The organism is Streptomyces aurantiacus, assembly GCF_001418335.1.
GTDB classification, from domain to species: domain Bacteria; phylum Actinomycetota; class Actinomycetes; order Streptomycetales; family Streptomycetaceae; genus Streptomyces; species Streptomyces aurantiacus.
Genome location: NZ_LIPP01000159.1, coordinates 1 through 56,684, shown reverse-complemented (window position 1 = coordinate 56,684; position 56,684 = coordinate 1). Strand labels below are relative to the sequence as shown.

General features: G+C 66.0%; 60 protein-coding genes, 1 tRNA gene and 3 pseudogenes. 51 read left to right on the top strand and 13 right to left on the bottom strand.

Annotated elements, in window-relative coordinates; genetic code table 11:
• Window positions 1–194: 194 nt before the first annotated feature.
• Window positions 195–701: an ATP-binding protein gene (locus AOK01_RS21880; RefSeq protein WP_245702353.1), complete on the bottom strand. Its 507-nt coding sequence runs from the start codon at window positions 699–701 to the stop codon at window positions 195–197.
• A 255-nt stretch (window positions 702–956) separates the two neighbouring features.
• Here AOK01_RS21880 and AOK01_RS21875 point away from each other — a divergent pair, with 255 nt between their 5' ends.
• Both AOK01_RS21875 and AOK01_RS21870 read left to right on the top strand, forming a co-directional pair.
• Window positions 957–2,309: a hypothetical protein gene (locus AOK01_RS21875; RefSeq protein ID WP_245702352.1), complete on the top strand. Its 1,353-nt coding sequence runs from the start codon at window positions 957–959 to the stop codon at window positions 2,307–2,309.
• 10 nt (window positions 2,310–2,319) lie between these two features.
• Entirely contained in the window at window positions 2,320–2,877 is a 558-nt protein-coding gene (locus AOK01_RS21870; protein ID WP_055514270.1) for a GNAT family N-acetyltransferase, read from the top strand.
• A gap of 351 nt (window positions 2,878–3,228) precedes the next feature.
• On the opposite strand, the gene AOK01_RS21865 is transcribed toward AOK01_RS21870, so the two are convergent.
• Together AOK01_RS21865 and AOK01_RS21860 are read right to left on the bottom strand one after the other, a co-directional pair.
• On the bottom strand, window positions 3,229–5,076 hold the full coding sequence (locus AOK01_RS21865) for an FG-GAP-like repeat-containing protein (protein WP_055514268.1): 1,848 nt from the start codon (window positions 5,074–5,076) through the stop codon (window positions 3,229–3,231).
• A gap of 67 nt (window positions 5,077–5,143) precedes the next feature.
• Window positions 5,144–5,875, bottom strand: a complete 732-nt coding sequence (locus AOK01_RS21860) for a hypothetical protein (protein WP_055514266.1) — start codon at window positions 5,873–5,875, stop codon at window positions 5,144–5,146.
• 388 nt (window positions 5,876–6,263) lie between these two features.
• Between AOK01_RS21860 and AOK01_RS21855 the strand changes: the two genes are divergently transcribed.
• Both AOK01_RS21855 and AOK01_RS21850 read left to right on the top strand, forming a co-directional pair.
• Window positions 6,264–7,364 carry a hypothetical protein gene (locus AOK01_RS21855; RefSeq protein ID WP_055514264.1) on the top strand — a complete coding sequence of 367 codons (1,101 nt, stop codon included), beginning with the start codon at window positions 6,264–6,266 and terminating at the stop codon, window positions 7,362–7,364.
• Window positions 7,365–7,407: 43 nt separating this feature from the next.
• Window positions 7,408–7,902, top strand: a complete 495-nt coding sequence (locus tag AOK01_RS21850) for a hypothetical protein (RefSeq protein WP_055514262.1) — start codon at window positions 7,408–7,410, stop codon at window positions 7,900–7,902.
• Window positions 7,903–7,960: 58 nt separating this feature from the next.
• Here AOK01_RS21850 and AOK01_RS21845 read toward each other — a convergent pair whose 3' ends face one another.
• The gene (locus AOK01_RS21845; RefSeq protein WP_055514332.1) at window positions 7,961–9,484 is read right to left on the bottom strand and encodes an NHL domain-containing protein; all 1,524 of its coding nucleotides are present in this window, start codon (window positions 9,482–9,484) and stop codon (window positions 7,961–7,963) included.
• A gap of 248 nt (window positions 9,485–9,732) precedes the next feature.
• On the opposite strand from AOK01_RS21845, the gene AOK01_RS21840 reads away from it, so the two are divergent.
• Window positions 9,733–10,764 (top strand): saccharopine dehydrogenase, encoded by a 1,032-nt coding sequence (locus AOK01_RS21840; RefSeq protein ID WP_055514330.1) that lies wholly within the window; start codon window positions 9,733–9,735, stop codon window positions 10,762–10,764.
• Here AOK01_RS21840 and asnB read toward each other — a convergent pair.
• Window positions 10,744–12,264, bottom strand: coding sequence for an asparagine synthase (glutamine-hydrolyzing) (gene asnB, locus AOK01_RS21835; RefSeq protein WP_055514260.1), 1,521 nt, complete (start codon window positions 12,262–12,264; stop codon window positions 10,744–10,746). The two genes, AOK01_RS21840 and asnB, sit on opposite strands and share 21 nt — an antisense overlap.
• 1,544 nt (window positions 12,265–13,808) lie before the next feature.
• Here asnB and AOK01_RS21825 point away from each other — a divergent pair.
• The 11 genes from AOK01_RS21825 (at window position 13,809) to AOK01_RS21775 (ending at window position 21,808) form a co-directional block, all read left to right on the top strand.
• Window positions 13,809–14,219: a hypothetical protein gene (locus tag AOK01_RS21825; RefSeq protein ID WP_198427937.1), complete on the top strand. Its 411-nt coding sequence runs from the start codon at window positions 13,809–13,811 to the stop codon at window positions 14,217–14,219.
• Entirely contained in the window at window positions 14,213–15,265 is a 1,053-nt protein-coding gene (locus AOK01_RS45230; protein WP_055514256.1) for a hypothetical protein, read from the top strand. The genes AOK01_RS21825 and AOK01_RS45230 overlap by 7 nt, the downstream gene beginning before the upstream one ends.
• Window positions 15,266–15,491: 226 nt before the next feature.
• The gene (locus AOK01_RS21815; protein ID WP_055514254.1) at window positions 15,492–16,088 is read left to right on the top strand and encodes an SAF domain-containing protein; all 597 of its coding nucleotides are present in this window, start codon (window positions 15,492–15,494) and stop codon (window positions 16,086–16,088) included.
• Window positions 16,085–16,915, top strand: a complete 831-nt coding sequence (locus tag AOK01_RS43640) for a MinD/ParA family ATP-binding protein (RefSeq protein WP_157871417.1) — start codon at window positions 16,085–16,087, stop codon at window positions 16,913–16,915. The genes AOK01_RS21815 and AOK01_RS43640 overlap by 4 nt, the downstream gene beginning before the upstream one ends.
• Window positions 16,912–18,345 (top strand): TadA family conjugal transfer-associated ATPase, encoded by a 1,434-nt coding sequence (locus tag AOK01_RS21805; RefSeq protein ID WP_079103638.1) that lies wholly within the window; start codon window positions 16,912–16,914, stop codon window positions 18,343–18,345. The genes AOK01_RS43640 and AOK01_RS21805 overlap by 4 nt, the downstream gene beginning before the upstream one ends.
• Entirely contained in the window at window positions 18,342–19,250 is a 909-nt protein-coding gene (locus AOK01_RS21800) for a type II secretion system F family protein (protein WP_213862129.1), read from the top strand. The genes AOK01_RS21805 and AOK01_RS21800 overlap by 4 nt, the downstream gene beginning before the upstream one ends.
• A complete protein-coding gene (locus tag AOK01_RS21795; protein WP_245702351.1) occupies window positions 19,251–20,144 on the top strand; it encodes a type II secretion system F family protein in 894 nt (297 codons plus the stop codon).
• 44 nt (window positions 20,145–20,188) lie between these two features.
• Window positions 20,189–20,383, top strand: a complete 195-nt coding sequence (locus AOK01_RS21790; RefSeq protein WP_157871415.1) for a hypothetical protein — start codon at window positions 20,189–20,191, stop codon at window positions 20,381–20,383.
• Between the two features lie 10 nt (window positions 20,384–20,393).
• Complete coding sequence (locus AOK01_RS21785; RefSeq protein WP_107099877.1) at window positions 20,394–20,861, top strand: TadE/TadG family type IV pilus assembly protein; 468 nt, start codon at window positions 20,394–20,396, stop codon at window positions 20,859–20,861.
• Between the two features lie 8 nt (window positions 20,862–20,869).
• Window positions 20,870–21,349: a TadE/TadG family type IV pilus assembly protein gene (locus AOK01_RS21780; protein WP_342671055.1), complete on the top strand. Its 480-nt coding sequence runs from the start codon at window positions 20,870–20,872 to the stop codon at window positions 21,347–21,349.
• Window positions 21,350–21,418: 69 nt separating this feature from the next.
• Entirely contained in the window at window positions 21,419–21,808 is a 390-nt protein-coding gene (locus tag AOK01_RS21775) for a hypothetical protein (RefSeq protein ID WP_055514246.1), read from the top strand.
• A 1,455-nt stretch (window positions 21,809–23,263) separates the two neighbouring features.
• On the opposite strand, the gene AOK01_RS45225 is transcribed toward AOK01_RS21775, so the two are convergent.
• Complete coding sequence (locus tag AOK01_RS45225) at window positions 23,264–23,650, bottom strand: hypothetical protein (protein ID WP_055514244.1); 387 nt, start codon at window positions 23,648–23,650, stop codon at window positions 23,264–23,266.
• 447 nt (window positions 23,651–24,097) lie between these two features.
• Here AOK01_RS45225 and AOK01_RS45220 point away from each other — a divergent pair, with 447 nt between their 5' ends.
• Window positions 24,098–24,853 (top strand): AfsR/SARP family transcriptional regulator, encoded by a 756-nt coding sequence (locus tag AOK01_RS45220; protein ID WP_245702349.1) that lies wholly within the window; start codon window positions 24,098–24,100, stop codon window positions 24,851–24,853.
• Between the two features lie 74 nt (window positions 24,854–24,927).
• Here the strand turns inward: AOK01_RS45220 and AOK01_RS46605 are convergent, their stop codons facing one another.
• The 4 genes from AOK01_RS46605 to AOK01_RS21750 form a co-directional block, all read right to left on the bottom strand.
• A complete protein-coding gene (locus tag AOK01_RS46605) occupies window positions 24,928–25,233 on the bottom strand; it encodes a winged helix-turn-helix transcriptional regulator (protein WP_157871411.1) in 306 nt (101 codons plus the stop codon).
• A gap of 565 nt (window positions 25,234–25,798) precedes the next feature.
• Complete coding sequence (locus AOK01_RS21760) at window positions 25,799–26,602, bottom strand: SAM-dependent methyltransferase (protein WP_079103635.1); 804 nt, start codon at window positions 26,600–26,602, stop codon at window positions 25,799–25,801.
• A gap of 77 nt (window positions 26,603–26,679) precedes the next feature.
• Window positions 26,680–26,910, bottom strand: a complete 231-nt coding sequence (locus tag AOK01_RS21755) for a DUF397 domain-containing protein (RefSeq protein WP_055514242.1) — start codon at window positions 26,908–26,910, stop codon at window positions 26,680–26,682.
• Window positions 26,910–27,770 carry a helix-turn-helix domain-containing protein gene (locus AOK01_RS21750; RefSeq protein WP_055514241.1) on the bottom strand — a complete coding sequence of 287 codons (861 nt, stop codon included), beginning with the start codon at window positions 27,768–27,770 and terminating at the stop codon, window positions 26,910–26,912. Before AOK01_RS21750 ends, AOK01_RS21755 begins: the two co-directional genes overlap by 1 nt.
• Window positions 27,771–28,178: 408 nt before the next feature.
• Between AOK01_RS21750 and AOK01_RS46600 the strand changes: the two genes are divergently transcribed.
• A complete protein-coding gene (locus tag AOK01_RS46600; protein WP_079103634.1) occupies window positions 28,179–28,634 on the top strand; it encodes an ATP-binding protein in 456 nt (151 codons plus the stop codon).
• Between the two features lie 96 nt (window positions 28,635–28,730).
• Here AOK01_RS46600 and AOK01_RS21740 read toward each other — a convergent pair whose 3' ends face one another.
• A complete protein-coding gene (locus AOK01_RS21740; protein WP_281181406.1) occupies window positions 28,731–29,255 on the bottom strand; it encodes a flavoprotein in 525 nt (174 codons plus the stop codon).
• A 250-nt stretch (window positions 29,256–29,505) separates the two neighbouring features.
• On the opposite strand from AOK01_RS21740, the gene AOK01_RS43635 reads away from it, so the two are divergent.
• The 33 genes and pseudogenes from AOK01_RS43635 to AOK01_RS21600 all read left to right on the top strand — a co-directional run.
• Window positions 29,506–30,621: a hypothetical protein gene (locus AOK01_RS43635; RefSeq protein WP_157871409.1), complete on the top strand. Its 1,116-nt coding sequence runs from the start codon at window positions 29,506–29,508 to the stop codon at window positions 30,619–30,621.
• Between the two features lie 147 nt (window positions 30,622–30,768).
• Window positions 30,769–31,587 (top strand): winged helix-turn-helix transcriptional regulator, encoded by an 819-nt coding sequence (locus AOK01_RS21735; protein ID WP_157871407.1) that lies wholly within the window; start codon window positions 30,769–30,771, stop codon window positions 31,585–31,587.
• A gap of 168 nt (window positions 31,588–31,755) precedes the next feature.
• The gene (locus AOK01_RS21730) at window positions 31,756–32,856 is read left to right on the top strand and encodes a cytochrome P450 (RefSeq protein ID WP_157871405.1); all 1,101 of its coding nucleotides are present in this window, start codon (window positions 31,756–31,758) and stop codon (window positions 32,854–32,856) included.
• Window positions 32,857–32,944: 88 nt separating this feature from the next.
• Window positions 32,945–33,191 (top strand): annotated as a pseudogene (locus AOK01_RS41475) (transposase); the annotation flags it as partial.
• Between the two features lie 615 nt (window positions 33,192–33,806).
• Window positions 33,807–34,625: a hypothetical protein gene (locus AOK01_RS41470; protein ID WP_198427933.1), complete on the top strand. Its 819-nt coding sequence runs from the start codon at window positions 33,807–33,809 to the stop codon at window positions 34,623–34,625.
• A 730-nt stretch (window positions 34,626–35,355) separates the two neighbouring features.
• On the top strand, window positions 35,356–35,730 hold the full coding sequence (locus AOK01_RS21725; protein ID WP_055514231.1) for a hypothetical protein: 375 nt from the start codon (window positions 35,356–35,358) through the stop codon (window positions 35,728–35,730).
• 76 nt (window positions 35,731–35,806) lie between these two features.
• Window positions 35,807–36,187, top strand: coding sequence for a hypothetical protein (locus AOK01_RS21720; RefSeq protein WP_157871403.1), 381 nt, complete (start codon window positions 35,807–35,809; stop codon window positions 36,185–36,187).
• 122 nt (window positions 36,188–36,309) lie between these two features.
• Window positions 36,310–36,705 carry a hypothetical protein gene (locus AOK01_RS21715; protein ID WP_055514227.1) on the top strand — a complete coding sequence of 132 codons (396 nt, stop codon included), beginning with the start codon at window positions 36,310–36,312 and terminating at the stop codon, window positions 36,703–36,705.
• A 463-nt stretch (window positions 36,706–37,168) separates the two neighbouring features.
• Complete coding sequence (locus AOK01_RS21710) at window positions 37,169–37,747, top strand: DUF8033 domain-containing protein (RefSeq protein WP_157871401.1); 579 nt, start codon at window positions 37,169–37,171, stop codon at window positions 37,745–37,747.
• Between the two features lie 2 nt (window positions 37,748–37,749).
• A complete protein-coding gene (locus AOK01_RS21705; protein WP_157871399.1) occupies window positions 37,750–38,148 on the top strand; it encodes a hypothetical protein in 399 nt (132 codons plus the stop codon).
• A gap of 487 nt (window positions 38,149–38,635) precedes the next feature.
• Window positions 38,636–38,950, top strand: coding sequence for a hypothetical protein (locus AOK01_RS21700; RefSeq protein WP_055514222.1), 315 nt, complete (start codon window positions 38,636–38,638; stop codon window positions 38,948–38,950).
• 197 nt (window positions 38,951–39,147) lie between these two features.
• A complete protein-coding gene (locus AOK01_RS21695) occupies window positions 39,148–39,627 on the top strand; it encodes a hypothetical protein (RefSeq protein ID WP_063792836.1) in 480 nt (159 codons plus the stop codon).
• Window positions 39,628–39,868: 241 nt separating this feature from the next.
• Entirely contained in the window at window positions 39,869–40,480 is a 612-nt protein-coding gene (locus AOK01_RS45210; protein ID WP_245702347.1) for a DUF7178 family protein, read from the top strand.
• 284 nt (window positions 40,481–40,764) lie between these two features.
• Window positions 40,765–40,838: transfer RNA gene (locus tag AOK01_RS21685), tRNA-Ile, on the top strand.
• A gap of 711 nt (window positions 40,839–41,549) precedes the next feature.
• Window positions 41,550–41,894 carry a hypothetical protein gene (locus tag AOK01_RS21680; protein ID WP_055514218.1) on the top strand — a complete coding sequence of 115 codons (345 nt, stop codon included), beginning with the start codon at window positions 41,550–41,552 and terminating at the stop codon, window positions 41,892–41,894.
• A gap of 190 nt (window positions 41,895–42,084) precedes the next feature.
• A complete protein-coding gene (locus tag AOK01_RS21675) occupies window positions 42,085–43,278 on the top strand; it encodes a DUF932 domain-containing protein (RefSeq protein WP_055514216.1) in 1,194 nt (397 codons plus the stop codon).
• 358 nt (window positions 43,279–43,636) lie between these two features.
• A complete protein-coding gene (locus AOK01_RS21670; RefSeq protein ID WP_055514214.1) occupies window positions 43,637–43,900 on the top strand; it encodes a hypothetical protein in 264 nt (87 codons plus the stop codon).
• On the top strand, window positions 43,897–44,214 hold the full coding sequence (locus AOK01_RS21665) for a hypothetical protein (RefSeq protein WP_055514211.1): 318 nt from the start codon (window positions 43,897–43,899) through the stop codon (window positions 44,212–44,214). The genes AOK01_RS21670 and AOK01_RS21665 overlap by 4 nt, the downstream gene beginning before the upstream one ends.
• 161 nt (window positions 44,215–44,375) lie before the next feature.
• Window positions 44,376–44,666, top strand: coding sequence for a hypothetical protein (locus tag AOK01_RS21660; protein ID WP_055514209.1), 291 nt, complete (start codon window positions 44,376–44,378; stop codon window positions 44,664–44,666).
• A gap of 394 nt (window positions 44,667–45,060) precedes the next feature.
• On the top strand, window positions 45,061–45,798 hold the full coding sequence (locus tag AOK01_RS21655) for a hypothetical protein (RefSeq protein ID WP_055514207.1): 738 nt from the start codon (window positions 45,061–45,063) through the stop codon (window positions 45,796–45,798).
• 283 nt (window positions 45,799–46,081) lie between these two features.
• A complete protein-coding gene (locus tag AOK01_RS21650) occupies window positions 46,082–46,975 on the top strand; it encodes a hypothetical protein (protein WP_055514205.1) in 894 nt (297 codons plus the stop codon).
• 262 nt (window positions 46,976–47,237) lie between these two features.
• Complete coding sequence (locus tag AOK01_RS21645) at window positions 47,238–47,897, top strand: hypothetical protein (protein ID WP_055514203.1); 660 nt, start codon at window positions 47,238–47,240, stop codon at window positions 47,895–47,897.
• Window positions 47,898–47,903: 6 nt separating this feature from the next.
• Window positions 47,904–48,146, top strand: coding sequence for a hypothetical protein (locus AOK01_RS21640; protein WP_157871397.1), 243 nt, complete (start codon window positions 47,904–47,906; stop codon window positions 48,144–48,146).
• 260 nt (window positions 48,147–48,406) lie between these two features.
• Window positions 48,407–48,952, top strand: a pseudogene (locus AOK01_RS46595) (transposase); the annotation flags it as partial.
• Window positions 48,867–49,868, top strand: coding sequence for an AraC-like ligand-binding domain-containing protein (locus tag AOK01_RS21635; RefSeq protein WP_055514199.1), 1,002 nt, complete (start codon window positions 48,867–48,869; stop codon window positions 49,866–49,868). The pseudogene AOK01_RS46595 and the gene AOK01_RS21635, both read left to right, overlap by 86 nt.
• A 215-nt stretch (window positions 49,869–50,083) precedes the next feature.
• Window positions 50,084–50,431 (top strand): hypothetical protein, encoded by a 348-nt coding sequence (locus AOK01_RS21630; RefSeq protein WP_055514197.1) that lies wholly within the window; start codon window positions 50,084–50,086, stop codon window positions 50,429–50,431.
• Between the two features lie 39 nt (window positions 50,432–50,470).
• Window positions 50,471–51,172 carry a hypothetical protein gene (locus AOK01_RS21625; RefSeq protein WP_055514195.1) on the top strand — a complete coding sequence of 234 codons (702 nt, stop codon included), beginning with the start codon at window positions 50,471–50,473 and terminating at the stop codon, window positions 51,170–51,172.
• Between the two features lie 259 nt (window positions 51,173–51,431).
• A complete protein-coding gene (locus AOK01_RS21620; RefSeq protein ID WP_055514193.1) occupies window positions 51,432–52,208 on the top strand; it encodes a hypothetical protein in 777 nt (258 codons plus the stop codon).
• A 307-nt stretch (window positions 52,209–52,515) separates the two neighbouring features.
• Window positions 52,516–52,995, top strand: a complete 480-nt coding sequence (locus AOK01_RS21615) for a hypothetical protein (protein WP_055514191.1) — start codon at window positions 52,516–52,518, stop codon at window positions 52,993–52,995.
• Between the two features lie 69 nt (window positions 52,996–53,064).
• Entirely contained in the window at window positions 53,065–53,304 is a 240-nt protein-coding gene (locus tag AOK01_RS43630) for a hypothetical protein (protein ID WP_157871395.1), read from the top strand.
• Window positions 53,294–53,806: a hypothetical protein gene (locus AOK01_RS21610; protein ID WP_198427932.1), complete on the top strand. Its 513-nt coding sequence runs from the start codon at window positions 53,294–53,296 to the stop codon at window positions 53,804–53,806. The genes AOK01_RS43630 and AOK01_RS21610 overlap by 11 nt, the downstream gene beginning before the upstream one ends.
• Window positions 53,807–54,216: 410 nt before the next feature.
• A complete protein-coding gene (locus AOK01_RS21605) occupies window positions 54,217–54,573 on the top strand; it encodes a hypothetical protein (protein WP_055514187.1) in 357 nt (118 codons plus the stop codon).
• 11 nt (window positions 54,574–54,584) lie between these two features.
• A pseudogene (locus AOK01_RS21600) lies at window positions 54,585–55,301 on the top strand (FadR/GntR family transcriptional regulator); the annotation flags it as partial.
• A gap of 2 nt (window positions 55,302–55,303) precedes the next feature.
• Here the strand turns inward: AOK01_RS21600 and AOK01_RS21595 are convergent.
• Both AOK01_RS21595 and AOK01_RS21590 read right to left on the bottom strand, forming a co-directional pair.
• Window positions 55,304–56,248 carry a C40 family peptidase gene (locus AOK01_RS21595; protein WP_055514185.1) on the bottom strand — a complete coding sequence of 315 codons (945 nt, stop codon included), beginning with the start codon at window positions 56,246–56,248 and terminating at the stop codon, window positions 55,304–55,306.
• Between the two features lie 6 nt (window positions 56,249–56,254).
• Window positions 56,255–56,684 (bottom strand): hypothetical protein (locus AOK01_RS21590; RefSeq protein ID WP_213862128.1); only part of this gene is annotated, 430 nt, incomplete at its 5' end.

The following is a 56,684-nucleotide window of genomic DNA, read 5'->3' as shown; positions in this document are numbered from 1 at the left end:
CTCATCGGTGGACGGTGACCCCGCCCACGCTCACGTGTCCATAAAACGACGTGCATTCCGAGATGACTCATTGCTCTGCCGGGAAATGGGCGTCTGAATTGATACTTCATGAAAGCGTGTAGACGTTCGGTCTGGGCGGGGGAGGGGGCCGGCGGACCAGTCGTCTGGGGCCGGGGCCGGCACCACGACGAGTTTCATGCCGTTGTTCCATCTCGCAGAAGGAGGGAGCACCAGGTCGTCGTCCCATCGGGGCTGACCCCCCAGTCGTCGGCGATGGCGGTGACGAGAAGGAGGCCGCGGCCGTCCTCGTCAACAGGCGTGGCGTTACGCGGCACAGCGACCTCGTGGGAGCCGTCCTGCACCTCGATCAGGACACGGCCGGTGGCGAGGTGCACACGCACACGGACGTCGCCTCGACCGTGCCTGAGCGCGTTGGTAACCAACTCGGTGACGAGGAGCTCAGCGGCCTCGGTGATGTCTGGTCGGTTCCATCGGCTCAATCCGGCCCGGACGGCCCGCCGCATCTGCTGCGGCCAGAGCCGGTCCTCTTCCGCAATGGCACCGCCCATGGATTCGCTGGAGCGGACAAAAGCCACGTCAAGGCCCTCGCGTGGAAGGAGACGGAAGGAGGCTCCGGGTACTGCCTGCGCGCCCGCAGGGCGGAGGGCAAGGAGCATGGTGCTCGTCATCTGCGGGCTCACGGGATACCTCTGCTTCCACGATTGTGCTCGTGCCAGCACCCTCTGCGAGGACTGGATACGAGCGTTTCAGTCGTGGCGATGCGGATCCAGCCCCGTCCTCTACTCGGTTCCTGGCCGCTCGACGACGCAGCTTCTCGTCTGTTTCTCGGATTCTCCTCGGACCGTTAAGTGCGGTCTGAATGGGGCAAGTTGAGGAGGGAAGCAGCTTACTGTCGACGAAGTGATGCACGGAATGGATGGAGATGGGGGCACCAAGTGGTCACGTTCTTCCGGTACTGGCTCGACGAACGCGAGTTGGGTGCCTACGAGGACTTTCTCCCACAGTTCAAGAAGGTCGCCGAGGGGATGGGGCTGAGAGGTCTGGAACCTGCCAAGACGACCTTTCACGCCTGGTACTACGGCAAGCGCAAACCGCAGGGCGACTCGCGGCGCGTCCTTGTCTCCTGGGCGAACTACAGCCTTGAGACCCTGTGGACAGAAGTTCCACCAGGAACGGTCCCGACCTTCCCCCATCTGTCCAGTGTGTCATCTCTGGCACACCATGCCGATCCCATCGGTATGGACATGATCAACATGAAAAGGACGGGCGCGATGGCTGTGCAGCGCGCGAAAGAATTCCTCATGGGCGCGGATCGCGACAGTGTGGGGGAAGACACCCTCGGCCTGCTGGGCGACGAGGTAGTCCGGCTGGTCGGCGCCTACCCGCGGCAGCCCCTTTCTGACATCTGGGGTGATCTCCTCACGACGCAAGATCAGATATTCCGTACTCTTGAAGGCGGCCGGGTCCGGCAGCCGTCCAAGCTGCGCGACTTGAACTATCAAGCCGCGGTGGTGTCCTTCCTCGTGGCGAAGGGCTTCAACGACCTCGAAGACCGCGCCCAGGCCATGACGATGACCCGAGTCGCAGCCGCATGCGCACGCGACGCGGAGCATCAAGGACTCATGGCCCTTGTCGAAGGCCTGCGGTCACTGATCGCGTACTGGGCGGACAAGCCCACAGACGCCTACCACTACGCCCAGCGGGGCGTGGAAATGGCAACGAACCTCAACGGCACAGTGAAACTGTGGCTCCTCGGCCTGCAATCACGCGCCGCAGCAGTCCAAAGCGATGCGGAAACCGCGCGCACCGCCAGCCAACAGGCCGGCATCTGGCGGGAGAGCGTCGAGCTCGACGACCTCGACCGCCTCGGTGGCCTGTTCACCTACTCGGAACCGAAGCAGCTCTACTACACCGTGGAAACCGAGGCGCTGCTCGGCAACGGTGACCCGCGACTTGCAGCCCAGGCAGAGGACGCCGTGAACTCTTTCAGCGATCCGGACACCCCGTTCTGGGCGTTCGGCGACCTGGCCGGCGCACAGTGCAACCTCGCACTCATCCGTCTCCACGACGGGCAGCTGGACGGCGCCGCGGAAGCGATCCGGCCCGTGCTCGAACTGCCCACGACCCACAGGAACAACGGAATCGTCGTGTCTGCACAGCGTGTTCGCCAGGCACTCAACAGCGGCCCAGTCCGCTCAGCCATCCAGGCACGCAGCCTGCGCGAGGAGATCGAAATCTACCCACCACAGCGCTCCACCGGCACCTCCGCCATAGCGCCACGCGAGTAGCATCCCCGGCATGTACCCGGTCAGCCGCCACAGCCAGCGCCTGGAACTGCGCGAACTCGTCCTCGACGATGTCGCCGCGGTGCACGAAATCTATGGAAGTGCCACAGCAACGGAACATCTGTCGTTCGAGCCCCGCACCCTCGACCAAGTCACGCAGATCGTGGCCCGGTCGGCGGCCTCGGCCACCGCAGAGCCACGGACCGAATACGCACTCGCCGTCGTCCAACGGGACACCGGCGACCTGATCGGGTTCGGCCGACTCGCCACCGACCCGCACCAGCAGCGCGGAGCCACCTTCGGCTTCGCGCTGCGCCCGGACACGTGGGGTAAGGGCTACGGCCTGGAGACCGTGCACCTTCTGCTTGGCCTGGCCTTCGAGGAGTTGCACCTTCACCGCGTATGGGGTGCACGCTCTCCACTCAACGAGGCCTCGGCGAAGACCATGACGGCCGCGGGGATGGTCGAGGAGGGTGTCATTCGGTCTCACGTTCAGAAAGCCGGGCAGTGGCGGGACTCCGTCGTGCACGCGATCGTCGACGACGAATGGGCCGCTCGTCAGCCCACCTGATCTGGCTACGGCGACGCCCTCTGGGTTCTGGAGCGATCACGAGGAGCCGTCACGGTGCATGCCGCTGCGTGCTCCGTCATGTATGCCGTGGAAGGCTTGGGCTGCCGCCTCGCCGTGGCCCTGGCCGCCGTGGCGATGAACCTGGGGAATCAGCCGCGATCGCTGACGGCGTCACCGTCACGCTGCTCCTCGCCACTGCCAGTGCGATGGCCGAGAAGCGAAGCTACAGGAATTGAGCGGCCCCATCGCTTCTCAACTCCTCCAATTCGAGCACCGAGGTGAGGCTCCGTGAACGCTGTCCAAGGCCTGTGCCAGAAACCTCAATAGCGCCTCCATAGCGCTGGGGCGCGGTTATCGGGTCCTGAAGCGGCGGAAGAGGTTGCGGGCCACGTGCACGCCGGGGCCGCCGAAGCCGACGATGTCGACGCGGCCGTCGCCGGTGATGTCGGCGAGGAAGCGGGGATGGTGGTCGACGCGCCAGGCGCCCGCGTCGTCGTTGTGGCCGAACCCGCGGCACACCATTTGGGCCTGGTCGAACTTGCCGTCGTCGTGGTTGTGCGACACCCAGACGCCCTCGTCGCCGAAGCCGACGATGTCCGGATTGCCGTCGCCGGTGACGTCGGCGAGGAGCCGGAGGTGCTTCTCGCCGGTCCATCCCTGGGTGTGCCCGAAGTCGTTCAGGACGAGTTGCGCGGGCTCGAACGTGCCGTCGCCGCGCCCGCGGGAGACGACGACACCGTGCGGGCCGAAGCCGACGATGTCCACAGCTCCGTCGGCGGTGGTTCTGACCAGGTATCGGGGGTGTTCCTGGACCGAGCTCCACCCCTGGTCGACCCCGAATTCGTCGAGGACGTATAGAGGTTCGGCGAAGGTACCGTCCTCGTCCTGGAGTGAGATCCAGACTCCGTCGTCATGGCAGCCGAGGATGTCGAGCCTGTTGTTACCCGTGGTGTCGGCGAGGAAGCGGGGGTGTTCGTGGGCGAGCCAGCCGCCCGCGTCCTCACTGTGGCCGAACGCGCGGAGGACGGGCTCCTCGCCGATCGGTGCGAAGGTACCGTCCTCGTCCTGGAGTGAGATCCAGACTCCGTCCTCGTGACAGCCGACGATGTCGAGTCTGTCGTCACCGGTGGTGTCGGCGAGGAAGCGGGGGTGTTTGTCGGCATGCCAGCCGCCGGCTTGCGGGCCGTGGCCGAATGCCTTGAGGGCCGGCTCGCCGCCTGCGGGCGCGAACGCGCCGTCCTTGCCGTCCTCGTCCTGGCGGGAGACCCGGACTCCGTCGGCGGCGAGCACGACGACGTGCAGGCTGCCCTCGCCCGTCGTGTCGGTGAGGGTCCACAGGTCTTGAGGGCTCGCGGAGGCCGCGTACTGGTGCAGGAGGCGTTCCTCGTCGTCGAACGTCCCGTCGCCTCTGCCGGACGAGGTCACGGCCCCCTTGCCGGGTTTGAGCCCTACGATGTCCCAGCCGTCTCCCGTGGTGTCGGCGAGGAACCGCGCTCCGAGGCCGGCCCACCCGCCCGGAAGCCCGCTGGGAGAGCGGTTGGACCCGACGGTGCTCCACTCGCCGGCATCCTTGTTGCTTCCGAACCGTTCGAGCACCAGCAGTACGTTGCTGAAGGAGGGCGTCGCGTCGGGTGCCGGCCGCAGCGCGGCCGAGTGGGCCAGCCGCCAGGACCGGCGGCCGTTCCAGTGGCTCAGCGGTGCCCACCGCAGCACGGGGTCGCTGATGCGCTCGGGCTCGGCCGGGACGAAACGCCACCGCTGGCTTGCCACGCTGTCGTCGTACTCGCGCAGGACGATCCGGACGCCGTCTTCACCGTCCTCGCCGGAGTCGTCAAGGTCGAGAACAGCGCCGTCGGTCACGTCCTCGATGAAGTAAAGGCCCGCTTCGCCCTCGACGGGGACGACGTGCCACTGCTGACTCTGCTTGTCGGCGGCGGCATTCCCCTGGCGGACGCCGCCGTCCGCGGCGGCGGGGCCGTCGAGCACCTTGTCGCCGACCGCGTTGCGGATCACATACGCCTGGTCGTCCTGGCTGTTCTGTGCGGGGGTGATGCGCCACCGTTCCGGAGGCGGGCCGTCGTCGGGGAAGTCACGGACGACGAGCGCCCCGTCCTCGCTCGGCACGGCCCGGGCGCCGAGAGGCTGCCCCGTGGCGGCGTTGACGATCTCCAGCTTCAGTTCTTCTGCGGGCACGGGCATCGTGGTGCCTCTTCCAGGCGGTGCGGGCGTTGGCTCGGGACGGATGGGACGCGATGGTGGCCGCAGGTCACGTGAAGATGTGGTGGTACGGGACGTTCCACTCGCTGGGCAGCCGCGGGTAGAACGTGTTGATGACCGTCCCGGTGAAGTCGCCGCCCCAGTTGTAGGTGAGACGCGCCTGGCTCTTGGCCGTCACCGTGTGGTCCTGGAACCCGAGGATGGTGTCGGGGTGGGTGATGGGTACGAAAGTGATTCCGCCCCACGGCGTCACCGTGACGACCCAGAGCTGGGTGTCCTCGGGCGCGCCGTTCTTCCCGCGCCACTTGTCACCGACCTCGCCGGGGAGGCCGACCCGGACGGCGTCGTTCGGGTCTTTGGGGGCGTCCTGGTGGACGGTGACGCGCCTGCGCTGCGGCTTCGGTGCGCCGTCGTCGCCGCGCCCGGCCTCGGCCTCGGTCTCGGCTTCCGCCGTGCCGGCGGGCGGAGGCGTCACCTGGCCCGCGGCGCTCTCGATGAAGTACAGCGGCCGCTGCCCGAAGAAGCCTCCGGGGGTGATGTACCAGAGGTGACCCTGCGCCTCCTTGGTGTCCGGGTCGAGCGTGGTCGCCAGCTCGACGCCCTTGTCGTGGATTGTCTTCTCCAGTTCGGCGGGCCGCAGGTATCCGCCGTTGAAGGCGTGGACGAGCATGACCGGCCGGTTTTCCAGCAGCGCTGCCACGATCGCGTTGTCGTAGCTGTTCACCGCCACCGGACCGCCGACCACCAAATTCGACATCGCCGTGCGCTCTTGGGTGTACATCGCGGAAACCTCACCTGTTCTTGAAGCGGAGAAAAATACGGGAGAACAACGCACAGGGCGCTCAGGAAACGATTAAGCACGTGACGCAACTGCAAGGTCAATGGCCCGTGGTCAAGACGACCTCGAAAAGCGAATGAACGACCGAAGAAAATGACCACAAAACCGGCAAGATGCCAGTTCACACCACACCTTGGCGTGAATTCATGAAAGGCGTCGAGTAAGCCGCCGGGGACAGGTGGTGAGCCCTCATCACTCGATTGAGCGTGATATGGAAGCGAGGTCTTTTCCAGTAATGTGGCCCGTGCTAGCTTCGCTTGTCGGGACGTGTGCAGATTTCTGTTCCCATTTCACCGAGCGTGGTTTCGGCCGGATCAGTCGAGGATAGAAAATGCCTTCCAACGCGTACAACCTGGAACAGGCCAAACGTCAACCGCTGACCAAGAAGAATCTGCGGGAACTCAACATCCAGCAGGCCGTACAGTCCATCCTGAACCAACCCGGTCTGGTCCACGTCGACGACTACGGTGTGCGGCACAAGCCCGTCGGCTTCTCCCTGAACAAGGTGGGCTTCGGCCGCTACACGGGCAGCCTGGCTTTCGACCTGGGGTGGCTCGCCTACATGAACCTCGGGGAGCCGCTGATCGAGGAGCGGCGCAACATCAGCCAGCCGCCGCCCGACACGTTCTCCTCGCGCACCTACGTCAACCGCAGCGAGAAGTCCGAGATGGACTTCACCGACTCGGTCAATTTCACCGTGTCGAACGGAGTCACGTGGTCGCTCCAGGGAGACACCAAGCTCACCTTCGGCGGCGACGTCAGCGCACAGCTCCAGCTGCAGCTTCAACTGCAGCTCGGCCTGAACCTCCAGGCACAGCTCCAGGCGCAGCTCAAAAACGAGATCACCGGCAAGAGCTCGAACACGATGACCAGCAAGAACAGCCCGGAAAGCACCGGGATGGACAACGCCAACGCCGTCGACATGGGAACGACCAACGGGGTGACGAACACCGCGTCGGGCTCGGTGACAGGCTCGACCTCGTTCACGACCACGGGCAGCGCCTCCGGCAGCGCGGGGCTCGACGCCTCGCTGGCGCAGGGCGTCGCGGCTTCCGTCGACGGCTCTCTGACCACCGGTTGGGCCTCGACATCACAGATCTCCGGCAAGGTCCCCGCGGGCTCCCGTGTGGAGACCCTCGTGACACAGCGCCGTACCCACAAGCAGTACACGTACGAGATCCCGGTGACCTTTTCCGGGTTGCTCGCGGTCGAGTACAAGGTGCCGGTGCCGGTCCTGTCTCCCCCGCAGCAAGGGGACTACCCCGGCCTCAGCCGGTGGGTCGCCCGCGACATCGGCGACATCGGCCTGACAGACGGTGGATTCCGTATGAAGGGGCTGGCCGAGGTCGTCTCCGCTCTGGAGGTCCACCACACGATGTTCGACAGCGAGAGCCTGACCGACAGCCGGCGAGCGCTGTACAAGAAGCCATGACCGGGCAGGCGGCACCATCACTACGACGACAGAGGTGACGACCATGGTGTTCCAGAACATCTTTGACTCCGCGAGCAAGGGTGCGCGGCTCTTCTCGGTGACCACCGACCGCGACAAGCCGCAGCCAGGAGCAGACGTCGACTTCGAGGACGCCGACGACTACACGTACGACGACACGAGCACGAGCCTGTTCACCAGCGCGATTCACGGGGCTTCCTCCCGGGCGAAGATCGTGCAGGAGCAGTCACCCGAAGCGCGGGTCGTGCTGGGCTTCCTCGGTACCTTCATCCAGACCAGCCGGGAAGGCGCCGACGCCCAGGCCGAGTACGCCCGGGATCCCAGCTCGGTGTCCACGGCGGCCGCCGGCATGCGGAAGTCGAGTGAGACGGTGATCAAGGACGACGACCTCAAGAAGCCCACGAGCCTGAAGGACATGCCGACGAAGGACGAGTGCATGAAGCCCAAGCCGGACCCCCCGAAGGCCGAGCCGCCCACAGCCCCCGAGGTGAAGGCCAAGAAGCCGGAACAGTCCTCGTAGCCGTCCGGGGGCGAGGGGTCAGGGGTGGCACGCTCGCCCCTGACCCCTCATTCGTGTGTCACACGGTCAGCAGCTGCCACTGCCGGTCGCGGTGGTCGCTCCCCGACCCGTGCTGCTTGATCGCCGAGGGGGCGTTGGTTTCGACGCGCAGGAGCAGACCGCTGTGCCGATTCGCGATCTCGTACACCCGCGGGGTGTCGGTCCCGGAGCCCACCGGAATCAGCCTCCACTGCTGGTGGTGTGCCTCCGCACCCTCGTAAGCGCGCTGCGCGACCACCGCCCCCTCCGCAGTCCCTGCTCCGACGACCTCCAGGACCTTGCCGCTGCGCACGTTCTCGATCCTGTACAGGACGTCGCCGTCGTCGTCCTGAGCTGTCACGATCAGCCGCCACCGCTGGTGAGCCCTGGGGGAGGCGAGGGCCTGGTGGATCGGCGCGCCGTCCTTGGTGGACTCACGCAGCACCCCCATCCGCAGCCTGCTACGGACGCTGACCCAGGAGACCACCGTGCCCGAATCGGGCAGCCCGGCCATCTTCGCCGACGAAATCTTCCGAACCCGGTTGTTTTTCCGGTCGGCGATGTAGAGGTTGTCGACGCAGTCCACAGCGAGGCCGCGCGGCTGATGCAGTTGGGCCTCGGCGGCCGGACCGCCGTCACCACCGTCCGCCTGGGTGCCCGTGCCGGCGACCGTGCTAATCGTCCCGTCAAGGACCTTACGGACCCGGTGGACGCTGTGTTCGGCGATGTAGAGGGCGCCATCGCTGTCCACCACCACCGCCACGGGGTGGTCCAGCTGGGCCTCCACGGCTGGGCCGCCGTCACCGCCAGAGCCCTTGATGCCCGTACCCGCGACCGTGCTGATTTCTCCGTGGACTGTGACCTTCCGGATCCGGTTGTTGTCGGCATCAGCGATGTAGAGGTTGCCTGCTCTGTCCACCGCCACCCCGTGAGGGTTGTTCAGCTGCGCTGAAACTGCTTGACCGTTGTCCCCCTTGGATCCAGCGGTCCCGTTTCCCGCGACCGTACTGATCGTTTGGTTTACGATCTTCCGGATCCGACGGTTATTGTTGTCGGCGACGTAGAGGACGCCGGTGCTGTCCACCGCCACCCCGAACGGGCAGTTCAACCGGGCGTCGGTGGCGGGGCCGCCGTCACCGCTGAATCCTGCGGTGCCCGTGCCGGCGACCGTGCTGATCTTCCCGTCTTTGGCGATCTTCCGGATCCGGTGGTTATCGGCATCAGCGATGTAGATGGCACCCATACTGTCCACCGCCACCTCACGCGGGCCGTTCAGCTGCGCCTTTACGGCTGGGCCGCCGTCACCGCCAGAGCCCTTGATGCCCGTGCCCGCGACCGTACGGATCTCCCCCTCAGTGGTGACCTTACGGACCCGTTGGTTGCTGTAGTCGGAGATGTAGAGGACGGCGTTGCCGTCCACCGCGACCCCGTACAGGTAGTTCAACTCTGCTAGAACAGCAGGCCCATCGTCCCCTTTGAACCCCGCGACCCCGGTCCCCGCGACCGTGCTGATCCGAGGGGCAAAGTCCTCGTCACCTGTCGCTGCCTCCTGGGCAGTGCTCATCGTCGCCCCTTCACCGTTCACCAACCGTCCACTACAGAAGGTTGCCGTGTGATTCCAGAAAGTCATAAGAGTCTTGGGGCTGGCAATTCCACTTCCGGGTGGTTTGCGGAGCGCGGTGACGCGACACCGCACCTGACCTGCACGTCGGCTCCCGCCCACGCCCGGAGGCGCCGAACAGGCGCGGCGAACCGCATATTCGGGCATATGTCGCGGACACTTATGCGGTGCCTGACACGCTGCGCCTCTGGATGAGACACGAATCCCGGCGGACCGAGCGACGTGCCGCTCTCGTGCCCGAAGACGCCCGCAAGCTGATCGCACAAGGGGTGCGCGTGACTGTCGAGGAGTCCCCGCAGCGTGCCTTTGCCGACCACGCGTACGCGGATGCCGGCTGTGCGATCGCACCGCAGGGCAGCTGGGGCAGCCGTTGCCCAGCGACGGACTACGTCCTGGGCCTCAAGGAACTCCCCGAAGAACCAACGGAGTTGACCCATCGGCACATCTTCTTCGGGCACGCCTACAAGGGGCAGGTGGAAGCGCCGCGGCTGCTGCGGCGCTTCGAGGCCGGTGGCGGCACACTGCTCGACCTCGAACACCTCCTCGACGCCGACGGCCATCGCGTCGTCGCCTTCGGCTACTGGGCGGGCTACGCGGGTGCCTCCCTGGCCGTTCTCCGGCACCGGTGCGCGCTGACGGCGCCGCTCACCCCCTCGTCCCAGGAGGAACTGCGCGGGCGGCTGGCCCCTGGCCGACGCGTCGGCGGCGTCACCGCCGTGGTGATCGGTGCGGACGGGCGCGCGGGGCGCGGGGCCTGCGACGCGCTCAGCACGGCCGGTATCGAACCGACCCGTTGGGGACGTGATGACACCCGCTGTCTGGACCGTGACGCACTCCTCGCGCACGACATCCTCGTGAACGCCATCGGCAGCTGCCGGCCTGTACCTCCGTTCCTGACGAAGGCCGAACTGGACGACGAGCAACGGCGGTTGTCGGTGATCGCCGATGTGACGTGCGACGTGGGCTCCGAGCTGAACGCGCTACCCGTCTACGACCATGTCACTGACTGGGTCCGCCCCGTGGAGCGGCTGTGCAGTGATCCCCGTCCCCTCGACGTCATCGCCATCGACAATCTCCCCTCCCTCGTTCCGGCCGAGGCCAGCCGTGCCTTCTCCGCCGACCTGTGGCCCCTTCTGCTGACGTTGCGGGAGGGCTCAGAAGTCTGGGAGCGCTGTCGGGGGGCGTTCCGTAACGCCGTCGCCTCACTCGGCGCGCGGGGCTGAACGGCCCAGGGCCCGCACCGGATCGACGCCGGGGAACTCGGCGCGCCACAGCGCGTAGAAGGCCGCCTCCTCCTCGGCGTCGCCCATGGCGGTCTGGGTGGGACCCGCCGCAGTCAGGCCCGCGGTGAGGACGTCCTTGGCCCCGGAGCCGTGGCCGAACTGGAGCTTCCCGCGACGCAGGATCTCCTCCGGCAACCAGCCGGTGAAGGCGTCCCGCAGCAGCCTCTTCTCCTCGACACCAGGGCCGATCATCTTGTGTTCCGGTGGGATCGAGAGCGCCAGTTCGATGACGTCCCGGTCGAGGAACGGAACCCTGGCCTCAAGGCCGTACGCCATCGTCGTACGGTCGCAGCGTTGCAGGTTCTCCCAGTGCAGCCCCTGAACGGTCTCCACCAGCCTGGCCTGAAGGGCCTCGGGGGCCAGGAACGGCTCGCGGTGGCAGTCCGGGTAACCGGCGAACAGCTCGTCCGCGCCTTCCCCGGTGAGTACGGCCCGTACGTGCTGGGAGGCGTACTCGGCGAGCAGCAGGTTCGGCACCGCGCTGCGTACCAGGTGCACGTCGAAGTGCTCGATCGCCCGCACCGCTCTCGGCAGAGCCGCCACCGCGTCCTCGGGGGTCATCACCACCTCGTGGTGCTCGGTGCCGAGATACTCCGCGACCACGCGCGCGGCCAGCAGGTCGGGGCTGCCCGGCGTACCGACCGCGAACGTCGGGAGCGGCCGGCGGTGCCCGTGACGCGTCGCGTACTCCGCGGCCACGGCCGTGACGATCGCCGAGTCCAGGCCACCGGAGAGGAACACGCCGATGCCCACGTCGCTCATCATCCGGTCCTCGACCGCGCTGACGATCGTCTCGCGTACCGCCTTGAGCAGCGTCTCGTCCCACTGGTCCGGTGCGATGCGCTCCTGAGGGCGTCGGGCGGGACGCACCCGGGGAGGCACGGCGTCGGCGAAGCGGACCAGACCGCCGCGCGGGCTCCAGCAGCATCCCGGCGGGAAGCTCTCCACCAGCGGACGGTCGGCCGGGTCGAAGGCACGCAACTCGCTGGCGAACAGCACACAGCCGTCCTTGCGCGCCCAGTACAGCGGTTTCACCCCCAGGGCGTCACGGGCGACAAGGAGCGAGCCGGCTTCGTCGACATGGGCGAGCGTGAACATGCCGCGGAGCCGCGTCAGTCCGGCGGGACCGTCCACGAGCAGCACCTGCAGAGCCGCCTCACTGTCGGAACCCGTCGTGAAGCGTTCCGGGCCCAGTTCCTCCCTGAGGTGGAGATGGTTGTAGATCTCGCCGTTGACAACGAGGCAGGAACGGCCGTCCGGCCCCACGAGCGGCTGGTGGCCGCCGGGCGGATCCATGATGGACAGTCGCTGGTGGCCCAGCCAGACGTCTTTGCGGTGCGTCTCTCCCGTGTCGTCCGGGCCGCGGTGCGCGATCCGGGCCAGCATTTCCCGGCAGAGCGGGAGGTCAATCTCGCCGACCGCCGCAACGATTCCGCACATGGTGGGTGATCCTCCTCGAAGCTCACGGCAACGGGCGAAGACTCGAACTGAGACTCTTCGCCCCTGTCGTGGGTGGTGTTCCGTAGCGTCGGCTCGATGTAGTGGGTGTAGCCGCCGGTCTGACGTCATCGCGCCGGACGTCGGTGACAGCGGTGGGAGCGGAACTGCCGGTCACGCTCTCGCTGCCGAGTTGGCCGACGCTCCCCGCCCCCCCGCTCATCGCCGTGGGCCGGATCTCGTCCGCGATGACGAAGGTGGCGGCCAGTACGGCTCACGCAGCCTTCGTACCCAGGACGGCTACGATGCGCCCCCGCACGGTGCGACGCGCTACAGATGACAGGTGACATGCCGCTCCTTCGGGACCTGAGAGCGAGCCGAGCGTTCCGGCGGAGTGACGGGGCACGTCTCGTCCCAGGAACTGTGTGCTGAGAACCAGCGGGGGAACGGCTGTGCGACGTTTACAGCTTTACCTAGACCCGACGGTGCCGCGAGCGGCCCATGAGCGATATCACTCGTTCGGCGGTCAGCTGTGCAAAGAGGTGCGCCACAGGGGCGTGCCGGCCAGCATGCTGATGTCTGGCGCCGTCCCTGCGTTTCCGCCGTATCCGCGCGGTACGCGGCTGGGACGAGCCTGCGGGGCGAATGGCACTTTCGGCTCCGTGGCACGGGACCAGCCTAGGAACTGCATGGTCTCAGTCTCCCAGTCCCCAAGCAGCCTCTGCGGGGTCTCGGGCATCACCCGTACGGCTCCTCCACGTCCGTGGACGAAGTCCGCCGCAGCCCTTAAACACACGCCAGCTGAAAGTTGAGCCGGGCTATCGAGCGACAACTCTACGGACGGGCGGGATTCGGACTCCTCCGCAAGATGATTCGGCTCCAGTGACGCTCCGCTACCGCTGTCTAAGATCTGTGTCAGTGCCCGCTGAAGTCCGCCCTAGCCAGTAGAGAACTGCAGCCCGCAGTCATTGAGCCAGTGGAGGATGGGTTCACCTCCGCTCGCGCGGAGCGGACATAGCGACATCCTCCACGATCCGCTCTGGCCGCGGTTCACCTCCGCTCGAGCGGAGGTGAACCGCAGGTACACCCGGGGCCGGTGTCTCACTGCCGTGCTCACCGAGCCTATGAACGCTATTGCAGCTTGACAGCAGCTCCTGGCTGAACTGGCAGGCATAAGGATTTGAAAGCCCAGCTCGTACTTCAGAGTAAAAGGTCGGTCAAGTTGCCGCTCCTACCTTGAAGTTGGTTCGTGTTCGCACCTTGCAGTAGGAACGAATCCGGACGGTAGGTCTGGAGTCCGCCCAGATTCCGGGTGGTTCTATCTGCGCCGTTCGCGAGGTGATGTGACCGTGGTGATTGCAAGGGCATACACGCATGCCAGATGGCGGGCTGCCGAAGCGGCCTTCGGTGCCACGGCGGTGTTGCTGGCCGCGAGCTGCACGGCATCCGATACGCCGAGTGTGGCGCCTTCACAGAGTGGTGGGACGCCTGACGCCGTCGCGAGCCGCCCGTCCTCCGCGAGGCCGTCGTCCGCGTCCCCGGCGGAGGTGGCCCGGAAGCGTGCCAAGGCGGCGTATGCGGCGATGTGGCGAGACATGGCGCGGGCGGGGAAGACCGCGGACTGGAGGTCTCCCAAGCTGGCGGCGCATGCCACCGGTGATGCGTTGTCGGTGATGTCCCGCGTCCTGTACGCGGATCATGTCAACGGGCTCGTCAGCAAGGGAGCGCCGAAGAACTCCCCCAAGGTGACGTCGGTGGCCCCGCCGGATCGTCCGACCACCGTGATGATCGAGGACTGCGGAGACTCGACGGACTGGCTGCAATACCGGAAGGACACTGGCAAGCTCGCGGACGACAAGCCTGGTGGCCGGCGTGCTATCACCGCTGAGGTGAAGCAACAGGTCGACGGCACGTGGAAGGTGACGCGATTCGCAGTCGACGGGTTGGGATCATGCTGAAGCGGTCGGTGGTGACCTTCGGCCTGTCCATCGCGGTGGTGGTCGCCGGCGCGGCAGTGGCGATGGCTGGGGACGAATGGGGATCGGCGGAATGCTCCCAGAATCCGCTTCCAGGGTGCGAGCTGGGCGCGGGGTCAGGTGGTCATGACCCCGCACCTCGGCCCGACGCTGGCGGACCTTCCTCGGGCAGCGGCAGTTCGGGCGGCAGCGGAAGTAGCCGCGGAGGTCAGGAACAGCCCAAGAGCGAGGACCCGGATCTGAACCTGGCGGACTGCTCCTATCGGCGCAGCAGCTACCAGTCCCCGCCGACGGCGGTGCAGGCCGCGTACGGTGACCGGCCGGGTGGCGGGGCCGTGGTGGTGCAGGTGCCCGCGTATTTCTCGACTGCACAGGGCTCGACGGTGCCGGTGCCGGTGGCGGATCCACAGCCGGGGGAGGCCGGTGCTTGGTATGTGTACAAGTGCACCGCCGGCGGTGTCCGGGATGCCTTGTACCGGCCCCCTGTGTGGATTCCGGACGGGCCGGAGCAAGATGCTGAGCGTCAGCCGACCCCGGGCCAGCTGGCGCAGACGGCACGGGATCAGTTGCAGTTGCCGTCGCTGCGTATCGAGACGAACCCGGCGGGTGACCAACTGGTCGACCTGCCCACCTGGTTGTGGCTCGATCGCAGTCAGTGGGAGGCGGTGTCGGCGACGGCATCGGTGCCGGGGGTCTCGGTCACAGCTGTGGCCCGCCCGACGTCGGTGGTGTGGACGATGGGCGACGGCAGTTCGGTGACGTGCGACGGTCCTGGGACACCGTACGGAACGGCCGGCCCGGGGACTTCGGCCCCAGGCAGTCCTCGGAGTGCTTCGCCGGATTGCGGTCATACCTATCGCTTGTCCTCGGCTGGGCAGCCGGACGGCGCGTATCCCGTGTCGGCGACGGTGCACTGGACGGCGACCTGGACCGGGGCCGGTCAGAGCGGCGTTTTCCCCGGCCTGACGACCACCTCGACTGCGGCCTTCCGGGTCGAGGAGAGCCAGGCGCTGAACAACGGCGGATGACGCCGACGCCTCCTTCCTGAACCTCAGGGGGAGGCAGGTAACCCCGTATCTGAATTGCGATCGCCGCGTCGTTTGGCGCGGCGCTGAGAAGTCCTGTGCCAGGAGGAGGCCGTTGATGGGTACCCGTGCGCCCACACAATCGGATCTTGAGGCCGGGGGAGGTGTATCCCCGGCTGGTCGGTGGCTTGGGCGTCGCGATGATCAGGCGCCGGCCCGGGTGAGGAGGGTGGCGCGGCGCCGTAGCCTGCCGTACCTGTTGCTCGGCGTCCTGCTGGTTCTCAGTTGTGCGACGGGAGGCGTGGTGGTGGCCATCCAACTCGGTCACCGCGAAGCTGTGTTGGTCCTGGCTCACCCTGTCGCCGTGGGACAGGAGCTGTCCTCGCAGGACGTGCGCGAGGTGAGTATCTCGGTGGACAGCAGCCTTGCGGTGATCCCCGCGCGCTCGCGGTCACAGGTTCAGGGACGTGCCGTTGCCTACGCCCTGCCGGCGGGGGCGCTGCTGACGAGGGATGTACTCGGCGACGCGCATGTTCCTCCGCCGGGGCAGGCGGTGGCCGCCGTGGGGCTGAAGACCGGCCAGTATCCCCCCGATCTACAGGCGGGAAGTCGCGTCACGGTGGTCGCCGCGGCGAGCGACTCATCCACCGGCTCCACGTCTTCCCGCTCCTCGGCGTGGAACGCGACGGTGACGGGTGTCCACTCCAGTGCCGACGATCAAGTTACGGCGGTGTCGCTCCAGATGGCCCAGGATGACGCGCGCCAGCTGGCGGCAGCGCCCACCGGCCGGATCAGCGTCGTCATGGTGAGTGGAGGCAGGCGGTGACGCTGGTGGCACTGTGCAGTGTGAAGGGTTCTCCGGGTGTGACCACGGCCGCGCTGGGCCTGGCGGCACGGTGGCCTGCTGGAGACCTTCCGGTAGTGGTGGAGTGCGATGCGGCCGGAGGCGACCTGCTCGCTCGCTTCCGCCTGGAGACCTCTCCGGGCCTGGTGAGTCTGGCGGCTGCGGTGCGTCGAGGTGCGGAGCCTGGGCTGGTGTGGCAGCACACGCAGCGTCTGCCCGGCGGTCTGCCGGTCGTGGCCGGCCCGGCTGGGGCGGAGCAGGCGCGCGCAGCGCTGGAACAGATCACCGACGGCGGGGCGGCAGTGCTCCGGCGTGCTGCGGATCGTCCCGGCACCGTGGTGGTCGCCGACTGCGGACAGGTCGGCCAGGGTTCCGCGTCCCTGGGCATTCTTCGCGTCGCGGATGTGGTGTTGCTGTTGGCCCGTTCCCAGGATGACGCTTTGGCTCATGTGGTCGCCAGCCTCGATGTAGTTGCACGCTGGTCGCAGCCTCTCAGCTGTGTGCTGGTCGGCGGCGGTTATCGGACCGGCGAGGTCGCTCAGACGCTGGGCATCGAGGTGATCGGCCGGCTTCCGGATGACCACCACGGTGCGGCGGTGTTGTGCGGTCGGCCCGGACGGCGCTCTGCATCAACGCAGTCACCTCTGGGCCGGGCTCTGGCCCGCATCGCGGCGTTGGCTGCCTCCCGTGCGTTGACTCCACTCGGAGGAAAGGAGCAGGCAGCGGGCTTCCGGAAGAGAGGCTCCATCAGCCCATACCCGGAGAGACAGGGCAGTCCGCACACGTCGTGGGAAGGGGTATCCCGATGAGCGAGCCGGGAAGAAAACGTGTCTCGCTTCCCTACGGCGGAGTCGTTCCCCCGTACGAACCGGCAGGGCGGATGCCCACAGCCGGGGACAACGGCGCTGACATGGAGATCGGTTCACCCGCGGAGTGGCTGCGACGCCGCTTACGACATGAACTGCCGGCGCGGCTGACGGAGCAGATCCACGCCCACGAATCCGAGGGGCGCGGCCCGATGACGGAATCACAGCGCCGGGAACGGGTGCAGAAGATCCTGTCGGACATCGCGGAGGAGCACGCCCAGGAGATGATCAACCACGGCCAGAGCGTGGTGGCGCCGGACGTCGAGCAGTTCGTCATCGCCTCCGTGGTGAACGAGGTGCTTGGGCTGGGCGGTCTGGAACCGCTGCTGAGCGACCCACACATCGAAAACATCAATGTCAACGGCAGCCGGGTCTTCGTGCGCTACGCGGACGGCCGCCGCAAGCAACTGCCACCCGTGGTGGCCTCGGACGCCGACCTGGTCCAGCTCATCCGCCAATTGGCGGCACGCTCCGGGGCGGAAGAGCGCCGCTTCGACCGGGGCAGCCCCGGAGTGAACTTCCAACTACCGGGGGGAGAGCGGGCGTTCGCCGTGATGGCGGTCACCGCCCGCCCAGCCTTGGCGATCCGCCGGCACAGGTTCCAGCGCGCCACGCTCGCTGAACTACGCGAGAACGGCACCATCGACCCGGGGCTGGAATCCTTCCTCGGCGCCGTGGTCCGTGCGAGGAAGAACATCCTGGTCACCGGCGGGACAGTGATGGGCAAGACCACCATGCTGCGCGCCCTGGCTTCTCAGATCCCCGCGTGGGAACGGCTGATCACCATCGAGGACGTCTACGAGCTCGGCCTCGGGGCGGACACCGAGGCACACCCGGACGTGGTTGCCATGCAGGCGCGTGAGGCGAACATCGAGGGCAAGGCCGCGATCAGCCAGGCAGAACTGGTGCGATGGGCGCTGCGGATGTCACCGGACCGGGTCATCGTCGGCGAGGTCCGCGGACCCGAGGTAATCCCGATGTGCAACGCCATGTCCCAGGGCAACGACGGCTCCATGGGCACCTTGCACGCCTCCACCAGCCGGGGCGCGTTCACCAAACTGGCCGCCTACGCCGTCCAGGGCCCCGAACGACTGCCGCTGGAAGCCACCAACCTCCTGGTCGCCTCGGCGCTGGATTTCGTGGTCCACCTGGACAGGCCACGCGCAGACCAGGGCAAGCGCGTCGTGTCCTCCATCCGCGAAGTCGTCGATGCCGACGACAAACAGATCGTCTCCAACGAAGTCTTCCAACCCGGACCGGACGGGCGCGCCGTCCCAGGAGGGCCACTGCGCACCGAGACCCTGGAGGACCTGACTGCTGCGGGCTACGACCCCGACGAGACAGAGCGTGCGCAGTGGCGGTGGCAGCCGTGAACGCATACGTCCCCCTGCTCGGGCTGCTCGGACTGGGCATCGGCGCCGGCCTGCTTCTCCTGGTACGAGCCTGGTACGCCGCCCCCGGCCGGGAGGCCCGGTCGATGCCGAGCAGACGCAGCCTGCGAGATCTTCGCCGCCGAGATCACCTGGGGCAGTGGCTGGCTGTCGCGGGCGCAACAGGCGTGCTGGTAGGGGCGATCACCGGCTGGATTGTCGGAGGTCTGCTGGGGGCGATGGCCGCCTGGGCCCTGCCCCGGACCCTTCGCGGTACGACCATCAAGACCGAGACCGCCCGCATCGAAGGCATCGCCGGGTGGACCGAGATGCTCCGCGACACCCTGGCCGCCGCGGCCGGCCTCGAACAGACCATCATGGCGACCGCCCACACCGCCCCGCAGTCCATTCGGCCGCAGGTCCAGGGACTCGCCGTCCGCTTGGCGAGCGGCAAACGCCTCGCCGCCTCACTGCGGCGGCTGGCAGACGACTTGGCCGATCCGATGGCCGACCTGGTGATCGCTGCACTGGTGCTCGCCTCGGAGCACCAGGCCCGCCAACTCGCCCCGCTGCTGGGGGAGCTTGCGGCAACGGCCCGCGCCCAGGTCGAGATGCGCCAACGCATCGAGGCCAGCCGCGCCCGCACGCAAACTACGCTGCGCGTCGTGGTCATCACCACCCTGTCCTTCGCCGGCGGCCTGATCCTGTTCAACCCTGAATTTCTGGCCCCGTACGACAGTGTGACCGGGCAACTGGTCCTGCTGCTGATCGGAGCGCTGTTCACGGCCGCATTCGCCTGGCTGCGCCGGATGGCCCGCATCGAGGAGCCCGACCGCTTCTTCACAGGCCTTGAAGCCGCCACCGGCACGCAGGACCTCTCCGCACTCATTCGCCTGGAGGAGGCCTGAGTGATCACCTTGATGTTCCTGGCGGCCGGCGCAGGTATGGGGCTGTGGGCGCTGACGGTATGGCTGTTCCCGCCCAGAGCCCCACTGGCTGCCCTGATCGCCCGCCTGCAGTCGAGGCCCGCACCACCCCAGATCCTCGCCACCGGCGACAGCGGCTGGGCCGCACGGTTCGGCAGCCCCTTCAGCGGCCTGCTGCGCGGTCTGGGCCTGCCCGGCCATGAACTGAGCCAGGACCTGGCCATCGTCGGCCGTTCAGCCGAAACCCACCTGGCGGAGAAGGCGACACTTGGTGTCACAGGGCTGCTGCTGCCCGCAGCCGTCGAGCTGGCACTGGCTCTGGGCGGCCGTCCCCTCCCCTGGGGCATACCCCTGGGCGGGGCACTACTCCTGGCAGCGGGTGGCTTCCTCCTGCCGGACATGACGGTACGGGCGGAAGCCGAACGGCGCAGGACCGCTTTCCGCCATGCGCTCAGCGCGTACTTGAACCTGATCCACATCCTGCTTGCCGGGGGCGCCGGCGTGGACGGCGCTCTCACTGACGCGGCCGGCATCGGACAGGGCTGGTCCTTTCAACAGATCAGGCGCGCGCTGAACACCGCCCGCCTCACCCGCACTTCCCCCTGGACGACACTCGGACAACTCGGCGACGAACTGAAAGTCAGCGAGCTGGCCGAACTGGCAGCCGCCTTGTCCCTGGCCGGCACAGAAGGCGCGCAGGTCCGCGCCTCGCTGGCGGCCAAAGCCGCGGCCATGCGCCACCGCAACAGCGCCGAGGCGGAGGGCGACGCCAACGCAGCCACCGAGCGGATGGCTCTCCCCGGCATGCTCATGGCCTTCGGCTTCATCCTCTTCGTCTTTTATCCCGCACTCACCCAGATAACTACCGCTCTGTGACAGGGCTGTGGGTCCGCCGACCGCCGAAAGGAAAGGAAATCGCCGTGTCTGTGTTCACATCGATCTGGGTTCGAACAGCCAACGTGCTGCGAGACCACGCCTACGACGACCGGGGGAGTGTGACCCCGGAGCAGGTCATCTGGACAGCCTTCCTCGCCGGGCTCGCGATCACGGTGACCACGCTGTTCGGCCCGCAGATCCTGGCGGCCGCCCGCAACATCACCTTCGCAACCAAGTAGGAGTACCTCTATGGCGCTCACTGCGACCCGACAGCGCCGGGGACATCCCACGGCTTGTCCCTGCGCTGATGCAGACCTGTTGAGGCGACTATGGCGAGAGGACCGTGGCGCCGTCACCGTGGAGATGGTCAACATCATCCCCGCGCTCTTCACGCTCGTGATGCTCCTCGCGCAGGCCACGCTCTGGTGGCATGCTTCCCACATCGCCCAGGCCACCACGGCTCACGCACTGGCGGCCACACGGGTGGAGGACGGTACCGCCGCGGATGGACATAACCAGGCCCAACGCATACTCGACCAGCTCGGCCGCGGCCCGCTGCGCGGGGTGCACGTCAACGTCACTCGCGGCGCCGAACGCGCCGACGTCCGCATCACCGGGACCGCCAGCAGCGTTATCCCTTTCCTGCATCTACCGGTTCAGGCCCACGCAGCCGGCCCGGTCGAGCGGTTCCGCACAGTGGCTGAGGTCGCGCCGTGAGACGGCCCATGCGTACACCCCAAGTACGCTCAGCAGGCTGCAGACAAGCCAGCCGTGGGCGCACCGAGCCGATGCGCGATGCCGGATCCGGCACGCTCGAACTGGTACTGAGCATCCCCGTGTTGATCTTGATGCTGGCGTTCTTGAACTATTCAGGGCGGATGTCCGGCGCCCGACTTCAGATCGAGGACGCGGCGCACCAAGCGGCCCGCGCCGCGAGTGTGAGCCGTAGTCCGTCGGCCGCTGCCACGAACGCCCGCTCCACCGCAGAGGTGGCACTGAGCGAAGCGGGAGTGACCTGCCGTCCCGTCACCGTCGCCATTAGAGGCACCCTGCAACCCGGCTCCACGGCGAGCGCCACCGTCTCCTGCACCGTCGAGCTGCACGACCTGGCCCTGATCCACGTGCCCGGCACCACCACGCTCACCGCACACTTCGCCGCGCCCGTTGACCTCCACCGCGGCATCACCAACACCGCTGGAGGGTGACCGCTCGTGAGCCCACTCGCCGGAATCACTGCCCGCCTACGCATCCAGGCCCGCGACGATGAGGGTCAAGTGAACGCCTTCATCGTCGTCTTCGCCGTCGCTGTCGTGATGTTCGCCAGCCTGATCCTGGATGGCGGCCTCGCCCTCGCGGCAAAGGTCCGCGCCCTTGGCGAGGCTCAGGAAGCGGCCCGAGCCGGCGCCCAGGCCCTCGACCTGGCGGCCTACCGCGACCACAGCGTCGTGCGCCTGGTGCCCGACCGGGCCCGAACCCGGGCTCAGGAGTACCTCGCCGGCACCAACGACTCCGGCACCGTCACGGTCACCGCCGACACAGTGAGTGTGACCGTCACCGTTCAGCAGCGCACTCAACTGCTCAGCGTGCTCGGCATGGACACCCTCACCGTGACCGGTACCGGCACCGCGCATCCCGTCCACGGTGTCAACGCACCCGAACCCTGAGAAGGCCCAGCGATGGTCGCCCGCCGCCCCGTCCCTCACCGCCCGCGACGGATCCGACGATGCACCCGACTGCTGCGGAGAACCGGTCAGTTGCTGCGCGGCCTGGGCGCCGCGATCGCTCTTGCCAGCCTGCTTGCCGGCGTCCCCTGGGGGCTGATGCACTACGTCGGCTGGCCACTGCCGGGCCACATCCCCACCCTGCCCGACGTCCGAGCCACGCTGCTGGCCCCTACGAGCGTCTACTTCCTACTGAACGCCCTGGCCTGCACTCTCTGGCCGATCTGGGGGCTGTTCACCCTTGATGTCGTTCGCGCCGCGGCGGCCGAGGTTCGTGCCCGACCTCGATCCGTCCGCCCTCACACTGATCCCCTCCAGGCGGCAGCAACGGTGCTCGTTGGGGCGATCATCGTCTCTCTGCTGTCCATGCGACCAACTGCACCTCCGCTGGCTGGCGGCACCACCTCTGCTGTGGCGAGCGTGGTCCAGCCGGCCGCCGTCGCGGGGAATGGACCAGCCCAGGTAGATACAGTGCTGCCGACGGTCAGCGTGCTCGGCGCCGATGTCCCGGAACACCGACCGCAGAGCCCGATGGAGACTGCGGAAGTACGCTCCCCTCGTGACGGCATTCACGACAGCTTGTGGCGTATCGCCGACCGCACCTTAGGAGACGGCACCCGGTGGCCGCAGATCTACGCACTCAACCGGGGACGAACACAGTCAGACGGACAGGCCCTGACCAACCCCAACTTGATCCGCCCTGGCTGGGTCCTCTCCTTGCCCAGGCGCCCACCTCATGTCGACCCGCCCCGGCACCAGGGCTGGCCGCCCAGCAGCGCGACGCCGTCCCCATCCCCGTCTTCAGACACGAGCAACTCCCCGACCCCGAGCACCTCAGCCCCCTCGGACACGAGTACACCCACTCGCGCACCGAGCGCTCCCTCAGACGGTTCACACACCCACGCGCCACAGAACGACCCGAACCCCGGGATAGGTCTGCCCACGAGCGCCTTCGTGAGCGCAGGCCTGGTAGCTCTCGTGGCGGGGCTCGTGTTCACTGCGAGGCGACGACGCAGACTCCGCTACCGGCCTGGCAGTGGCGACCGTAGCGATCTGGCCACTGCCCCTGTGGTACGAGCCCTACTCGCGGCCCGTGCCCAGGCAGACACCCCAGACGCCGACGACAACTCCAACACAGGTGAAACCGCGTCCAGCCACGAATTCAGCGCCCCCACAACCGCCACTGCGTCTCAGACACCTCCTGCTGAGACGCGGGTTATCGGCATCAAGAACAACCAAGCCCTGGCCTGGAATCTGGCCCGAACGCACGGTCTCGGCCTGATCGGACCCGGCGCCTACGGTGCCATCCGTGCGCTGTTGGTCTCCTTGCTCGCCGAACACCCTCAGCTCGCCGATGGCCACGCAGACATCATTGTCCCGGCTGCCGATGCCCGCCGACTATTCGGGGAAGACCTCGCCGGCGAGCGAAACCTGGAACGCTTGCGGATCGTCGACGACCTGGACGCCGCACTGGATACGCTGGAGCGCGAACTCCTCGGCCGTACCCGACTCGCGCTCGAACCAACGACCGCCGCTGACCGCGAGAGCACGCCCCACGCCGAACTGGTGCTCGTGGCCACGCCTGGTGTGCATGCGGAACGTCGTCTGCAGGCCATTCTGGACAACGGAGCCGCTCTCGGCCTGGCCGGAATACTCCTTGGACACTGGCGCCCCGGAGGAACCGCACACGTGCGACAGGACGGCACCGTCGTGGCCGCCAGCGCGTCTGTCGCCGACCGACTCACTGCTGCCAGACTGTTCACTCTGCCGGTAAGCGATGGTCAAGCCCTTCTCGATCTGCTGGGCGACGCCGAATCGGTAAGGCAGTCTTCAGTCTCACGCCTCCGCACGACGACAACCCCTCCCATACCCGAGCCCGAACCGAAGGGTTCGGAGCACAGCTCAGGTACGTGCAATGCGGCATGTAAGAAGCCGCGCCGGCGTCTCGTACAGCGACCCGCAGGCAGCCGTGAACCGCCACCGGGCGACGTCTCCAACTCGACGGCATCCGTCAACGCCGAACGCGGCGAACAGGTCCGGACCCCACCCAATCCACAGGTGCCGGGTACCCCCTCTGGCTCCCGCCGTTCTGATGCCGGAGTACCTGACGATCGCCGGGTTCCACCGCGCTCTGAGACACCTACAGCTGACCACGGGACCAGCGAAGCACGCCCATCAGAACGGCACATGTCCACTGACGCCCCGCCGTTGAGGCTGACTGTCCTGGGCAGAATGCGCCTGACGCATCACCAACACGACGGAGACGAGCATGCTGACCTCAGCGCCGCGCTAGCTCCAAAACAGCGGGAAGTTCTGGCATACCTCGCAGTGCACGAAGGCGGAGCCCGACGCGAGTCGCTCACCACCGCAATCTGGCCCGGCGCTCCCAAGGACCGTCCCTATAACAGCTTCCATGCCACGCTGAGTCAACTGCGCCGAGCGCTCCGTACCGCCACACATGACGCACATAGCGACATCACCATCCATGCCGATGGCCACTACGCCCTTGACCGAAGCCTGATCACGGTCGACCTATGGCAGCTCAGGGACGCCCTTCGGACAAGCCGCCACAGCAGTGACGATGAGTCGCGCCGCGCCGCGGTCGAAAGCGTCGTCGAACTTTACTCCGGCGACCTCGCCGCCGACCTCAGCGCCGAATGGCTAGAAGGCCCTCGCGAATCCCTCCGCCGTGACGTCTTGGATGCCGTCAGTACCCTGGTACGAATCCTGCGCGGCGAACCCGAGCAGGCACTGGCTCTGCTGGAGCGCGTTCGCACCCTCGACCCCTACAACGAGGCCGTCTACCGCGACATCGCCCGATTCCAGAGCCACCTTGGGCGACACGACGCAGTCGTCCGTACGTTCACGCTTCTCACCACCAAGCTCGCTGAGATCGACGAGCAGCCGAGTCAGGAGACTTCGGCTCTGTACGACCTGCTCCAACGTCCGCAGTCGGCAAGTCAGAAAAGAAGCGGTCGGAGGAGGTAACGGTTCGCTTGCCGCAAGAAGGGTCTCGGCGACTCCGCCCCGTAGCCGACGGAGTCACGCGGCGGCAGCGGTCCTCAGCGGCTTGTACCGTCCTCAGCACGCCGCCGCTGTCGAGCACGATCCACAAGGTCAGTGTGGGTCTCGGCCCATGTGGCTAATGGTGCCATTACAGCGAGCAACTCCGTTGCGGCGACGGATAGCTCGTACGTGGCATGGTAGGGGAACTCAAGCTCTCGGTGACGTCTTATCAGTTCTCCCTGTTCAAGTCGTCGCAGCGTCCGGTTCAGAGGGCTGTCCTGAAGGCGACGGTGTTTCCTGCCAGGCCAGCCTGTATCACTGTCTTGGGCGCGGATAGCCTCAAGGAGGCTTGTGTACTGCATCGGCCCGCGGTGGAGAGTTACGAGAACATCCCATGTCCATTCGCCACTTATCAAGTGGCGTATATCATGAACACGTCGTACGAAGCGACTGTCTTCCGGTGTCATGGTGGAAGGATGTTGCTGGCCGTGCTTGTCGACTCCGCCGATGGACGTTTCCTGATCACTGTTGATTTCGTGTCGCGACCAGTGGTTTATGTGATCGGGCACAATAATCTCCCCTGAAATCTCACGCCGTATTTTTCGATACTGGCCGCGGGCGTAGTGGGGTCCTGCATCAGCCGGATGAAACGTTCAGGGATGGCGTAGGCGGCCGATATGGCACGGCGGACTCCTTCTCTGCGGCAAGTGTCTCTGTCTGAGGGTGGCCAGAACGCCGACCGTTGGTTGGCCAACTGGCGCAGGAGCAGGGCGGTCCACCTGTGGGGCGGTAACGCCTTCCTCTGGAATACACCAACGCACCGATGTCACTTCAAGGTCAGTATCGGAGTTGCTGCGCGGGTGTGATGATTGCAGTCCACGGAACGCATCTGTGTCACGCAGGAAGCTCGCAACAGTAGTCAAACCTTCACGCCTTGCGGGCAACTCCCACATATAATGGCTGCTCGTCGAGAATCTGCATCTCGGAGTCAGGGTGCCAGTGAGTGGAAAGAACGACACCGGGGTCGCAAAGTTCGAGCCCTTCGAAGAACCTGAGAACCTCGCTGTGTGACCTCGCCTTGACAGGTGTCCCTCCCTGGCGATAGATGGCATCGATTCGGTCCCAAATCTTAGGGTTGAACTCCCAGGTGACGTGGGAAACGACGAGGTAGCTCCCGGATGCCATGGGCTCCAGTAGCGTCCGGACGATTTGGTACGGGTCGTGGTCGTCGGTCACGAACTGCAGCAGCGCAACCAACGACAGGGCTATCGGTTGCTCAAAGTCCAGGTGCTGCTTCGCGTACGAAAGGATGGCTTCGGGTTCTCGGACGTCAGCATCTGCATACGCAGTGCGTCCTTCTGGGGTGCTTTGGAGGAGGGCCTCGGCGTGTCGAAGGACGATAGGGTCATTGTCTGCATACACGACACGAGCCCTGGGCGTGATCTGCTGGACGATCTGATGGAGGTTCGGCTCGGTAGGGATGCCCGTCCCTACATCCAGGAACTGGTGAAGTCCGCGGTTAGTGAGGAATCGGGCAGCACGATGCATGAACTCTCGGTTGGTTCGTGCCGTGTCCTTGACGCTGGGGAATAGCTTGATGATCTTGGCGGCTGCTTCCCAGTCAGCGGGGTAGTTGTCGTTCCCTTCGAGGAAGTAGTCGTACAGGCGGGCCGAGTGAGGCTTGCTGGTGTCGATCTCGTCTGCGCTAAATCCGGCTTCCGTGTCTTTCACTTCAGTCCTCCGCTGCCGCTTTGCGGCGTGGTAGTGAAGTTCCAGCTAGGTGGTCAGGTGGTGGTTTGGTTCAGGGGTCAAGCGATCAGGAAGTCGGCTTTCCCGTCCTTGATCCCCGCGATGAATTCGGCAATCTCCGGCAACGTAAAGATGAGAGCGGCGCCGCCAGGATCCGCGGACTGCCTCAGTGCAACGCGTCCGCGGTCAAGCTTCTTCGCTTGGACGCAGTTTCCACCGTTGGTGCCGCTCCAGGGCTTGTGCCAGCCCTCAGTTCCCAAATCCTTATCAGAGTTCACGGCATGCTTCATTATTCTAGCTCCTTGCGGATGTCTTCCAGGAATTTCCTGGTACGTCCCTTGGACATTGCTTGGGCACTCATCCGGTCCAGGACCGCAAGGTGCTGTGCAACTTCTTCCCGGTCCTCGCTGTATGTGGCGCCGGTGATGGTGTCAGTACATACGACGTCGGGGAAATCCTTCATCGGGAGACGGAAGTGAGTGAAAGGTCCGAAAGCGCCCGGGTGGAGTCCAGCCGAGAACGCCAACACCTGGAGAGTCACGTTCGGAAGGTCCATCGTTTCAATCAGGCGATCGACTTGGGCCTTCATGACCTCGGGCTCGCCGGCGGGCCGTCGTAGCATGAGTTCGTCCAAGATGATCCACAAGCGTGGCGGATCCGGGCGGGTCAGCAGCCCCTGGCGCTCCATACGCAGTGCTACGCGCCGTTTCAGCTCGTCGGGCGTCGGGTGAGGCCGAGTCAGACGCAGCACGGCCCGGGCATAGTCCTCAGTCTGTAGAAGCCCCGGAACAACATGGATCTCGTATCCGCGGATTTGGCTGGCCGCGTCCTCGAGGCTGACGTGCACCGCAAACCACTTCGGCAGTGCGTCGCGGTAACTCTGCCACCAACCAGGCTCGTTGGCCTCGTCCGTCAGCGTGCGAAACTCACGCGCCTCGGCCTGCTCGACGCCGTAGATCTCCAACATTGCCTTGACCGCTGGCCACTTCAAGGCGATCTTGCCCTGCTCCATCCTGGTGACCGTGGACTGAGCCAGGCGCAGTTCGTCGCCGACGTCCTGTGCCGAAAGGCCTTGGGCCCTCCGCAACTCCTGTAGCCGTCTGCCGAGTACAAGCAACAGGTACTTCGGAGCAGACCGCGGTGCGCTCACGTCGCATGCCTCCTCGTGTACCCGGTCGCGAAGTAGTTTGCCACTACCCTCGCAAGACGGACAGAGCGCATACGTGAACTACGCATGATGCAGAGTCAGGGGTTGCCAAGTGACAGATGAGGCGCGCATAGTGACGACGTGACCAAGCTCACCCGTGCTTCACGGCAGGCGCCGGCCCTACGCGGCCGAGGCGCCAGGCCGCCGGGTGGCCCGCCCCGGATGCTGCGCGCCGTGTGCCCCACATGCGCCCCGTCACTCTGCGCCCGCCAGTTCCAAGCCTGCTGCTCACGTCGTGAGTTCGTCCTGACGAGCTGCCGGCACTCATCGATCTTTCGAGGACGCAGGTACCGTCACGGCCCTCGTTTTGCACGGTCGCGTCCGGCACCCGCCCCACGTTAGGAATCAGCCGTGGCCTTGACCGACGCCGCCTCAATCACAGGCCCACCTCCCGCGCTGGGCAGTAGCGCACGCCGGGCTACTTTCGTCCTGCCTACTGACGCCAAGGCCGTCGGCGAAGCCCGTCGCCGTGTGCAGGAGTGCCTCAGTTCCTGGGGCGTCGACCAGGACGGCTGTGACACGGCCGTCCTCGTAGTGAGTGAGTTGTTCACCAATTCCGTGATTCACACAGCCAGCCGGTTGATCACGTGCAATCTGAGCGCCGCTCCCGACCAGTTGCTGGTTCAGGTGGCGGATGACGGCAGTTGCCAGTCTGCCCCCATGCCACAGACCGCCGGCGTCCACGACGAGGAAGGACGCGGTCTGATGCTCGTAAAGACTGTGTCGAGGCGTTGGGGCGTGAGCCCAGTCGAGGATGGGGACGGCCAGGCTGTATGGGCTGCTCTACCAGCCCAACTGCGAGCGTGAGGGCACCTGGGCGACATGAGTGCGTTACATGCTTCGCGGAGTGACCGCCAGGTGACTGCCGACAGGGACGCCGGGCGCCGCAGGGGTGCCCATTCCTCAACTCAAGGCGCCGTCGCGCCGTATGCGTGCCAGTTCCTGATGGACCTCGTTCCAAGGGAAGGCTTCCGCGCCAGGCCGCCCCGATGCAGGCACCGGCAAGGAATCATGCTTGAGGACGAAGGTGACGCCCTCGCTGCGCAGGCTCTCGACGCTTCTCCGAAAGGGGAGCCGCTGAGCCAACGCCTTGTTGGGCCAGGGCACTGCGATCACCTGTATGCCGGCGCCGATGGCTTCGTTCAGCAGACCCAGTGCGAGCGTGTCCGAAATACCGGCGGCCAACTTGTTGATCGTGTTGAACGTCGCAGGTGCGATCAGGAAGACATCGGCGGGCGGCAGCACATCGGGGTCGTCCGGTTGTTTGTAGTCGTACCGGACAGGGTGCCCGGTCAGCTCGCGCAGGTGGGGTACATCGAGGAAATCCAGTCCCTTCGGTGTGGCGATCACACACACATCCCAGCGATCGGCCACGGCCCGCTCCACCAAAGTCGGCAGACTCTCTGCCGGGTACCCGCCGCACGCCACGACGTACAACACTGGCCTCTTGCTCTCCGTGGCACCCACGCTGCGTTCCCTGCTCTCTTCGAAGCGACGATCGCATCCGGCCCCTTGCCGCCCGATTCGCAAGTTCGCACGACAGCCAGTGGGCCCAGATTGTGGCATGGGGGTGATGGCCATGCCGCAGCCAGTTGGTGACGATCTCGCCAGGCTGATCGGAGAGAGGGTGGAGCGGCAGCGCCGCAGGCGGGGTCTCTCTCGGAGAGAGCTGTCGCAGATGGTGAGCCGCACCGAGCGGTGGATGGGCTTGCTGGAGCAGGAAGGACGCGGGGCTCTGCGACTGGACAATCTCATCGATCTGGCCCGGGCTATGCGGATCGATGACCTGAGTGCTCTTGCAGGGCGCCGTTTCACCGCTACGGCACTCGAAGTGCCGGAGCACCCCGCGGTCCCGGAGATCCGTCACGCGTTAACGCATTCGCTTCTAGCTCCTGCTCCTGATGGGCAGCCTTATTCGCCAGAAAATCTGGAGTACCGGATCCGGCATGCCTGGGACGCCTGGCACGTTTCGCGGACTCAGAACACTCAACTCGGCCTTCTGCTCCCGAGCCTTCTCCGCGATACCGCAGCACTGACACGGGCAACTACCGGCGCCCAACGTCGAAAAGCGTACGCGATCGCGACGAGGGTTTACCTCATTGGTCAACGCTTCGCCTACGGCGTGCGAGCGTTAAACCTGGCTGTCCAATTCACGGACCGCACGTTGCTGGCCGCAGAAATGTCAGATGATGCACGGCTTATGGCCCTAGCCGGATGGGGCTCGGCTATGACCTCCCTAACGGCACAACAACCTCAGGAAGCGGAGCAGACTGCTCTCGCTGCGTTGCGTCATGTCGCGCGCCCTGCCTCTGTCAGTGACGCATCGGTACGTGGAGCCCTCCTGTTGTTCGCTGCCATGGGTGCGGCAGGCAACCGCAGAACAGCTGATGCCTGGCGTCACTGGGAAGAAGCTGAGCGAGTCTCAAAAAGAATCGGCAGACATATCGATGTAGAAACGATGTTCAGTGCCGTCAATGTTGGTATTTACTCAGTAGCGGTGAATATGGAATGTGGCAGAACATTCAATGCGATGTCCAGTGCCGCTCATTTGGATCCAAGAGAAATGCCCTCAAGTAATCGTAGGGCGACCCATTTTATCGACCTGGCGCGCATCTATGATAAAGCTGGTGATCGGGAAGCGGCCCGAGGAGCAATTCTGGACTCGGTAGAGGCCTCGACCGAAACGATTGCTTATAATCCGGACGGCAGACAGCTCGTCGCGATCCTCGCAAGAGCAGGGTCTGCCTCCAATGATGAGATAGCTCATTTAGCAGATGGCCTCGGCCTGTTATGACTCCCAGCCGTAATGACAGATCGCCCGTGGAGGTCGCAGTTTTATCACTCCGATTTCGCGGACATCTAATTTATGTGGTTCCAGTCGTGTTGATACGGAGGTGCTTCCTCGATGGATGCGGACTTAAGGCAGCTACGGGGCATTGGAATGTCTCTTGAGTTGCTCCGCAACCGTTGGACGTACGCGGTCCTTGTCGCTCTCCGAAGCGGCTCACTTCGCCCAGCCCAACTGCTTGATCTCATCAACGAAGGCAACGCGCGCAACGTGGATCTGGTGGGCGCCCGTGTCCTGCACGAGAAGACGCTCTTTACGACCCTGCACCGGATGGAGACGGAAGGGCTCGTCATCCGCAAGACCGAAGCCCTGGCGAATGGCGCCGCTCCTTGGGAGCTGACCTCGATGAGCCGGGGGCTACTCGACGCCATGGATGGCATCGCGGCATGGGCGCGCGACCACGCTGACCACCTCGCCAGCACTGTGCGGAAGCACCGTGGGCTGTCGCAACGGGAGGTCGACACGGCAACTCCCGGGTCACCCCCTCTGAGCCCGGAGCAAGACTACTGGCGCGGCGTTGGCGTGGCGCTGGTGATACTGCGTCTCCGATGGAGTTTCTCGATCATCTGCCAGGTGAGCAGAGGGCCGCAGCACCCCACGGGCATCGCTGCCGCGATCAACGGAGGAATCGAGAGGAACCGTGACATCACGGGAAATCGGGCGCTTTCGGAGAAGGTCCTATGGGACACCCTGCACCGGCTCGTCGCCGGTGGACTGATCCATCATCAGCCTCGCGCCGGCCAGTTCGCCTCAACCGCACAATGCTCCCTCACCGAACCCGGTTACGCCCTTCTTGCGGCCTTGTCTCCCATCGGCACCTGGGCATCCGAGCACGAGGTGCACCTCGCGGCAGTTATTCGCAAGCGCCGGAGCCTTGACGCCCTCTCCGAAGCTAGCGACGCTCGCAGGTAACTGACGAGTCGTCAGCTCTGTTCGGGTTGAATCGAGCACTCGCAAGGGAGGAGTACAAGCGTGCCAGATGCTGAGATATCCGACGAAACTTTCCCCTTTCAACCGGGACCTCATGGCGGTCCGCCCCAGGCCTACAGCAGCAGGCGAACTGCCTGTCCGCTAGCTCCTGTGGTCCTGCCCAGCGGCGACGAAGCGCTCCTGGCTACTACCTATGACGACGTGCGCGCGGTCCTCGGAGACCCATGCTTCAGCCGCAACCTGCGCTACCCCGGCGCCCCACGTATGCTGCCTGACGCCGATCTCTCCGATGACCCTCACGCGCTGGTCAACATGGACCCGCCTGAACACACACGGCTGCGGCGCATCGTGCAGGGGGCCTTCACACCCCGGCGGGCCGAAAGCTGGCGGCCTCGCATCCAGGCCGTAGCGGACCAGTTGCTGGCGCAGATGAGAGCCGGGTCGTCCCCCGCAGACCTGATGGCCACCTTCGCCTTCCCGCTTCCGATCGACATCATCTGCAAACTGCTGGGAGTGCCGGCCAAGGACAGCTCTCAATTCCGCGGCTGGTCGGACACCTTCCTGTCCACGAGCACCGCCTCGGCACCGGAACGCTCCAAGGCCGCCGCAGAGTTCGCCGCGTACGTCCACGCCCTCATCACCGCGCGACGGCGTGCCCCGGGCGAGGACCTGCTCGACGACCTCATCAACGCCCATGACGCGGACGACCGGCTCAGCGGAGACGAACTGGCCCGCATGGTTCGAGGCCTCATCGTCGCGGGACACGAGACCACCGGCAACGTCATCGGTCGCGGCGTCCTCGCCCTTTTGCGGCATTCGGACCAACTGGTAGCCCTCCGCGATGATCCAGGGCTATTGCCCGATGCCGTGGAAGAGATCCTCCGCATGGAGGTACCCGGCCACGGAGGGCTGCTGCGCGTGGCCACCGAAACACTGACTCTCCCGTCCGGGGGCACCGTCAGCCAGGGCCAGGCCGTACTGGCCCCGGTCGTGGCCGCGAACTTCGATCCGCGGCACTTCCCCGCCCCTGACACGTTCGATATCCGGCGCAGCGACGACAAGCACGTCGCCTTCGGGCACGGCCCTCATTACTGTCTCGGCGCCAACCTCGCGCGCGTCGAGTTGCAAGTGGCCATTGGAACGGTGGTCCGGGGCCTTCCCGGTCTCGCACTCGTCGACACGGCGCAGGAACTCACGTGGACCAGGGGGAGCCGAGTCTGCGGACTTTCGCAACTCCCTGTCACCTGGTAGCGGAAAACGTCAACTGGGCGGGCGAGACGGACCGTGAGCGCTACTTGTTGGGTGTCTGCTGATCTCGGCCTATGACCTGTGAGGACGCGTGGTGCCGCTGTTGCCCCCACGGCCGCCCAGGCGGCATCGGTATCCCCGGGCGGCTGCCCGCGGATGACCGGGCTGTGCTGCGGGGAATCGTTTACGTGCTGTGCAAGAGCGTGAGCTGGCGGGACGCACCCGCGGAACAGGTCGGCCGCGGCGGGGCGGCGGCCGGGAGGCGTCTGCGGGACTGGGTCCCGGCCGGCGTCTGGCCGCGGCTGCACGAAGTACTTCTGGCCAAGTTGCGAGCTGCCGTCTCGCGGCGAGCGTGGCCGCGGCGGTTCGCATCGCGTTGGAAGGCTGGCGCAGGCCGGCCGGGAACCCAGGTGACGCTGCGTGAGGCAGTGATGTAGGGCTGCAGCACTGGCAAGCCAGGGTTGCGACTGGCGGGGCGTGTGCGCCAATAGGGGTTCCAATTTCATTGCCAATACATCTCCCAATACATCTACCTGCTAGACAGGCAGCCCTCCAGTACCTCCTTGGCGCAGGTGGTCGTTCCCTTGGCCTCTTCCTGGACTGTACGCAACTGAGGTGCCGGTAGGCGCATCAATAGACGGGATGCCGGTCGAGGGGGGGGGTATTCGGCGTGGTGGCCTTTCAATTCATGGTCCCTATCTGTTTATGTATTCTATTTCACCCGATTCTCGCTTCCTCTATTTGTTTGCTCCGTATTGAATGCCCGGTTGCTGATTCGCCTGTTTCTGACGGACTCCCCTTTCTTGGTGTAGTTGCTTTATCTGCCGATCTTGAATCCCGGTAAAGGATAGAGAAAGCTGATTGGTGACCCTTGAATTGTAGCGGAAATGCGCGACAATAGAAGGGTAGGGACGCGGCTAAAGGATGCGCGTCATGACTGATCGGAGAGGATCGTGAACGATCTGCCCGCCAAGGGAATGCAGGCGAGCAAGCCTGTGGGAGACGTCACGGCAGAGGACATGGAGCGGGTCACGTCAGAGGACTTCACGCAATTGCAGAGGATTGCGCGCGGATACTGCCGCACGGTCGATTCCACACGGTCCCGTAAGCGCATGGACGGAAGCGCCACTGTAGCGCGTAGCGGGTTCGCACTGTATGGAACGGATGACGTGAGCGACGACGTCACACAGGATGCCGTTTTGATCTTTACGAAGCGGCTGCGCGATATCATCGCAACCTATGAGGTTTCGGCGGTGAGGGTGGAAACCCGCGAAGCATGCGCATGGCAGTACGTTCGCAAGGACGGGGAAACGATCATCGTTACCCGTAAAACCCTCCAATACTGGGCCGTCCGCGATGCTGCCGCGCGTAACGGATACAGGCTGGACGTGAAACCGGAGCTGGTAGACGCTACTCCGGGCGCACAGGTCACACGCGGAATCCCACACGCGGACAAGCTGTCCACCCTGGCAGTAACGCCGTATCTGTCGGGACAGAGCGAAACGATCTTCCGGTCGGCGTGGGGCGACGGACGCGAATACCCGGTCCTAAGCACGGTTCTGGAAAACGCGGAACGGGCGGATGATCTCGGCCGTACCAGCGTGCTCGGACGGGCCGCACAAGATCTGTACGGCGGACCGCGTCACTCGTCGTCCAAGGTGCAGCGCACGCGTGACGCTGCGGTCAAGGAATGGCGAGCGTTAACGGCGTCTCTTGACGCTGTACGTGACGAACTCGTCTACCGCAGCGCTGAGCCGCCGCACACTGCCTGATAGTGGGCAAACCCAGGGTCCCGGGGCGTAAGCCCCTGGGACCCTTCGCGTTGTCACAGACGGCAACGTGAGCGGCTGCACCGTGGGCAGTATCCGGGGGGATTGTGCAGCGTCCTGTACATGGGTGGCAACGCGCTTCGACAGTAACCGATGGCCGTAACACTCGCGTGGCTCCTCGGATACCGGACGCGCGGCAGACTCCGCCATTCGGTCGCATCCTTGCTGCCGGAAGAATCTTGTGATTATTTCCCCTTGATCGGTATTCGGGCGGTCCGGTACCCCGTATATAAGTGAGAGCGTGTTACGGCAAAAGCCAAACGCGTGAATGTCGGTTTGCTCTTTCCCGTCCGTTTCTGTACGGGAAGCAACAGGCGTAAGGATCTCGTCCGGACCGGGCATTCAATAAGTGTGCCCGGAAAGAGCGGGCGCACCGCCTCATGCCTGGAAATGGTCTTCGATATTTCCCTCCGTGATCGGTAATCGGGGGCTTTCGGGGTCCGTATTTAGATGAGAGCGCAATGCGGTGCACGGTGAATGGTCAAGATTCTGCGCCATTCGCTCTCTGTGTGTACGTCTCACCAAAATGATGCTTGATCGGTGATCGGGCGTTTTTGGGTGGCGTATTTATGTGAGAGTAGCGCGTCAGCCCGTGATTCCCGTCATTTGATGGCACGCTGCTCTCTACCTGTTTGGTGAGTTCATCCATTCCTGGTCAGACGGGGAGCTGATCATGAGCGACATCACAATTGTCACCAGCGACTTAATCGACCTGTATGACGCTGTGTTCACACACGGCGGCTTCACGGTCCAGTTCAACGCGGACGGAACGCTGAACCCGGCGGTATCGGGCTTTGCAGTGTCCGCGACTGACGAACAATGGTCCGTCCCGGCCGCTACGCCGTTTGCGGACTTTGCATCGGCCATTGAGCGGCTGCACGCCCTGTACCCCACCGCCAACGCCGTGGGGGGATGGGCAGACGGCCAGCAGTTGTACCTGGATCCGGTCGAGATCATCGACGACCGGGCCAAAGCAGAGTTCATCGGTCGTCTGCGGAACCAGATCGCGATCTACGACCTGTGCGCCTCTGAAGAGATCAGGCTCTGATCCCGCCCGTGATCAACGGTGCCTGGACGGGCCGCTCTTCGCGGGCGGGACCAGAACCCGATCTGGGGAGGCGATCATGAAACTTGTCTCACGCGCCACCGGCCAGGAGATTAGCCCCGGCTCGACGGTGCACATGCAGTCCGGCCCGACAGCTGGACGGGCATGGCGCTTTGAACACATCGTCGAGCGGCCGGACGGCAACCATCACGTGCACGTCACTCGCATCAGCGGGAAGTTCGGGCGCATTCCTCGGCAATACCACCCGGACGTGTTCGGGTGCGAAATCACGATCGACATCACCTGGCGCCGGAGCGTCCGCAACGCGGCGCATCACGCGTGGACCAAGGTCGACGACTACCTGATGGCAGGAGCGTTCGCGCTGGTCCCCCTCGCGTTCTTCGAGCACTACCACTGGGCCGAAACGATCACATCATCCCTGAGGTTCGGCGGTCACTGATCTGCCGGAGCATCGGGCGCACCCCGCCGGGGTGCGCCTTCTTGCTCTTACAGACGAGAGCACGTCCGTGCCGGTCAGCCTGCCGGTCCGGATGAGTGGTCGAGGGATTGAGGAGAGAGGACATGGAGGCTCAGCAAGTTGTCGACCTGATCAACCAGGTCAGTTTCCGCCCCGGATGGGAGTTTCGGGCACACGTGATGGCGGAGGGGACGCCGCTTGTGATCGTTCAGGCGCTCGTCGAGACCGTCAACTCTGACCGTGACCAGGCGCTCCAAGGTTACCCAGAGGAGATCCTGCTCGCACCTTCGGTGATCGCCGACGCAGGCGACTTCATGAATCCTGACGACCTGTATGCGGCCCTGTTGCAGTGGATCATCGAACTGGAGATCCACGAGTGCCGCGAATTCTTCCGGGTCGGGCCGGACAAGGACGCCCCCTTCCACCCTCACCGCCGAGACGGACAGAGGGCGTGGGACGAAATGACGGGCGCCCCGGTCGCCGAGGGGGTCCGGTCATGAGCCGCATCCCTGAGTGGGTGGGGCAGGTGATCGGCTGGCTCGCCCTCAGCTGTGTCGTCCTGGTGAACGTGTCCCCACGCCTCTTCGGCGTCCACTGAGTCCGTCGGCCCAGGTCTCGCGGTCCCAGTCGAATTCTCTCTGCCCCATATGAGACTCCCGTACCCCCTCAACTCCCCCACCTGGAGGGGGTACGGGGCCAGGCCAGGAAGTAATTCCCGGCTTGCCCGCACACGAGTAACGAGCTCCGTCCTCGACCCGGCTAGCTCGCGCACGTCGGGCGAGCGCTTCGGTGGTCTCTGCCGCAGGACCGATCGGCGGAGTGCGCCGACTCCGGATGCCCATTCCACAGACGAGGGCCCCCGAGCATCGGCCGCGGGATGCAGCCCCGCAGCACCCAAGCCTCGTACATGAGGCCTGGCACCTGGTGGCCCTCTCAGTCCCGGTCTTTGGAGAGGACAGGACCATGCCCAAGTTTGCCACGCGATCGTGGTCAGTGCGGAGGGCGCTGGCTGCACGCGAGCCGTTCAACACCTACGGTGCGCTCCGTGCCACCAACGAGCGCAGCTACTGCGTAGGACTGCTTCCGGAACCGTGGGCCGACCGGTATCGGTCGGACGCCGATGCCGGACGCATCGTCTATCAGGTCTTCAGCTACAGCACTCCCATCGCATGGGTGTTGGACGACGGCACGGCCGTCGTGCCGCAGGTGCGCTATTCACGTACGACGACCGGCCATCAGGGGCTGCTGTACGCCCTGGACAAGACTCCCAGCAGCTTCCCGCAGGACACTCCTCGCGAGCCTGTGTTCGCGCCCGGTCAGGCGCCCGGAAGCTGGGAGTGGCCACGCGCCGACGACTACCCCGTGGGTGGCGAAGGCCCGAACGCTCGCGGCTGGGTCTCGCGCCTTGACCGGCCGGAGAGGCCCGTTCACGTGGACTTCGCTCCGGTGAGGATGGAGTACAGCGAGAGCTACAGCGTGCGCCAGGGCTGGGCCACGTCGTACGACGTCGGTCCTGCCTCCGGCGTGGAGCAGGCGGCGTGATCATGAGCTACACGATCGAGATCACCCGCCGCATCGTGAGCTATCGCGCTCGGGCAGGGGTCACCCCGACCGGGGGCCGGTACGGCGGGGCGTGGATGGATGGTGACTTCCGCACGATCGAGGGACCGTTCACGACCTGCGAGACGTACGACGAGTACGACGCGCAAGGGTGGGAGGGCGACATGCTCTCCTGGGCCGTCGACAAGATCGACCGGACCGGAGTGACCGAGCCGTCCGTCTACCCCATCAGCGATGCCGTACCCGAACACGCTTGGCTCAGCGGCCGTTACGACGATCCCTACGAAGGCGACAGCAAGGTCACCGAGACCTCCGTACGGCTCACCGGCGACTGGTCCCCGCAGCAGCGGGCGGAAGTCTTCCGGGCGGCGACCCGCATCTGACCGGTCTACCGCCGGATCCGGCGTAGCCCGCTCAAGGCGCTGGCCAACACAGACTCCCGCACCCCCTCTACCCCCTTACCCGGAGGGGGTGCGGGGCCAAGCCAGGGGCGCCGCCGTGCCGGGCGGCGCCCCTGGCTCATCTCGTGACCTGACGGAGAGGACGAGATCGTGAACGAACACAGAGGAGATGACTGAGGTCAGGGTCGAGATGACGGTGACCGAAGAGGTGACGTACGACTTCCCGGTCACCGTGGAAGTCCCGGCAGACGTGGCCGGCGATCCGCAGGCCCTCACGGAATAGCTCGCCGAGAGCGAAGAACTGTGGCTCGACGATCTGCCGATCACAGGCGGCATCAACTGTCACAACCCGCTGCACAGGCGTGCCGACGATCTGACGCGGCATCTGCGATCACGTTCCGAGCCGCAGCCCGAAGTCGGCTCCAACGCCCCACCCCATTGAGCCCATCACTGACCTACGGAGGAACCCATGCCGCACAAGTCACCGACCACGACGCAAGGCCAGTTCACTGTCTGGGACATTGCCCGTGCCGCCGTTGCAAAACTCGACGGTCACTGGACTGCCGAGCCGGGCCCTTGGTGGGTCAACAGCGATGTCACAGACGTCGAAGGCCACTCATTCACCGTGGGCGTGGAGGACACAGGCCTGCTCTTCGTCTGCCCCGAGGGCTTCGCGTTCGACAAGAACACCGCCTTCATGTACCGCCTGACCAAAGACGACGGTCTCGATGCGGCAGCTGAAGCCGTAGCCGACGCCATCCGCAGGCTCTTGTCTCTCGTATGACGGATCCGCGCTCGGCCCGGCGGCCCGGCTGCCGGGTCAGCGTCCGGGGGAGTACCTCATTTCACTGCTGTTGCGACGGGTAATAACCGGCGGTCCCGCAGGTGGTCAAGTCAGCGCAGCCGACCTCTGCGCGTGGGCGAAAGCCGTACGTCGCACGCGCCACCCACCGCGTCCACGTGCCGTCTGGAGGTATCGCCGTGACCATTGCCAGCAGGGCAGCGTCTGCCAACGACTACGTGCGGCAACACTCCGCCCATCCACTGATCTCCCGGCAGAAGGCTGCGGACATCGCGCGGGCGGCTGTACGTCTGGCCGGGCTGCTGGGCATCGACCCGGTCAACGTACGGCCGGACCGTAGCTGGAATTACCTGTCTCTGCCGCTGGCACCCCTCACGCTCCACGCGAGTGACCCGGACGACCCGCAGCAGGTCTACACCTTCTCCTGCAGAGATCCGTGGTACGACGACGAGCCCTTCTTTCTCCTCGGCCCATGTCCCGTGTGCGGCGCCGAAGTTCCGCTTGCCGAGATCCGTTCACTGGCAGACGTCGGAGCATTCCTGACGCACGGCCCGGAACCCCTGCCGGAGCACTCGGCCCCGCCTTGCAGCTATCCGGACGCATTCGACCGGCACCCTGCCCATACCTCGCAGTGCCCGTACTACGACGGTGACTCCTGAGCCAGCCAGCACCAGGCGCAGCAACAAGGCATCACCGCCACGCACCTCGTCCGGCGCACGGAACGGGCAACGCCACGGCCGTGTCCGGCCGTCCGGCCCTGCTGAGCGGCGAGCGGCAGCGTCGTGGGCGTAACCAACCACCGACCGAGGACTCGGCGCCACCTCAGCGCACCGGCGATCACCGCTGGGCGCATGAGGGCTGGCCGCGTCGTGCCCGCCCAGCCTCCGGAGGGAGGAAGCCATGATCCCCATCAACGTGTCTCCCGGGACACGCGAGCAGTTCGTCCAGAACATCATCGCCGCGTGGCAGTCCGCCACTCCGGAGCAGCAGCACGACGGGCGCGTCTGGTATCGCACCGCCCATGAGCTCGCCGCGATGATGACCGACGGCAACCCGCGAGCAGGAGCCGGCGTCATCGCGGCCCTGTCCGCGAACAAGTCCTGGCCGGAGAACGTTCGCTTAGCCCGCCAGGCATGCGAAGCCGGACTCACCTCCGGGCACTTCACCGACGCCCTGCACAAGACTGCCCAGATCATGGCCGGGGCCGACCCGGAGGACGTACTCCCCATGGAGCGCAAGACCGGACAGTTCTTCCGTCTCATCGCCAACCCGGGTGACCCGGACGCCGTCGTGATCGACCGTCACGCGCACGACGTCGCCGTGGGCGAGACATACGGGCAGCGCGACCGCGGCCTGTCCAGCGCAGGACGCTACGCCCTGCTGGCCCACTGCTTCCGCGAGGCCGCCCTGCGGCTGGGTGAACTGCCCAGCACGGTACAGGCGGTCACCTGGGTTGCCCACACCGAACGCATCGCGGGTACCAGCACGCGCGGCCCTCGCCGGACAACGTGACTGCCTCCCCGCCCTGCACGGCAGGGCACGCCGAGTCCGGCAGGACCGCTCGTGTCCCAGGCGCCGAGTGGAAGCGCTCCGAGCGGGGCTCGTGGCGCGCGAAAACCGGTAGCTGTATTTCACTGAAGATCGGTAATCGGAGGCTTCCTTTCACCGTATCTAGGTGACCCTTCGGTGCTCAATGCCACGCAGCGGATGTCGCTCGGGCCAAGGAGAGACGAGCGCCGACAATTCCAGTCGCGCCCCTGCTTTCCGCCCCTTCTGTAGTGCGTGGCTGGCTGCCCGGTTGCGTAGCTCAGTTGGTAGAGCGCCGGTCTTATAAGCCGTGAGGTCGCGGGTTCGAGCCCCGCCGCAACCACCCGACCAGAAATACAGCGCTCAGCAGCGTTGACCACATGTTCCCGCCCACGTCCACGGGCGCTACGTGCGCTCCGGGAGCGGTCTGGCCGCATGTCCCGTAGGGCCCCACGCCCGCACGCCTGCCCCGTGCCTCCCCCGTACCGGCGGGGCCGGGCGTGCGGGTCTGTGGCCCTACGGGGCCCGCCCTGAACCTTTCGAATCTGTGGAAGGAGGCCAGCAGGTATGGCCAACAGCGCGACCGCGCTGCTCCGGGAGGCACAACAGCTTGGCGCGACGATCCGAGAGACCGTGTCGAACGCTCCGGTGCGCTACGAGCCCCGCAGTGCCCACGATCCCCGCCCCTGGGTGGTCCATGAACCCAGCCTTGACCAGGACTTCCGGCTGACCGGCTGTGAGTGCACCGCAACCTTCCCCGACCAGGCCCGCACGGCGCCTACCGATCTGTCACCGGCCCTGGCCAAGCCATTCGTCGTACCAGCAGTGCGACGGCCCCGCCGACGGGAAGCGCTGACGGTGACCGTGGATACCTCACGTTCTGGCCCACCGGCGGAAGGTGACGTTGGCGCCGCAGACCGTGGCGCGTAGCTGCCGATCCACCGGATGACCGCAGCGCCGTCGACCCGCTGGATCGAAGTCGGCATCGCAGTTGGGCCCGGTCGCGTGCAGCGCTGCCGCATCAGTATTGAGGACCTCACCAAGGAGTCAGGCCGTGACTGACAACGACAGAGTGTGTGACAAGGGGGACTGCACGAGGCTTTCCACCTACGCCCTGCGGACGGACCGACTGTCGACGACCTTCGAGGTGTGCGGCGGCCACGTCATCTGGGCGATCAAGTTCTTCATGAAGATGCACGGCCGGAAGGTCGAGCCGTTCGTCATCTCGGAGATCGCTTTCAGGCGGGAGGCCAGCGAGGCCGTACCCGCGATCAAGGCCGAGCTGCTCGACGAGGCGGCCGACCGCATCCAGGGCGAGATCACCGTCCAGACCCGCAGCGAGGGCAAGAGTCGTGCTGTCGCGCTGCTGCGCGAGATGGGCCACGAAGCGCGGTCGTGAGCCGAGCGGCATTCGACCGCGTGGTTGCTCAGCCACAGGTGGCGACGAGACGGGCGATGGGGCGCTCACGGCACTGATCGATGAGATCGGGACCCACTTCTTGGCGCCCTGTCCATATCCGCCTGCCGAAGGTCGCCCAGGTGAGCCTCGTCAACCACATCCCACAAGGAGATCTTGAAGGAGCCGAACCATGACGACTGACCTCAACGCGGCGTTCACGCAGGAGAAGACAGAACAGATCGAGGCCGTGCGCGAGGAGGCACGCGCATTCCAGGAGCGCATCGACCGGGGCGAGATCGCCTCGATTGGCGGCGACCGTTACCGCGTCCTCACCGGCTGGGACGAGGGCGAGACCTTCACCGTGCGACGCAACACCCAGGGGCAGATCGAGCAGATCCTCGCCCAGCACGGGCTGGACACCACCACCGGCGGAGCAGCCCTCTACACCACCACCCCGGCCTGGCACGGCCTGGGCGCCGTGATCCCCGGCGGGATCACGGACATCGACGAGGTACTGAAGCTGGCCCGGATCGACTGGGAGGTCAGCAAACGGCCCGTGCTGTACAAGTGGGACGACGGCATCCGCGACGCCACCGACCACTACGTCACCCTCCGCACGGACACAGGCAACGCCCTCGGCACCGTGGGCGATCGGTACAAGGTCTTCCAGAACCGGCGTGTCTTCGAATTCCTTCAGGACCTGGTCGAGCGCGACGACGCCCTCTGGGAGTCGGCCGGCGCCCTGCGCGGCGGCCGGAAGACCTTCGTGACCATGCAGATCCCCCACTCGATCGTGATCGACCGCGGCGGCCTGGACGACGAGATCGCCCTCTACCTCGCCGCGATCAACTCCCACGACGGCACATCCTCGGCCGAGTCCGTCGTCACGCCCTGGCGCATCGAGTGCGGCAACACCGAGCGCTTCGCGACCCGGGACGCCGTGCACCGCTGGGGCATCCGGCACACCAAGGGCGGCCTGTCGGCCCTGGAAGAGGCCCGCCGCACGCTCGGCCTGACGCTCGACTACGCGAAGGCCTTCGAGCGCGAGGAGAACCAACTCGTGCGCACCGACCTGCTGATCGACGACTTCCACAAGCTGATCGACGGCGTGTGGACGGTCGACGAGGACGCCACCGACCGACAGAAGACCTTCGCCCAGCAACGGCACGACGAGCTGGAGGGCATGTTCCACGACGGGGCCCGGAAGCTGGGACGCACCGCGTACGCGGCAGAGCGCACCATCACTGACTACCTGGACCACCGAATGGGGGTCGTGCCCCGCAACCTGTCCGAGGACCTGGCGCGTGCACAGCGGTCGCTGGAAGGAACGAACGACGACCTGAAGTCCAAGGCCCATCGCAAACTGCTGCTCCTGGCGCGGTGATGACCCAGACCGCAGCGCCCCGTCCGGAGCGTGTCTCCGGACGGGCAGCTCTACCAGGGCCCGGTAACTCACCAGCAGAGCGGACCCGTTGAACGGCCGCGGGATGCCGGATCGATCTCCGCTTACGGGCTGGGCCCGCCCTGCACCCCTCCGCCTTCGGGACTGGGTGCCTGTTTCCCCGCACAACCGGCGCCTGACCGGATCGGCCGCCGGAGGCATCGCTGAGACCTGGCTGTGGCCCGCGGTCATACGGCGGGTCGTTCTTGCCCATCACACGCGGCCACCTCGCCGCTCTGCTTCCCGTGACCTTCTGTCACAAAGACCCGCAAATACCCACAAGCGCAAGGGAGTTCACACCATGCAGACCTTCACCTTCGTCTTCGATCAGCCTGATAACGAGGACCAGGATCAGCCTTATGTCGTTGCCGCTGAAGGGGACGGCTACCAGGAGGCCGAAATGCTTGCTCGCAACTACCTTCGGGAAGCCACCGAGATGACCAGCGGCTTCCGCCGCACGCTGATCTTCCGCGGCCTTCCCCTCACGCCTCCCGACACCGACGGCGGGATCTGGATGGATGCCCGCCCCGCCCAGCTTCCTGACCCGAAGGGGGAGGCACGGTGACTGGCTCCGAGAAGACGACGTACCTGGACGACATGATCTTCGAAATCGTGGGGATCCAGGAGATCACGGAGAAGAACTGGACCGAGCTGTACTTCCGCCTCAGGATGTATGCGGCCAACGGCCTGTTCGCGAACGGCTTCGTTCTCACCCCCGAACTCGCGTACACCCAGATCGGCTACAAGAACGCCTTCATCACGCCGAAGACAGCCGCTCAGTTCAAGAACCAGTTCTGGACCGGCCGCCAGCGCGACGCGGCCAGCGAGGCCAGCAAGTGGCTCACGGAGCGGGACGGAAACGCCGCTGTGACGCGCTGATCCGCCCGGCACCCACCTGGCAGGGCCAGCCCCGCTGAACCAGGACCAGATCCCTGGAGCTGTTCCTTGACCACCGGCCCGCGGCCTGCAGTCTTCCTCGCCACGTCAGACTCAGCGGGCCGGTTCCTACCCGATACGTCTCGATCAAGAAGGGAGGATCCATGCTGGAGAAGCAGCAGATCGAGACCACCCTGATCGGCGAGATCGCTGATCACTTCACCGTCTGCGGCGACGGTCAGGCCTCCCACGCCGGCCTGGTGATCGACCACGCCGACCAGCGCCAGGGAGAAGTTGTCATCAATGGCTATGACCGAGAATCCCGGACCCGCTTCACCGCGACAGCCCATGTACGCGTGACCCCCGAGCCCAGAGAACCAACCCCGGCAGTCCCAGGGGAATCCGAGGAACGGCACGAGGCCGGCCTCCGCGACGACGATCCAGTAGAAGGCTGATCTCCGGTAGCCCTGTCATGCTCGTGGCGCGCGTCAGCACGCACAGCTGGTAGTGAATATGGACGAAAGGGCCAGTGCTCCCAAGGTCGGTATTCGGGACTCGCTGAGCACCGTATATCCATGAAAGGGAAGAACTGCACGCTGCCAGAGGTGCGGTGAATGAGCGCCGCAGTACTTGAAAACCATGTGAGGTGGCGATGGCCTCGACCTGGTCGAACTGGACCGGGAGACCGAAGTTTTCACCCTCGACATGCAGGCACTCGATCCCCGAATTTGAGATCATGGAGTTCTGCGCGGTTGTGTACGAGAGCGACGGAAATTTGGCATGTGGAGGGAGTCTTGCCGCGGAGAGATGAATATCGAAGTCCTTGGCCATATGTAGCGGGTTGAGCCGGTGACCAGGAATGTGTTCCAGTTCTCCGGCGGGATCGGCAGCTGGGCCGCAGCCCAGCGCGTCGCCGCCGAACACGGCACGGATAACCTGATCCTGCTCTTCGCGGACACGCTGATCGAAGATCCAGATCTGTACCGGTTTCTGCGCCAGGCAGCGGACCAGATCGGAGTGCCGATCACACGCGTTGCCGACGGGCGCACCCCGTTCGAGGTCTTCTGGCAGCAACGCTTCCTTGGAAACAGCCGCATCGCGCCCTGCTCGGAATTTCTGAAGCAACGACCGTGCCGGCGCTGGCTGGAGACGCACGCCGATCCGGCCGATACCGTCTTGCACGTCGGCATCGACTGGTCCGAGCAGCGCCGCACGCCCGCAATCGAACGCGGCTGGGCACCGTGGACCGTCACCTTCCCGATGTGCAATCCGCCGTACCTGACCAAGGACGAGATGCTCGACCAGGCCCGAGCGGCCGGCCTCGAACCGCCCCAGCTGTACGAGCTCGGCTTCGGGCACAACAACTGCGGCTCGCTGTGCGTCCGCGGCGGCCACAAGCACTGGGCCCGCGTACTGGAGGTCTTCCCCGAGCGGTACGCGGAAGCCGAACGCCAGGAGCGAGAGCTGCGAGCCGAGCTCGGCGACGTGGCGATCCTGCGTGACCGAACCGGCGGCCGGTCCCGCCCGCTGACGCTGACCGAATTCCGCGAACGCCAGGAAGCCTTGCGGAGCGTCTCGGCGGCGTGAGACCTGCCCCGGAGCCTCCGCGAAGCAGATCAGCACCGGAATACCCGAGCCGAGCTTGGCCAAGGCGGTCGTGGCAGCCCTTTCGGGTCTGCCAGTTGATAGATCGAAAACTGGCCAAAACGCGACGCATCTCCGCGTGATCGGTAATCGGCCGGATCTGGGCGACGTATTTGAGTAAGGCGCACCACGTCGGGGCGCCGCCAACCCTGTTTGCGGCCCCGTCAGCCGTCCGCGAAACCTGGGAAGCACTCACGTACTCACATTACTGCACACAGGGATCACTATGGCCTACACGAATCAGCACTCGATGCGACGCGTCGTGTGCCGCGAAATAGCGGGCACCATCGGCCTGCTCACTGACGAGCGGGACTTCACTGCGATGCGGCGCTACCGCACCTTTCCTTTCGACAACTACGATTCTTATCTCCGGCAGGCGGAGTCCCTGCTCCGAACCCGGGCAGATGAAGGAAGCCACACCACTGTCGCCTTCTTCGATCCCGAGAAATACGCCGAGTTCTGCGCCGAGAGCGGCTTGGACCCCGATGCCCCGGCGAGTCGCACTCGCTTCACCGCCGAACTTGCCACCACCGGTCCAGCCCTCTCCTATGAGGGACAGCCCCTCACCGAACTCGTCTCCGAGCTTCTTGACAACGCTGTCCGCAAGGCCACCTGGGAGTACGCGGCCACCGTTCTCGCTCGCATGGGTCCCTGCGCCACCTGCGGAGAAGACATCGGCCGCTCGGCCTTCGCCCGTGCCTCGGACCTGCTCCTGCGCATCCTTGATGCTGCGGGCACCGGCGAGCGCCACCTCGTTTGCAGCGTTTCCGCCGAGTCCGAGACCCTTACCGCCGTCCTGCACGCCGACGAGAGTCCCGGCGGCGACACACCACTCGACGAGGCCGGAGCGCTGGAATTCACCACGGTCCTCGCCCTCGGCATCGCGACACACAGCGCCGCAGGCCTCGTGATGCGTACCAGCGCCTCCGGCACGAGCGACCGCGTCTACGGCTGGCGACTACGCGAAGACGAACTCCAGCCGCTTACCGCGGGCGAGGTGTTCGACGCCTACTGCACCGACACCGAATCGGGAGACATCGTCTCCCCGGAATCAGGTGTCGACTACACCGAGCCACCCGACCTGGGCGACTCGGGACAGGTGGGCGGACACACGCACTGAACGCGCGAGGGGACGTTTTCGGAGGCAGCGCAGAAGGCCGACCGGCAGATGGACTCCGGGGCTCCAAACGGCGTGTGATCGTGGCCAACCGCGCACCAACTCCCGGCAGCCAGTAAGAAAGCGGCCCGGACGAACTGCGGGAACTGCTGTGGTTCGAGTAACAGAAGCGAGCCCCAAAAAGACGCGAAGTATGGGCAGTGACGCATTATTCCGTCTCTTCTGGGGCCAGCTCGCCCCATACGGAAGGGAGAGGAAGCCTGTCATGACGGTTGACCAGGTTGGAAAGGACGGCTGGTTCTTCCTGACCTGCGGCTGCGAGGTTTTCGTAGTGAGGGACTGGCGGCTGCATACCCAAAGTTCCAACACGGTCGAGTGCCCAGAGTCGCAGCGACTTCATGCCGCGTATGCCGAGGTTGCACTCAACAAGTCCGTGTGGCACGCCCTGCCGGAACGCCGGGCGATCTATGAGCACTACGGAGTTCCGCAGGACGTGATCAGCGCGTACGAGCGGCAGGCTCGCCGCTGGCCGGTCCCGGCGTTGGAAAAACCCGAACTGGTCGACCGGATCGGCGATGTGAGCGGCTGGTACAACCTGCGCTGCGGCTGCCGGATGTGGGTGCAGTACCCGGGCTGCTGGATCCACATGGTCGATGCCCGCAAGTCGTGCGCCGAGATGAGCAGGCTCCGGCACGCATACCTGTCGAGGGTGCCGCACGGCTCTCCACCGGGGCCGGAGGCCCTGACGTTCTACCTTGCGATGCTGCACCACGTCGGCGCTCTCGATGCCAAGATCCGGAAAATCGAGGATCTGGCGGGCATCGGACAGCAGACGCGCGCGTACCAGCGAGCAACCGCAGCCATCGACGGGCGCCGGGACGCAGCGGCCGAGGATACGGAGGACGCCACCGGCCGTCAGCACTGACCGGCGGTGCACACCGGACCAGAGCAGATGGTCGGGACGTGGAAAAACGGCACACGGGCGGCGGTCGAACGCGGCGTGGCGGAGCACGAGCAGCGGCAGCATCGCAAGCAGTCCACCATGAGCGCTGCTGCGTTCCTCAACACCGTGGACGGCCCGCGCGGCGCATTCCTCGGCGAGGTCTGCGCCACGGCAGGGGCAGAGCAGACCGCCGATCGCACCCCGGGCTGCGGATCCGATCCGCTCGCATGATTTCGCCACGTCAGAGGCGGCGGTCGATGTCCTGTATCGGGTCGAGTCACCACGGGCCTGCACAGCGGGATGCGGCGGCTGATCGGCACGAGCTGTACGACTGGCCGGCGCGTACACGACCCGCCACTGTCGGCCGACCCAAAGCGGCGCCGCACTGTGAACAACAAGGTCCTGTACTTGACTGACCCGGCCCTCTCGAACCCGACCACAGGAAGGAGCACCCCTATGGCTGCCCCCGCTTACTGCCTCGACGCCCGGGATCTCGCGCGCAGTTCATCCCGGGTTGGCCGTACTCCTTCGTCGCCGTCCTCGAACTGGGAGCCACCTCGTGGACGTCGATCCTGGACGTGGTCCGGCTCGGACCCGAAGACGATGCGACGGCCGTCACCGCCACCCAACTGCGCGCCGTGGCCGAGCGGCTCATCTCAGCCGGCCAGTGGACACCCGGCGACCCGGACATCACGATCGTCATGGACGCGGGTTACGACGTCACCCGCCTGGCCTGGGTCCTGCGGGATCTTCCTGTCGAGCTGGTCGGGCGGAACCGGTGGTCGAGTACGAACCACGCAGGTCGGCTCCGCAGTACCGCCGCTCTCCGGAGCCGTGCGGCGGGATCGTGCCAGGCCGTTATGGCATATGGCTGGGGTGCTTCTGGACCGCCTGAGCCGCCCCGTGCCAGCTTTGATTTGCGGGGCGGCCGAGGGGATACGGGGGTAGAGCATGCTAGTGAGCGAGTTCAGCACGGAGGCAGTGGCAGCGCCGGAGCGGTTCGAGTTATTCAGCGAAGTCACCTCGCAATCGCACATGCGCAACCGATTAAGCAGTAAGACTCAGGACGACTTCCGGGCCCGTATGCGAGTTCTGCATCTGGGTGAGTTGCAGGTGTCCGCCCTGGCCTACTCGCATCTGGGGATCGCGCGGACAGCGAAGCTGATACGGCAGTCCGACCCCGAGGTGTACCTGATCAACTATTTTCTCGGCGGGGAGGGGGTTGTCTCCCCGGACCAGAATGAAACGACCCTGCGGGTCGGTGACCTGCTGGTGATGGACAGCAGCTTTCCCTATCGGGGTGATGTTCACGCCGATCCGGGCAGGTGGTCGCATGTGACAGTGCAGTTTCCTCGCAGGCTGCTGCCGCTGCCGGAAAAGCAGGTGCGGCCACTGTTCGCGGCCCCGATCAGCGGGCGCCGCGGCATGGGCGGGGTGTTCACCCGCTGGCTGACCGACCTCAACGCGCGCGCCGCCGAGTTCACCCCGGCCGACATCCCCACACTCACCTCGGTCACCCTGGACCTCCTGGCCTCCGTCATCGCCCACTGCCTGGAGGCTGTAGAGACGCTAAGCCCGGAGGCCCGCCGGACTGCCCTGCGGGCCCAGATCAGCGCCTTCGTCGAACAGCATCTCGCCGACCCGGCCCTGACCCCCCAGGCGCTCGCGGACGCCCACCACATCTCCCTGCGTCTCCTCCAGCAGATGTTCGCCGAGGATGACACCTCGCCGGCAGCCTGGATACGCCACCGCCGTCTGGAACGATGCCGCCTCGACCTGACCAACCCTCAACTGCACGCCCACCCAGTACAGGCCATCGCCGCCCGCTGGGGCCTCACCGACCCAGCACACTTCAGCCGCCTGTTCCGGGCCACCTACGGGACCCCACCACGGGACTACAGAAACCTGCCGCTCCAGACGTGTGCGAATCTCCAACACCCCTGCGCGGACTGACAAGGCCAGTGCCATCGCCCTCGGCATCCTGAATGACGAACGCACCGCAGCAGCCCCGCCTGCATCATGCGATCCGTTCGCGCTCGGATGAAATCCGTGCACGAATTGACAAGTGGCCTGCACGGATATTCAAGGACCTCCTCTGCACGCTTCGGGATGCTCTTTCTACACACCGCAGCTTTTGATTCGCGGATCCATGTGATTGGAGAAATCAGATGCGCAAACGCTTGGCCGCCGCTTCGGCTGCTGCCGCCGCGATCGTCGCCCTCGTTCTTCCCACCGCGGCGCAGGCAACCATGACACAGACCTCTACCCCCTCGGCTGCCGCCGCGTGGACCCCGACCACCACAGTGAACAATGGCCCGATCAGGGAGTGCTACGCGGCCGGATGCGACGAGGTATGGCGGCCGGGCTCAGGCAGCAGGGTGTACTGGAGCCACTACGCCATCAACCCGGATTCCGATAACCGCTGGTACTACGTCAGGTACACCAGCATCAGCGGCGACAGTCTCCACGATTGGTACGGCTGGATCTACTGCGGCAACGTCACCGCTTCCTGCTGAGCTTGTTCTTTATCTANNTAGATAAAGAACAAGCTCAGCGTGGACGGCACTTACTGGGCCGCCGACACCACCGAGCGGTATCTTCCCAACACCATCGCTCTGGACGCCGTGGACGAGGCGCTCGCCGTCCTCAACCAGTTCAACCGGGCCGCCTGGATGCCTCTGTGCCAGTACGAGGGGGAGCACGACGGAAAATCCCACTACCGGCTCGATCTGATCAAGGCCGCAGCCCTCCCCGCAGAATACGCGCGCTCCGACCGGCTCACTGCGAGCCGCGACCGCGTGGACGCCGCAACCCAAAGCCCCTGGGTCGTCGAGGAGTTCGTGTTCGACCGGCACGGTGGCCTCGTTGCGAGCGACGACTCCGACGCCGTCCACACCGATTTCGTGGTGACCGACGTCGACGACATCCGCGTGGCGGAGAGCGCCGTCAACCACGACGGCCCCAGCGACACAGAGACGCCTGCCGAGGACATCGCCGCAGCCCGCGCCAACGCCCAGTTGATCGTCAGCGCCCCTCAGGACCTGCGATACCTGGCCGCCCTGCTGGACCACGTCTGCGGAGGCAAGGACGCCGAGGAGATCCACCTGCGCGGCTTCTGCGCACACTGCGGCACCGCGCTCTGTACCTCGGCAGTCTCCGAGACCCTGACCGCCCTCGACGGAACTACCCACTGCACGGGCAGCCCCCGGACCCGAGGCCGCGGCACCACACCGTTCCCCCATGTACTGCTGCACTGAAGCACCCGGTGGAGCTGTAGGGCTCACGCAAGGCATTCGCCGACGAACCCTGGTCCGCCTCGGCTCCCGGGCTGAAGACCGCCCAGGTCCGGGCAGAGCGGCAACACATGATCACGGACTGGGCGCTCGACGCGCGGCTCCAGAACGACAAGGAGAAGGCCGGCGGCTGCGCCTACGCGCACCACGCCCCCGCGCTCCTTCATCGGCGGCTCACTGGTCGGGAGCCGCCCTTTTCATGTCCAGAAACGGAGGAAAGGACATGCCGATCAGCCTTGCCGAGTTCAAGCGCCGTGCCCAGGCCTGCACGGCATTCCAGTGCGTCAACCACACACACCCCCACATGTCCGGTCCACGGACCATCACGTCCATCGGGCCGAAAGTCATCCAATACGCCATCGAGGGCATCCCGAACACCGGACGCACCGAGTGGCCGAGGAAGGGCCTCTACCGCATTGAGGGCAACAAGATCACTTGGTTGCACGACGGCGACGGAAGTGACTGCTTCACCTACATCTTCCCGTTCGACGCCGACGCCGAGCCCCGGCACGTTGCGCCGGACGAGGTCAACGCGCTGCTGGCCGGGGCGACCGCGGTAGGGGAGCACCAGCCCAACGGGGTTACCGTGTGGCATCGCGACGGCTGGCGGTATCCGGTGACCTGGAGCGGCACCCCGATGGGCGTCCTTCCCGGCGAGCCGGTCGACCCTCATGTCCTGGCCGCCGGGCCGGGCGTCTACCACGTGGACCTCTCCCTCGGCGGGACCGCGTGGTACCGGATCCTCGAACCGGCTGTTCCCCGCATCTTGCTGCCCGGAGTGGCCGACGCCGAACGCGACGGCGCCCGCTTCACCAGGGATGGCTGGACCTTCTACCTCGCCTACGCCTCCGGCCTGTGCGTACGCCTGACGCCCACGGGCCTGGACCGGCAACTCGTCGATCTGGCCTTGCTAGTGAGCACACAGGACCCCGGATGGGACGACTCGGGCGTTGCCCTGGACATGGCCGAGCGGGTCCTCAAGACCGCCGGACTGCACTGACGCGGCCGACGGATTTCCTGAGAGTTGATGGCCGTGCAGGTCACCTACCTCACATGCCCGGACAGGGTGCACCTGCTGTAGATGCTCCCCCATGCCGGCGGCGAGGCGGTCTTTGGCGAGCGCGTTCCCAATGGCGTGCGACCTCCAACCGGCCCGCCTCGGGTCCGTGCGTCATTGATCAAGATTCCAGCGGCTTCGCCTGCATTCCCCGCCGCCGGTCGCGCCTGCTCCCGGTCCTCTCTGCTCGGGGGCGGGCCAACCGAGCGTGCCAGTCCACCACCCCAACGCCACAGAAAGGAGAGCGCTGGTGGACCCCTTCAGCTTTCATGAGGAAGTGGCCCGTGCCTGGCTGACCGAACTCGTCGTTGCCTACGAAGTTGACGCGAGCTTCGGCGGCGACGTTTCGGAGTACAGCACTGATTCCCCGCCGATCGGGATGGCCTGGGACCCTCGTCAGCCGGGTGAGGAGGACGGCGTGTCCCTCCTGGTCAAGGCCGCTCAGACCGCCGGCGTGATCGGCAATCCCGGGGAGACGACCATTACCTTCGAGTTCGTAGATGACGGGGACGAGGGCGTTTACCGCTGGCTGTTGGACATCGTGGACCCCAGTCCGCTGAAGGTCGCGACACTGAGCGAGGCGATGGCGGTGCTGGGAGAACCGGATCTGAACCGGGCGGGCATCGAGGCAGCCGTCGCTGTCCTGCGGGAGGCCGTCCAGGCGGCCAATCACCTTGCCCATCAGCTGTCGGACTACATCGAGGCCAGCATCGAGCGGGGCGGTAACTGACCTATTTGCACGGGCTCCGTAAGCGTCCCGGATACGGAAGACTGCCGGGGGAGCCTGGAGGTAGGGACAGTGGAGATCGACTTGGCTCAAGCCCGAGCTGCAGTGAAGGAACTGGCCGATGAGCCAGAAGTGCTGGACGGGACGGAGTGGCTGGAAAGGCCGAGCCGAGTAGCACGTCGCCTGAACAGCCGCACCAGCCGTACTCTGCTGTGCCTGCCCCATCTTGGTGACCATGTCTCCGTGGAGATCATGGGTGTGTGCCACGACTTCAAGCCCGGGGACAATCCGCCGCAGGGAAGTGACCACTGACGTGAACCAGGACACCGAGAGCCTGCTGTTCGACGTGGCCGGCCGACTGGAGCGGGCCATCCTCGACCGGGACTGCCCCGCGATGGCGGCGTTGCAAGGCGACCGCACTCTCGTCCTGTCCGACTACGACTACCTGCGCGACGAGCCCACCGCCGCGGCATTCGAGCAACGCGCGGCCCAGAAGGCCCGGGAGATCCACACCACCCGCTTCGTCTTCGCCGTCCCCCAGGTCTGGGTCGCCACCTCCGACAGGGTCCAGGCACGAGCGGTGTCCAACCACCCGCTGCGCGAGGGCGAACGTGAAGTGATCGCCTGGATGAGCTACGACGCCCACGACGGCGTGGACTACGGATTTGTACCGTATGTTCGACGACCCAACGGCGAGCCGATCTTCGACGACCCTGAAATCTTCGAAGCTGGCATCCGCCCCCGTGAACAAATGCCCGGCTGGACCCTGCTGCGCGCCCTGACACAGGACGACGCCGAGCCGACCGGCCCCTAGCCGTTCGGCCCCTACCTGTCACGGGGCCACTTTCTGCGCGACCTCACAGGACCCGGGCCGTCCGACCGTCCGTCGGGTCGCGAGTTGCACCTTGCATCAGCGCCACCTTGAGCGTGCCTTGGACTACGGTGCTGTCGCTGTCCCCTCACTGCCCGTCGGCCGTGGCCACGGCTCAAGCCGGCCCCGCCCCCAGCAGCCGACGAAGAACGGTGCGAGGCACCCCGCGACGAGCATCCAGGAGGCGGCCGAGACCCCCTTGGGGGTGCCCACGTGCTCGCGGTACGAGTCGGTGCGGGTCACCGGTGCCGCGTGCTGGACGAGACAATTGCCTTCCCGAGATCGGTATTCGGGGCGTGCCGTGCCCCGTATTTCTATGAAGGGAAATTTTTCGGAGAGATTCAGGAGTGGCTATGAAGAGCATGCGCTGGTTCATTACGGGATATCAGCGAGACGGCAGATTCGAGGCGTCGGCCGCCGCTGCGCCCTCTGAGGACGCCGGACGCGGCAAGCAGTTCGATGAACTGCTCTATGGCGACGAAGCCCAGGGAGACGGCACCGAGATCGAAGCATTCGCTCTCGGCATGCACGCGAGCGATCCCGCGTTCAAAGTCTGGGAGTTCGTTTCGGCCGAGTACGAGAGCGACCGCACCACGGAGCACGGACGGCGCCCTGCCCAGGGCAGTGCGTACCTCACGGTCGACATCAGTGGCGCGCGGGGCGAAGTCCCGCACCTGGCTCGCGACATCGGTGAGGAGAGGCAGGCGTGAGTACCCCCAGCACCAACGGCCTCCGCGGGCGCGGGCTGCACGGCCAACTCGTCCAGCAACTGGGCCAGATGATCGTCGCTGGCGACCTGGGTGCGGACCGCCCGCTGGTACCCGAGGAGATCGGGCAGCGGTTCGAGGTCTCCCGCACCGTCGTCCGTGAATCCCTCCGCGTCCTGGAGGCAAAGGGGCTGGTCAGCGCCCGACCGAACGTCGGTACACGCGTGCGCCCCGTCAGTGACTGGAACCTTCTCGACCCCGACATCATCGAGTGGCGGGCCTTTGGCCCGCAGCGTGATGACCAGCGCCGTGAGCTGAGCGAGCTGCGCTGGACGATCGAGCCGCTCGCCGCTCGCCTTGCCGCCGCGCACGGACACGACAAGGCACGAGGTCAACTCGCGGACATGGTCGTGGGCATGAGGCAGGCCGTCGGGCAGGGCGACGCGATCGCCTTCTCGCGCGCCGACGCTGAGTTCCACGCCCTGCTGATCCAGATGGCCGGCAACCGCGTGTTGGAGCATTTATCCAGGAGTGTGGCAGCCGCTCTCCAGGACGCCGATGCCCTGCCCAGCGGCTGCAGTCTTGGCAACAAGGCCTCGCTTGCGCAGCACGCACAGATCGTCGACGCCCTCGCTACCGGTAATGGCTCGGCGGCCGAAGCGGCCATGCGGCAACTGCTTACCGACCACACCGAGGCAAGTCCCGGATTGCCCACGCAGCGCAAGCCCTGAGATCACGTTGATGGTCTGGTGGCGCCCGCGTAGTCGTCTCCCCGATACCGGTACGGCTCGACTTTGATTGTCTTTCCCGGGCGGGGGGCATCGATCATTTGCCCGCCTCCGGTGTAGAGGCCGACGTGGTGGATGCCGCCATCGGGGTTGCCGTAGAAGACCAGGTCTCCCGGCTTGAGCTGGTGTCCTGCGGGGACGCGGGGGCCGGCGTCGTATTGCGTCTGGGCAGTACGGGGCAGGGCGATTCCGGCAGCGGCGTAGGCGGCCTTGGTCAGGCCGGAACAGTCGAATCCTGCGTCGCCAGTAGCGGGGCCGTTGCCGCCCCACTCGTAGGGGAGCCCGAGCTGGCCTTGGGCGTAGTTGATCGCCTGCAGGGCGGTGGGGGTGGGGGTGGTGTCGGCACCGAAGGCTGCGTCGCTGGTGTAGGCCTGGGCCTGGGTGAGGATTTGTGAGACGTACCAGTTGTCGTGATTGTAGGCGTAGATGGCGTCGGTGAGGTTGCGGCCGTCTCGGGCGCCGGAGTCGCACAGGTACGAGGCGGCGGCATAGATCGCGTCCTGCTTGTTGTACGGCGAGGGCGGAGTGGCTCCGCCCTTCGGCAGCGGGTGTTTGGCGACGACGCTCTGGAAGGTGGGCAGCAAGAACTGCATGGGGCCGCGGGCCCCGGCTTCGTTTTTCGTGCCGCGAGGAACGCCGGGAAGTGTCGAGCGGCCATGGTCTGATTCCCTCTTGCCGATGCCGGCCAGAACGGACCAGTCCAGGCCGGGGCAGGTGGTGGCGGCGTCCATGTAGAGGGCGAGGTAGTCGGGCGGGATGTCGGTGAGTGCGGCCCGGCTGGGCTGGGTGCCGCTGCTGCCGAAGGCGGACAGCATGCCCCCTGCCCCGGCGCCGCCGAGAACGGCGACCAGGATCAGCAGCCCCAGGGCCGCGGTGGTGATCTTTCCCATGTCTGTTTACCGCGGTGTGCGACGGTCTGATGGGTCGGGCGGCAGTGGGGCCGGCGGCAGGAGGGCGCCGGCCGGGTCGGTGCTGCCGGCCTGGGTGGGATCGGTGGATGAGGCGGCCAGGGGTGGCAGGTGGGGCCAGGCTGAGCCGAGTTCGGCGAGCCACAGGCGTTGCGGTGCGGGTTGCCGGGCGTCCAGCGGCTGCCAGCGGGCCGCGGCGGGGTCGTTGTGCTGGTCGTCGAGGAAGTCGGCGCTGGAGGTGGCCACCGGCACCAGCGATGGGTCGTCGAGGCTGGTGAGCGCGGCGGACAGGGCGCGCCGGACGCGGGCTTCCCGGCGGGCGGTGGGGACCCAGAACAGGATGGGGGTGGTGATGCCGGTGGTGGTGGCCAGCTTGGCGTAACCGGCGAGTTTTCGTCCCACGCGGTCCGGGCGCTCG

What these genes read in the sequence shown, in the direction of transcription:
- AOK01_RS21755 (WP_055514242.1), bottom strand. Translation starts at nt 26,910, where the DNA reads ATGAAGCATGCCGTGAACTCTGATAAGGATTTGGGAACTGAGGGCTGG.
- AOK01_RS45220 (WP_245702349.1), top strand. Translation starts at nt 24,098, where the DNA reads ATGCGCCTGACGCATCACCAACACGACGGAGACGAGCATGCTGACCTC.
- AOK01_RS21780 (WP_342671055.1), top strand. Translation starts at nt 20,870, where the DNA reads ATGCGTACACCCCAAGTACGCTCAGCAGGCTGCAGACAAGCCAGCCGT.
- AOK01_RS43635 (WP_157871409.1), top strand. Translation starts at nt 29,506, where the DNA reads ATGGTGAGCCGCACCGAGCGGTGGATGGGCTTGCTGGAGCAGGAAGGA.
- AOK01_RS21620 (WP_055514193.1), top strand. Translation starts at nt 51,432, where the DNA reads ATGCCGATCAGCCTTGCCGAGTTCAAGCGCCGTGCCCAGGCCTGCACG.
- AOK01_RS21650 (WP_055514205.1), top strand. Translation starts at nt 46,082, where the DNA reads ATGGCCTACACGAATCAGCACTCGATGCGACGCGTCGTGTGCCGCGAA.
- AOK01_RS21595 (WP_055514185.1), bottom strand. Translation starts at nt 56,248, where the DNA reads ATGGGAAAGATCACCACCGCGGCCCTGGGGCTGCTGATCCTGGTCGCC.
- AOK01_RS21735 (WP_157871407.1), top strand. Translation starts at nt 30,769, where the DNA reads ATGTCTCTTGAGTTGCTCCGCAACCGTTGGACGTACGCGGTCCTTGTC.
- AOK01_RS21865 (WP_055514268.1), bottom strand. Translation starts at nt 5,076, where the DNA reads ATGCCCGTGCCCGCAGAAGAACTGAAGCTGGAGATCGTCAACGCCGCC.
- asnB (WP_055514260.1), bottom strand. Translation starts at nt 12,264, where the DNA reads ATGTGCGGAATCGTTGCGGCGGTCGGCGAGATTGACCTCCCGCTCTGC.
- AOK01_RS21705 (WP_157871399.1), top strand. Translation starts at nt 37,750, where the DNA reads ATGAGCTACACGATCGAGATCACCCGCCGCATCGTGAGCTATCGCGCT.
- AOK01_RS45210 (WP_245702347.1), top strand. Translation starts at nt 39,869, where the DNA reads ATGATCCCCATCAACGTGTCTCCCGGGACACGCGAGCAGTTCGTCCAG.
- AOK01_RS21840 (WP_055514330.1), top strand. Translation starts at nt 9,733, where the DNA reads ATGAGACACGAATCCCGGCGGACCGAGCGACGTGCCGCTCTCGTGCCC.
- AOK01_RS21675 (WP_055514216.1), top strand. Translation starts at nt 42,085, where the DNA reads ATGACGACTGACCTCAACGCGGCGTTCACGCAGGAGAAGACAGAACAG.
- AOK01_RS21860 (WP_055514266.1), bottom strand. Translation starts at nt 5,875, where the DNA reads ATGTACACCCAAGAGCGCACGGCGATGTCGAATTTGGTGGTCGGCGGT.
- AOK01_RS21660 (WP_055514209.1), top strand. Translation starts at nt 44,376, where the DNA reads ATGCTGGAGAAGCAGCAGATCGAGACCACCCTGATCGGCGAGATCGCT.
- AOK01_RS21725 (WP_055514231.1), top strand. Translation starts at nt 35,356, where the DNA reads ATGAGCGACATCACAATTGTCACCAGCGACTTAATCGACCTGTATGAC.
- AOK01_RS21870 (WP_055514270.1), top strand. Translation starts at nt 2,320, where the DNA reads ATGTACCCGGTCAGCCGCCACAGCCAGCGCCTGGAACTGCGCGAACTC.
- AOK01_RS46605 (WP_157871411.1), bottom strand. Translation starts at nt 25,233, where the DNA reads ATGCAGTACACAAGCCTCCTTGAGGCTATCCGCGCCCAAGACAGTGAT.
- AOK01_RS21630 (WP_055514197.1), top strand. Translation starts at nt 50,084, where the DNA reads ATGCGCAAACGCTTGGCCGCCGCTTCGGCTGCTGCCGCCGCGATCGTC.
- AOK01_RS21720 (WP_157871403.1), top strand. Translation starts at nt 35,807, where the DNA reads ATGAAACTTGTCTCACGCGCCACCGGCCAGGAGATTAGCCCCGGCTCG.
- AOK01_RS21785 (WP_107099877.1), top strand. Translation starts at nt 20,394, where the DNA reads ATGGCGCTCACTGCGACCCGACAGCGCCGGGGACATCCCACGGCTTGT.
- AOK01_RS21670 (WP_055514214.1), top strand. Translation starts at nt 43,637, where the DNA reads ATGCAGACCTTCACCTTCGTCTTCGATCAGCCTGATAACGAGGACCAG.
- AOK01_RS21635 (WP_055514199.1), top strand. Translation starts at nt 48,867, where the DNA reads ATGCTAGTGAGCGAGTTCAGCACGGAGGCAGTGGCAGCGCCGGAGCGG.
- AOK01_RS45230 (WP_055514256.1), top strand. Translation starts at nt 14,213, where the DNA reads ATGCTGAAGCGGTCGGTGGTGACCTTCGGCCTGTCCATCGCGGTGGTG.
- AOK01_RS21850 (WP_055514262.1), top strand. Translation starts at nt 7,408, where the DNA reads ATGGTGTTCCAGAACATCTTTGACTCCGCGAGCAAGGGTGCGCGGCTC.
- AOK01_RS21845 (WP_055514332.1), bottom strand. Translation starts at nt 9,484, where the DNA reads ATGAGCACTGCCCAGGAGGCAGCGACAGGTGACGAGGACTTTGCCCCT.
- AOK01_RS21710 (WP_157871401.1), top strand. Translation starts at nt 37,169, where the DNA reads ATGCCCAAGTTTGCCACGCGATCGTGGTCAGTGCGGAGGGCGCTGGCT.
- AOK01_RS21645 (WP_055514203.1), top strand. Translation starts at nt 47,238, where the DNA reads ATGACGGTTGACCAGGTTGGAAAGGACGGCTGGTTCTTCCTGACCTGC.
- AOK01_RS21805 (WP_079103638.1), top strand. Translation starts at nt 16,912, where the DNA reads ATGAGCGAGCCGGGAAGAAAACGTGTCTCGCTTCCCTACGGCGGAGTC.
- AOK01_RS21715 (WP_055514227.1), top strand. Translation starts at nt 36,310, where the DNA reads ATGGAGGCTCAGCAAGTTGTCGACCTGATCAACCAGGTCAGTTTCCGC.
- AOK01_RS21855 (WP_055514264.1), top strand. Translation starts at nt 6,264, where the DNA reads ATGCCTTCCAACGCGTACAACCTGGAACAGGCCAAACGTCAACCGCTG.
- AOK01_RS21700 (WP_055514222.1), top strand. Translation starts at nt 38,636, where the DNA reads ATGCCGCACAAGTCACCGACCACGACGCAAGGCCAGTTCACTGTCTGG.
- AOK01_RS21605 (WP_055514187.1), top strand. Translation starts at nt 54,217, where the DNA reads ATGAAGAGCATGCGCTGGTTCATTACGGGATATCAGCGAGACGGCAGA.